Origin of the sequence: Brevibacillus sp. 1238, from assembly GCF_029892995.1 — a bacterium.
Lineage (GTDB): Bacteria > Bacillota > Bacilli > Brevibacillales > Brevibacillaceae > Brevibacillus > Brevibacillus parabrevis.
This window is the reverse complement of sequence record NZ_JARXWC010000015.1, coordinates 56,218-113,313: the sequence shown is the minus strand read 5'-3', so window position 1 is coordinate 113,313 and position 57,096 is coordinate 56,218. Positions and strand designations below refer to the sequence as shown.

Sequence of the window (57,096 nt, the reverse complement as noted above, 5' to 3'; positions counted from 1 at the left end):
TGCCTTGCAGTTCAGGGAACTCGCCGACCATGTTGGTCACGAGGTCGAACTTGGCGATTTCTGCGATTCGGTCTACTTGTTTGGCTTCTTCTGCACTTACTCCGAGCTTGCTTGCAATCAGACCCGCTGTTTTGCGCACGCGGCGGACCTTGTCTCCAATCGTTCCCAGCTCCTCGTGGAAAACGATTGTCTCCAGCCGCTTCAGGCAGCTGTCGATGGACAGCTTCTGGTCCTCTACATAGAAGAAACGGGCGTCAGACAGACGGGCGCGCAGCACTTTTTCGTTTCCTTTTGCTACATTTTCCAGAGCGCGGCTGTCGCCGTTGCGCACGGTAACGAAATGATTGAGCAGTTGTCCCTGCGCATTTTCCACCGGGAAGTAACGCTGATGCTCGCGCATGGAAGTGACCAGTACTTCGCGCGGAATCGTCAAAAACTCTGCTTCAAACGTGCCGTACAGCGCTGTCGGATACTCGACCAGATGGACGACTTCATCCAGAAGCCCCTCATCCATCGGGATCGTCCAGCCGTGTTCCTGCTCCAAACGGCGGATTTGCTCCACGATCGTCGCCCTGCGCTCTTGCGGGTCGACCATGACGTGCTGTTCCGCCAGCTTGCTTACGTACTCACTCGGGTGAGCGAGCGTCACTTCCGTCCCGAGGAAGCGATGGCCGCGGGAGATGCGTCCGCTTTTTACTCCTGCGATCTCCAGGTCAATCAATTCATCGCCGAACAGGGCTACCAGCCAGCGAATCGGGCGAACGTATTTCAAGTCTCTCGCGCCCCAGCGCATATTTTTCGGGAAGCTCATGCCTGCAATCACTTCGGAGAGGTGCGGCAAAATTTCTGTCGTCGCCTTGCCCGCTTCCGCTTTTCTCGCGTGCACGTATTCTACGCCGTTCACTTCTTTAAAGTACAAGTCGTTCGGGTCGACGTTGTTGCTGCGTGCGAAGCCAAGCGCTGCCTTGGACCAGTTGCCCGCTTCGTCCTGTGCGATTTTCTTTGCCGGACCTTTTGCTTCGTCGTTGCGATCCGGCTGCTTCTCAGCGAGTCCGGTAATCAGCAAGGCGAATCGGCGCGGCGTCTCCAGCGCAGTAATCTGGTCGAAGGGAACGCGCTCTGCCGTCAGCCACTTCTCCACTTTTTCCTTGAATTGCGTTGCTGCCAGGGCCACAAACCGCGCTGGCATTTCTTCCAGACCTACTTCTACGAGCAAATCGCGTTTACTCATTTGTATCCTCTCCCTTCACCTGTGCCGTTTCTTCCTCGTGTGTACCGTCTTTTTTCAAAAGCGGGAAGCCGAGACGCTCGCGCTCTGCGTAGTACGTTTGTGCCACTTCGCGGGACAAATTGCGGACACGTGCGATGTAGCCGGTGCGCTCTGTCACGCTGATCGCCCCTCTGGCGTCCAGAAGGTTGAACGTATGCGAACATTTCAGCACGTAATCGTACGCCGGATAAACCAGGCGCTCTTTCATCAGCCGTTTTGCTTCTGCTTCGTATGTGTTGTAAAGCGTGAACAGCATGTCTACGTCAGACAGCTCAAACGTGTATTTGGAGTGCTCGTATTCAGGCTGTAAGAACACGTCTCCGTACGTGTAGCCGTTGCACCATTCCAGATCGAACACATTTTCCTTTTCCTGAATGTAAGAAGCCAGGCGTTCCAGACCGTACGTCAGCTCAACGGCAACTGGCTTGCACTCCAGACCGCCGACTTGCTGGAAGTAGGTGAACTGGGTGATTTCCATACCGTCGAGCCACACTTCCCAGCCAAGCCCCCATGCGCCCAGACCCGGATGCTCCCAGTTGTCTTCCACGAAGCGGATGTCGTGCTCCAGCGGTTCAATCCCCAACTGACGCAGACTCTCCAAATACAGCTCCTGGATGTTGTCCGGCGACGGCTTCATGATCACCTGAAACTGGTGGTGCTGGTACAGACGGTTCGGGTTTTCCCCGTAGCGGCCATCCGCCGGGCGACGGGACGGCTCCACGTACGCCACGTTCCACGGCTCAGGTCCGATGGAGCGCAAAAATGTCATCGGGTTCAGTGTACCCGCTCCTTTTTCCACGTCGTACGGCTGCACGATCAGGCAATTTTGCTTGGCCCAAAAGTTTTGCAGCGTCAAAATGATGTCTTGAAATGTCATTTTCATGCTCTTTTCCTCCTCCAAAAATAAAAACCTCCCGCCTCTACACTGTCTGCAAAACGACAGTGTAGGGACGAGAGGATTCTCGCGGTTCCACCCTACTTGGCGAATACGTTCTTCGCCCACCTTCTAAAGACCAAATTGCTCCGGAATGCCCTTCATCAGCGTGGTGACCGGGCTTTCACCTTCCCCGGTTCGCTTTTTGCACACAGTGGCCGACTACTCTTTTCCTTCATGGCAACGTTCGGTATGTAAGTTTGTTCCTTATCATAACGAAAAGAAAATCGAATGTCAATCAGTCACTGTCGGACTGGGCCATCCTTTCCATTCGCTCCAGTTGTTCCAGAAATGCGCGACTTTTCAGCCTCAGATCAAGATGCTCGTCCATGAAGCTGCGAATCACATGCTTGAGCTGGCTGCGCGTCGCCGGCTTCACCTCGATGTCGCCCAAACGTTCCAAATCAAATACCTGGAACAGCCGCAACAGCTTCCAGGTAGAAGGCGTGACCGCCAGTGCATACGGGTCTGATGGCTGGCAAGACGGGCACAGCAACCCGCCCTGCGATACGCTGATCGCATAAGGCTCCCGCTGTTGTCCGCAGTTCGCACAAGCTGACAGCTGCGGCGAAATCCCGGCTACAATCAGCATCTTCACCTCGAAAATCCGGCACAAAATTTCCGGGTCCACCCCTTCGTCCAGATAGCAAAACGTCTGCAGTAATAGCTGGAACAAATACGGATTCGGCTCCCGTTCATGTGTCAATCGATCCAAAAGCTCTGCTATGTAAGCGGCATAAGCCGTCGCAGTGAGGGCTTGCCGCATGTCCCGGAAGGAATCCACGATGTCACCCTGCGACAGATCGGGCATTCCCGCTCCGGGCCCTGCCTTGCACAGAAAATAACCGTGCGAAAACAACTGGGAGACGGCGGCAAGACGGCTCTTGGTCTTTTTAGCACCGCGCGCCATCACGCCTAGCTTGCCGTTCTCCCTGGTAAACAACGTCACCACTTTGCTGGACTCGCCATAGTCCACGCTGCGAATGACAATCCCTTCCCATTTTACAAGCATGCCTGCGAGTCACCCAATTCTTCCTGGGCAAAATCAAGCAGAACGTCTTCTGAAGAGCCTTCCGCCTGATGGTGATCGCGGTAGAGAAGGTAAGCATGGATGTCACCGGTTGAAGCGAAAACTCTCCAAGAAAAGTCACGAAGCATGGAGCATCATCCTTTCCTGTATCGGGTCTATCCACTTCCTTCTTAGAATCACCTGCGCCCGTTATTATATGCCTTGGAAAAATTAACACGAATGAAAACGAAGGACAGCCATCTGCCTATTCTTCGTTGTAAAAGCCGAAGTTGCGCAGCATCCGCTCCTGGTTGCGCCAGTCCTTTTTCACCTTGATCCACAGCTCCAGGAATACTTGATCCCCCATCAGCCGCTCGATATCTTTTCTCGCCCGTCTGCCGATTTCTTTCAGCATCTGGCCTTTTTGTCCGATCAAAATGCCGCGCTGCGAATCGCGTTCCACGTAAATCGCCGCGTAAATGTACAGCGTCTTCCCGTTTTCGCCGCGCTTCATTTCCTCCACGACGACAGCAATCGAATGGGGCACTTCTTCGCGGGTCAAATGCAGAACTTTTTCGCGAATCAACTCGGCCACGACAAAACGCTCCGGATGATCGGTCACCTGGTCGGCCGGGTAGAACATCGGCCCTTCTTCCATTTCCCCCATGATCGCTTCGGTCAAGGAAGCAGTGTTGTTGCCCTCCAAGGCGGAAATCGGAACGATCTGCTTGAAATCGTACAACTGGCGGTAATCGTCGATAATCGGCAACAGCGCTTCCGGATGAACCTTGTCAATTTTGTTGATCACCAAAAATACCGGAGTCTTAACTTGCTTCAGCCGCTCGATGATGTAGTCGTCACCCGCTCCGCGCTTTTCGGTCGCGTCTACCACAAACAGCACGAGGTCGACTTCATTGAGCGTATTTTCAGCCACCGACACCATGTAGTTGCCCAGCTTGGATTGCGGTTTGTGAATCCCTGGCGTATCGATGAAGATGATTTGCCCTGCTTCCGTCGTATGAACAGCGGTGATTTTGTTGCGCGTCGTTTGCGGCTTATTGGACATGATTGCGATCTTGTGGCCGACGACGTGGTTCAGCAGCGTCGATTTCCCTACGTTCGGGCGCCCCACGATAGATACGAATCCTGATTTGAATGATTGTTTGGTCTTGCGGTTATCCACGTAAATCCTCCTTGGAAAATGCCCCCGGCAAAAGGGCAGATACTGTTGTTTCCTCGACGTCGCCTTTCAGGTTGGTCAAGTATACAGGCATGTCCGGCGGGCAAAGCTCAGCCAACACCTGACGGCACGCGCCGCACGGAGACACCGCTCCAGGGGTGTCCGCCGCCACAGCCAGCGCCTTGAACGTGCGGTCCCCCTCCGAATAAGCTTTGAACAGGGCCGTACGCTCTGCGCAGTTGCACAGCGAGTATGCAGCGTTTTCGATATTGCCGCCCAAATAAACCTTGCCGCTCTCACACAACAGCGCTGCGCCCACCTGAAACTTGGAGTAAGGCACATACGCCAGTTCTCTTGCTTGGATCGCACCAGCAAGCAATGCTTGTTTATCCATTCTCATCATTCCTCTTATGCGTAGTCTCTACTATTTTTTCTGACGGGGCGCATTATGGTCCATCCTGACGACGGGACGCCAAGAGACCAGACTTTACGGCCTCCCAGTAAGGCCCGTCCGGTCGTTCTCATGGCACAAACTTTGCGTTTCCCCAGTCAAATCGCTGCTTCCGGGCTACCCCGCTATTTTTTGCAGCAGCGGCGGCCCGAAGACGATAAACCCGATGATGGCAGACAGGATAGCCGCTACGAGCACTGCTCCGGCGCAAGCATCCTTGGCTATTTTCGCCTTTTCATGCCACTCGGGAGAAGCGAGGTCAACGGTCGCTTCTACGGCCGTATTCACCAGCTCCAGCGAAAAAACAAGGCCGATAGAAAAAAAGACCAGCAAAACATCGCTGCGGGGAATTTGCAGCCACCAGGCCGCCGCCAAAACGATTACAGCAGCGGCTACGTGGATTTGCATGTTTCGCTGTGTCTTTACGGTATGCCCAATTCCTTGCATGGCGTACGAAAAGCTGCTCGCCATTCTTCGGAGTTCTTTCAACGTAATCTCCTACCTCGTCAAGCCGATCTGCTCCAAAACCTGTTCCTGACGGGAGAACATTTCTTTCTCCTCTTCCGGCGTACCATGGTCGTAGCCGAGCAGATGGAGAAAGCCATGCACAGCGAGGAAGCCCAGCTCTCTTTCGAAAGAGTGGCCGTAGTCTTCGGCCTGCTCCTTGACTTTTTGCACAGAGATAATGATATCCCCCAGCATGTTCGGAACTTCGTCCGCTTCGCCCTCGTCGAAAAAGATTTCCATCTCGCCTTCGCCCGGCTCGTTCATGGCGAAGGACAACACGTCGGTTGGGCGATCCACGCCGCGGTAATCGCGGTTCAGCTCGTGGATTCGCTCATTGGTGACCAGAGTCACTACGACTTCTCCCTGTACGTCCTCCAGCTTTGCGCAAGCTTCGAGGCATTCGGTCATCAGTTTTTGCAAGCTTTCATCAAGCGGTTCGATTTCTTCGTGGAGGATTTCTACAGATAGCACAGATGAACGATCTCCTTTTTACACACCATTTATCAATAGCCGTGGTCGACTTCTTCTTTTGCATAGGCAGCGATAATTTTTTGCACCAGACTGTGGCGTACGACATCGCCTTCCTGGAAATGGATGAAAGCTACATCCGGTATCGCGCCTAAAATGCGCTGCGCTTCACGCAAGCCGGATTTTTTCCCTTTCGGCAAGTCCACCTGTGTTACGTCTCCGGTAATCACCATTTTGGAGCCGAAACCAAGCCTGGTCAAAAACATTTTCATTTGCTCGGGAGTGGTGTTTTGCGCCTCATCCAGAATGACAAACGAGTCCTCCAATGTACGCCCACGCATGTATGCCAAAGGAGCCACTTCAATCAGTCCGCGCTCCATCATCTTGGCTACCTGCTCGTTTCCAAGCATGTCATACAAAGCATCGTAAAGCGGACGCAGATACGGGTCTACTTTTTCTTGCAGATCGCCAGGCAAAAAGCCCAAGCTTTCTCCCGCCTCTACAGCCGGTCTGGTAAGAACGATCCGTTTGACACGTCCATTTTTCAACGCGTTTACTGCTGTGACCACTGCCAAATACGTTTTTCCCGTTCCGGCAGGCCCTATTCCGAAGACGATGTCGCGCTTCTTGATCGCCGACAAATAGTGCCGCTGTCCGAGAGTTTTGGCCCTGATTACTTTTCCGCGCTGGGTGCGCGCCACTTCCTCATCATAAACATCCAGCAGTTGGGCTGCTTCTCCCCGGCCTACGAGCATCATCGCGTACGAGATGTCTCGTTCGGACAAAGCGATTCCTCTGCGGATCAGCTGCAGCAAAACACCGATCAGCTCGGTCAGCTTATCCACTTCCGGCTTGTCGCCGCTAATGACCAGTTCGCCTTCGCGGGTCATGATTTGGGCAGGACTTTTTTCCTCGATCAGCTTTAGGTACGCGTCGTGCGGTCCAAACAAAAGCAGAGCCTCAGATGCGTCTGAAAACGGGATTCTTACCTCATCTTGTACGTGCAACAGGCTTCCATCTCCTTGCAACGGTTATCAGCAATTGACGTCACGGATTGCCATTGTTCACGGGTGACTGGGGTACGATTGGCTGTTCAACGGCAATTTCTTCAATGACGGAAAAATGAATGCTTACGTAAACTTTACCATTCTCTGCGGTGACGTGCAAAACTTTTTCGTCCTGAATGAACGCATCTTTACCAGCTTTTTGCAAAATGTCTGCTCTGGCGAATTTTTTCGCTACTTCCGTGGCCTCTTCTGTGCTCAATTGCTTCGTAACCGGCTCGATTTGCGCATATTCGACCGTTTTCCAGCCTACTGGCGACGTGTATCCCGCATAGGAAGGAACGTAGCGTTTTTCCGACGTCTGGGCTTCGGAAAACAGCTCTTTGTTAAACGGCCACACTTGAATCGCATACGATCCCACCAGCAAATACTGCTGCTCCTGCTTCTCTCCGGTCAGCCGATAGATCGTTTGCTTCAAAGGGACAGAGGTGTTGCTTACATACCAGACTTCTCCCTGCACCTTGCCTCGCGCCGATACGGCTTGCTGGCGCGTGTCATTGCCAATGATTCCGGAGATGAGCACCTGGCCTTTTTCGACAAGCTGATTGTTCGTCACCTGGCTTTTGCCCACTTCCGGGAGAATTTTATGGATGACAGCACGCTTTTTGGCGACGAGATGGCGCGGCCCCGTCGCCAAAGGCTTGACGGGCGCTTCCTTTTCCACCACTTGCAGCCTGACCTTCGTTCCCTGAATGTCGATTCCGACCCAGGCGGCTTCCGGCAACAAGCTCAACAGCTCTTTTTGCAGCAGCAGCGGTTCCTTTAGTTTGACCTTCCATGCCCCTTGTTTAATCCCGATCTCGTCCGCAGCGCGAATGACGCGTGCAGGGTCGATGTGCTTCGTTCCCGTTACTTCCACGCTCCATACAAACGAGGAAAGCATGTACAATCCAATAAAAAACAAAACAGCGCCAATAGCCAGTCCAGCGCGCCTGCGCACGCGGAGCAGCCAGAAAGGCAATCCGTCCCTGTTTTCCACGTGGCTGCGACAGCCTGTCTCCTTCAACAGCGGCCTGAGGCGAAAATAGTCGCGAATCAGAATATCGCAGCGGCTCACCTCCGCACCGACCCTGCGAATATTCCAGATTCGAATGCCATCCCGCACGGCCATATTCAGCAAACGCTCAAACCGCTTACCCCGTACGGTGATGGTGATGTGTCCATCTACCCATTCCTTGAGTCCGTTTCGCATATGTGCCGTCCACCTTTCCTTGTGCTAGGAGCCTTGTGGCCCTGTCTCCAAAAATTTGACTCCGCCAATCCTTCCTTCGAGAAGCACCTCTTCCGGCAAAATCGCCCGGATGACAAGCTGTTCGCCTGAGACAATCATCTGGCCGTTTGTAAGCAGCAGACGCAGCTCGTGTTCGCTGAAATGCAGAACACCGCGATGATTCTCTATGTACATTTGCAAATGACCGATCATCGTAATGCGCGGGACTTCCAGGACCACATCTTGCGGCAGATCCAACACACCTCCGGCCAATTGGCGCAGACGGCGGCTCCAACGCTTCATGGATAAGCCCCCCTTCTACAGGCGCACGCGCCTCGTTTTCTGAAAATGGGTCGTGCCACTTTCGGTACAATATCATTCTTACCTATGCGTATGCGAGCGAACGGTGCGGCATTCATACGAAAACCAGTGCACGGCATTTTGCAAAATGGACGAGTTGATCTGCGGGGAGGTTAGCATAAGGCAAACCCTCCATCTGGTTTTTCCCAGCACAAGGGTTGGTTACGACTATGGCTGCAAGCTGCTCGTTTTTTACAATCCAACAAAAAAACAGGCAAACATTTGTTTACCTGTTTTTCTGTACGTTATTTGCTTATTTTTCGTGAACGCTGGGCAAAGTAAGAAGCTTTTGAGCGCGGCTCGCCAAAGATGAGCGCCCACTTCATCCCTTCCCGCGGATCGAGAGGAGCAGCAGACTGCGGCTTGACGCGCTGCGCCGCCGACATTTGTCTGGTCGCGCTCGATGTACGGATCGTAGAACCTGTCGAAGCGCGTACAGGCTCGGAAAATGCCCACTCCTGCTCCACTCCGACGCCTTCCATCGACTCCGCTCTCGATTCCAGCGGCTCGTATTTGGCCGTGGCCCGTACCGTTTTTCGCTCTTGCTGCGCATCTGGCGCAGGCTCGGCTGTCCAAGGTGTATCCACAGGTGTCAGGGGCTTGTTTGGCAATCCTTGCGACATCCGCTTTCCTTTGGCTTTTTCTTTTCCCAGCAGCTTGTAGCCGATGTAACCCAAAATAACGAACCAGAACTTTCCTAGCAGAGGCAGAATCCAGTCAATCAGGTCAAGGAAAAGATCAAAGAGATCTTCCATGGCAATCGCCCTTATTCTTTCTGATCAGGCGAAGCAGGGTCCTGTTTGTCACCTGAGTGCCCGAACGATTCGCGCATTTGTGTATCGGCTGCGATGTTCTGCAGGTTGTAGTAATCCATGACGCCCATTTTGCCGCTGGTCAACGCTTCTGCCAATGCAAGTGGAACTTGTGCTTCCGCCTCGACTACTTTTGCTTTCATTTCTTGTACGCGGGCGATCATTTCTTGTTCCTGGGCAACCGCCATCGCACGACGCTCCTCGGCTTTTGCCTGCGCAATGCGCTTGTCGGCTTCCGCTTGGTCCGTTTGCAGCTGTGCCCCGATGTTTTTGCCGACATCTACGTCCGCGATATCAATGGAGAGAATTTCAAACGCTGTACCAGCGTCCAGACCTTTGTTCAAAACGGTTTTGGAGATGAGATCAGGGTTTTCCAATACGTCTTTGTGGCTGTTGGAAGAACCGATCGTGGAGACAATCCCTTCACCGACACGGGCGATGATCGTTTCTTCACCAGCACCACCGACCAGACGGTCAATATTGGCGCGAACGGTTACTTTCGCTTTCGTGCGCAGCTCGATACCGTCTTTTGCCATCGCTGCTACGACAGGAGTTTCAATCACTTTCGGGTTAACGCTCATTTGCACGGCTTCCAATACATCGCGCCCTGCCAAGTCAATCGCTGCGGCGCGTTCAAAGCCGAGCGGAATATCTGCGCGTTGCGCTGCTACGAGGGCGTCGACAACGCGGTCAACGTTACCGCCTGCAAGATAGTGGCTTTCCAGTTGGTTCGTGTCCAGCTGCAAGCCTGCTTTGCGAGCTTTAATCAACGGGTTCACGATGCGGGATGGAACGACCCGGCGCAAACGCATCGCCACAAGTGTAATAATCCCGATGTTCACGCCCGACGCGAGGGCGGAAATCCAGAGCATGACTGGTACAAACGAGAAGAAAATCGAAAGGGCCACGATGGCTACAGCCACCATAAAAATTAGGGGAATCAATCCGCTTTCCAACATAATGCTGTCACTCCTTTATTCTTGTTCAGACACGACGACACGCGTCCCTTCTACTTGCACGACGACAATCGCCGTTCCGGCTGCGATGAAGCCTCCGGCAGATACCGCATCGACACGCTTGCCTTCCACTTTTACGACACCAGCAGGGCGCAAAGGCGTCAGGGCAATGCCGGACTTGCCCGTGAGATCACGCTGATCTTTCGGGGCCACATAGCCTTCCTCGTTGTGCTGTGCGTCACCGAGGACGAACTTGCCAAAAAGTCCTTTGATGCCGTAACGCTTGACGAGCAGAAACGTTACAACAAGTGTAACTACAGCCGCAATTCCCAGCGAGGCGAGTCCTTGCTGCGTATCGTAGGCAGCCATCACCAGGCCAGTCACGATACTGATAAAGCCGATGGCTCCGACGATGCCGCCTGGCAGGAAAATTTCTAGAATCATGAGTAAAATTCCGATGACAAACAGACCGATGTGCAGCCAGTTTGCAAAGCCTGCGACATAATGCCCGAAGAAATACAAGCCGAACGAAACTAGCGAAATCGTTCCGGCGACGCCAAAGCCTGGTGCAAACAGTTCAACGACAATCCCGACCAAACCGATGACCAGAAGCAAGCTCATGACGTACGGGCTGGTTACCCAGCGCGCAACCTTTTCCCCGCCAGTCGGCTCGATCACATGCAGAGAGTCGTTGGAAATTCCCAGGCTGGCAAGCAGCTCCTCTTTTCCAGAAACGACGTGATCTGCGTAGCCGAGCGTTTTCGCTTGCTGCGCATCGAGCGAAAGCACGGTTCCTTTTGGCTTCAGTCCCGGAAACTCCGTATCGATTTCGACCATTGCTCGCGCCACGTCCGGATTGCGTTGGTTCAGACTGGCGGCAGCGGTCATTTTTTTGCTCCATCCCGAGATGAACTTGATGTCTGCTGCATTGCCCGCCAGATCAATCGGTGTAGCCGCTCCCATGCTGCTTCCTGGCGTCATAATGATTTCGTTGGCGTTCAAAGCGATGTATGTTCCCGCTGAGAAAGCCTGGTTATCAATATAGGCGATGGTATGCATGGGTGATTGGCGAATCAACTGGCCAATCTGATCAGCAGCGTCCACTTCGCCACCTGGCGTATTAATATGCAAAATGACAAGGTCTGCTTTTTCTTCCTGTGCATCTGCGAAAGCCCTTGCAAGGAAACTCTCCAAGCCACGCTCGATTGTGTTGTCTACCGGAATCCAGACCGCTTTCTGATAAGACTGGGCCTGAATGCCTGGCGTAAACAAAAACATCGAGAAGCCCGTGATCAGGCAAAGAAGAGACAGTAGCAATCGCATCCGCCGCAACGCTAACCTCGTTGCAGTCATGACATTTACCTCCTTCCTCGTATCAGCTTCAACTTATGCCCAATAAGGTATACGAACAAAGGAGGAGATTGTTTCAGATTTTTGTCAGCTTTTGGGGAAACAAAGAAAAAACCCAACCGTCATCCGGCTGGGCTTTTCCATTCGTATCTATATGAGGTGTTGCTTATCTACGATGGTAGTTCCTCAGATACAATCTTTTGCACGAGGTTTCCGTCTGCTCTGCCTTTCACTTTCGGCATAAGTGCTCCCATCACTTTGCCCATCTCCTTCTTGGAGGTGGCATTGGTGGCAGCAATAGCTTCCCGAACGATATCGCGAATCTCATCTTCGCTGAGCTGAGCGGGTAAGTAAGCGGAGAGCACATCGATCTCTTCGCGCGATTTTAAGGCAAGTTCTTCACGGCCTGCCTTCTCAAATTCGTGGAGGGATTCACGGCGTTGTTTTAACTCACGAGTCAAGATGGTCAGCACTTCGTCTTCAGACAAAGTTCTGCCTTTGTTAATCTCTTCATTCTTTAAAGCGGCTTTCACCATGCGAATAACAGAGAGTTTTAGAGCAGCTTTGTCTCTCATTGCTTGCTTCATATCTTGATCGAGTCGCTCCATTACACTCATGATGGGCCCTCCGTCCATTAAAACTTACGCTTACGAGCTGCTTCGGATTTCTTTTTACGCTTAATGCTAGGCTTCTCAAAGTGGCGACGTTTACGCAGTTCCGCCATCACCCCGGATTTGGCGCTCTCACGCTTGAAGCGGCGAAGTGCGCTATCCAAAGACTCGTTTTTCTTGACTCGAATTTCTGCCATTTGTCTTCCCTCCCTCCGCTAAAACCGTGGGACGCCTGAATCGTCGTACGAACAGACTGTCACACTTCATTATAGGATAGATGACTAATGAAGGTCAACCTTTAGTTCATTTTTATTCGTGAAATCCTGCCAAGAGGTGGTAATGAATATGGAAAACTTCTTGTCCGCCTTCTTTTCCGCAGTTATTAATCAGGCGAAATCCTGGCAGCTCCAGCTTTTTCGCCAATGTCTGCGCTACTTGATGAATATGGCCGATCAGCGGCAAATCTTCCGCTGTTACATCCATTAATGTCGCAATCGGCTTGCGCGGGATGATCAGCAGGTGGACGCGTGCCTTTGGCGCGATGTCGTGAATCACGATGACGTGTTCGTCTTCATATTCTACGCGGGCTGGAATTTCGCCCTCCATAATCCGGGTAAAAATGCTTTTCTCCATGTGGGAAACCCCTTTCAGCTATATAGATGGCTTCGATGTTTTGCAAAGCACAGATAGTTTCATGATAGCGGACAGCACGAAGCAAATGCAACGGCTTGTCCCGCACTTTTGTCTTGCGGCCTTCCCGGGCGCATGGTAGCATGACTTCGAGGATTCACGAGTTCGTGACCGGATGACTTCGCGATTTCACGTGCGCGTGGTCAGCTTCGAGGTTGGAGATGGATCATATAGAAAAAAGGAGTTCGTGCACATGAAACCACTTGCACTGGAACAGGCGACAATCAATGCAGAAGGACTCTTGCTGGCAGGCTCTCCGCACCTTGTCTTGTCATCGGTTCACTTTGATACCCGCCAACTGAAAGCGGGTTCTTTATTCGTGGCGCTGACAGGCGGCGCTCGCGATGGGCACGATTTTTTGCTGCAAGCAGCCGAACAAGGAGCGGTAGCCGCACTCGTATCCAATCAGGAAAAAATTCCCGCTGGCTTGCCCGAGGAGTTCGGGCTGATTCTCGTCAATGACACGCTGCGCGGTTTTCAAAAGCTGGCAGCTGCCTATCGGAAAGACTTTGCGATCCCGCATATCGCGATTACGGGCAGCATCGGGAAAACGACGGTGAAGGACATCGTAGCTCACGTATTGGAAGCGCGATCCCCTGTCTACAAGACATATAAAAACTTGAACAATCATTTGGGCGTGCCGCTTTCCTTGCTGCAAATGGAGCCGCAGCACCAGGCTGCCGTGCTGGAGCTGGGGATGAATCACGCCGGAGAGATCGACTTATTGGCTTCGCTCGTCAAGCCGGAGATCAGCGTCATTACGTATATCGGCGAGTCGCATCTGGAGTTTTTCGGCACGCGGGAAAAGCTTGCGCTCGCCAAAGCCGAGCTGCTCCCCCACACCGCCCCTGACGGCCTGGTTCTTCTCAACAAGGACTCGGAGTATTTGCCGCGAGTGGCCCATCTGTATGCCGGGGAGATCATGTACTATTCCGTGCTGGAGCCTTGTGACATCTGGGCGGAACATATTCAGCCGAATGATAATGGAACACAGTTTGACGTCTGCTTCGCGAATGGCGAACGCTTCTCCGCCTTTCTCCCGCTTCACGGCAAGCATAGCGTGCTGAACGCGCTTCCTGCGATTGCGATTGCGAAAAGACTGGGGATGGACACAGAACAAATCGTGCAAGCGCTCTCCACGGTCAAGCTCTCTGCCATGCGGTTTGAACAGGTGCATTCCAGACACGGCTCCCTGTATATCAGCGATGCATACAACGCCAGTCCGTCTTCCATGGAAGCTGCTGCCCGGACGTTCGCCGAGCTGTTTCCTGGCCGCAAAAAAGTGCTCGTCTTGGGCGACATGTACGAGATGGGCGAGCAAAGCGCTCACATGCACGCAGGAGTCGGCGAAGCGCTCAACGATCTTGTCGAGCACATCGAGCTGCTCGTCACCGTTGGCGAGGATACGCAACATCTTCATCGCGCCTATAACGGCAACAAGCTGCATGTGGCAAGCAAACCGGAGGCGCTCGCCGCCCTTCTGCCATTGCGCGATGCCAGCCATGCCTTTTTGTTCAAAGCGTCGCGCGGGATGGAGCTGTGGACGCTTTTGACTGATCTGGAACAGCACGAATAGAAAAAAAGAAAGCCGCCTCTCGGATCAGTTGAGAGACGGCTTTTTTGCGTTTGCTTGTAGGTCGTAAAATTCAGATTGCTATTCCAGCCCTTCGGCTTCCACGATGTTGCGCTGCTTATCGGCATGGCGCTCTATCGCCAGCTGCACCAGGCGGTCGATCAGTTCGCTGTAGCCCACACCCGCTGCCTGGAAAAGCATCGGGTACATGCTGAACGGGGTAAAGCCTGGCATCGTGTTTACTTCGTTAATGTACAGTTGGTCGTTTTTCTCATCCCAGAAAAAGTCGACGCGGGAAAGCCCTGAGCCGTCCAGCGCCTGAAATGCCTTTTTCGCGATATCGGAGATGCCTTCTGCGACATGCGCAGGAACGACCGCAGGAATGGACAGCTCTGTGCCCGCTCCCTTGTACTTGGCTTCGTAGTCATAAAATTCTTTGGCCGCGATAATTTCGCCGACGACAGACGTGACCAGCTCCTCGTTGCCAAGCACGCCGATCTCCAGCTCGCGCACCGAAACAAACTCCTCCACGATCAGCCTGCGGTCAAAACGGGCAGCCAGATTGATCGCGGTCACCAGTTCTGCGCGGTTCTTCGCCTTGCTGATTCCGACGCTGGAGCCCATGTTCGCTGGCTTGACAAAGCATGGGTAGCCAAGTTCACGCTCGATTGTTTCCGCCACTTCCTCGGGACCTTTTTCCCACTGGGAGCGCAAAAACCCTACGTACTTAACCTGCGGCAAGCCCGCTTGGGCAAAAACCGTCTTCATCATCCACTTGTCCATCCCGACAGCGGAAGCCATCACGCCTGTTCCCACATATGGCAGGTTGACCAGCTCCAGCAGTCCTTGAATCGTGCCATCTTCCCCGTTCGGCCCATGCACGACAGGAAAAATCACATCGACTTGCTGCGCGATATCGAACAAGGAGTCAGATTTTTTTGCCGGATCGCCGGAAGCGAGGCGCAGTGTGTCGATGTTTTGCGGCACCTGCTCAGCGAAAGCGTCTCCTTTTACCCAAGTTCCGTCCAACTGAACGTAAATGGGCGTTACCTCGTATTTATTTGCATCGACAGCCTTCATGATCGACAAGGCCGTACGCAATGAAACCTCGTGCTCCGAGGATTTTCCTCCATAAATAATTCCTAGACGGATCTTATCGTTTCCCATCCGTGCCATGCTCCTTTCCTCTGTGGCAGGCAAAGAGTCTACCCTTGAGTTTCATCTCTCTCCTATGCTATGCAAGCGCCCAGCATCTGCTCTTTGTACCGGGCAAAGCCCGTCATTTAGCATACACAAACCGACTGCCAAATACAAGAGAAGCAAGTATCACCCACGCATGAACTTTGTCATATCATGGGTAGTAAAAACACTGTCATGGAGCTATTTTGCTGGAGGGATGTCCATGAGAGACTACTTGCTTTATTGTACGTATTGCTCCACGTACACGTTGTTGCACAGCTTCGATAAAGACGCCGGAACTTTTTTGGGGGAATACTCGCTCCTGCACAATGATTACACGCGCGACAACATCGTTTTGAACAAATTTTTGCTCGCTCACCTCGGCCACACCATCCGGCCTATTCCCTCCCAGACGGATGACTATCGCCAAATTATTGGCAACGCCTCGCATTTTCTCGAAGACGACATCGATAAATACGTGGAGGAAAGCCAGCAACGGGCGAAGTTTCGGGAGCGGGATCGCAAAAGCGAGCGGGAAATCGGCCAGGTCCAGCTCTATCTCATCGAGCATTTGCTTGTTCACGAGTTGCATACGCTCAGCCAGGCGCGCGCCGCTACCCCCGCAGAAGGACAAGTCTTGCTGGGAAAAGAGCTTGGCTTCAAAAAGGCTCTCGACCTCGTCCGGCAGGTGAAAAACGACAAGCAGTTTGCGCAGTAAGCCTGACTTCGCCTAGCGGACGGGACGCTTGAATATCTGCCAGCTTGTTTGGGCAGCGGACTGGTCGCTCGAATGTCTGCCAGCTTGCCCGGGCAGCAGCTTAGCCCTGTGCGTCCCATCCTTTTCACGAAAACGCAAAAACAGCGCCAGATACGCTCCGGCGCTGTTCTCTTTTTCTACTTGCGATCGCGCACTTCAAAGATCGCGAATTTCAGGTAATGCGCTTCGTCAGCGCCGCTGATTTGCGGGTGGTCTTTGCCTGCCCCGCGCCACTCGATCAGGCGCAATATTTTTTTCGCGTCCACAGCCGCTTCCTGGATCGTTTCCAGGAACAGTTCCGGAGACATGTGGTACGAGCATGAGGCGGTGACCAAAAAACCGCCAGGACGAACGAGCTTCATCCCGTTCAGGTTGATATCTTTGTAGCCGCGGCATGCGCCTTTGACCGCGCCGCGCGATTTGGCGAAGGCGGGCGGATCGAGAATGACGACATCCCAGCTCTTTCCTGCCTCGACATTTTCCCGCAAGTAATCAAACGCGTTTGCCACGACAAAATCGACGCGATGCAAAAAGCCGTTCAAGGTGATGTTGCGCTTTGCGGTTTCGATCGCATGCTCGGAAATGTCGAGCGCGGTTACTTTTTTCGCGCCGTGCTTGCAAGCGTTCAGCGTGAAGGAGCCGGTATGGGTGAAGCATTCCAGCACTTCTGCTCCGTCCCAGAACGGATTTTTGATCGCTTTTCCCCGCTTGTCGACTGGCATGAGCTTTTGCTCGCCGTCCACCTCGATGGTTTGCAGCGTAATGCCGTGCTTCTCGCCCCAGCCTTTCATCAATGGCGCAATCGAAGCGCGGTTCTCACGCTGGTCGTAGAAAAATCCTGTCTTTTGTCCTTCGACGATATCCACGTAATACTTCAAGCCGTTTTCCTCAATCAACACCTCGCGCGGACACTCTCCGTACAGCACTTCTTTACCTTCCGCCAAGCCTTCCAGCTTGCGCACGGGAACGTCGTTGCGCAAGTAGATGCCAGCAGGCGCAAACACTTCCACAAGCGCATCGCGAATCCACTCCATCCGCTTTTCCATGCCCAAAGACAATACCTGCACGACCAGGATGTCCTCGTAGCGATCCACGATCAGGCCAGGCAAAAAGTCTGCTTCGCCGTAAATGACGCGGCATGCGCGCGGATTGTCCACAAACCGAGTGCGAAACTCCGCCGCCTGCCTGATTTTGCGCAGGAAGAACGAATAGTCGATGTCTTCTTTTGGATCGTAGCTCAAAATGCGCACGATCATTTGCGATGCCGGATTGATGTAGCCTTTTGCCAAAAAGTGTCCTTTGTGATTCGTCACCTCAACGATTTCACCCGGTACAACCTCGCCCTGGATTTCCAATACTTCCGATTGGAAAATCCACGGATGCCCCGCTTCCAGTCGCTTTTTCCGATGCTGATTCAGTAAGACTTTTGCCATGCGGTTGATTCTCTCCTTGTCATGCTTGCCCTCGTACAGGCATAGCGTTATAGTAACTTCCTTTACGGTTGGCCCGGCGTTCTACGGCCAGCCTCGCTTGCCATTGTAACCAAGAAGGAGGAACCCAACTTGTGATTGTCTCCATCCTCGCCCCGTTTACGATCGGGCTCTGTTTTTTTCTGTTCGGTATGTACGCCATGCGGACCGGATTTCAAAATTTGGCGGGCAAAAAAATGGAACAATGGATGGCCCGCTTTACACGCACGCCATACCACAGCTTCTGGATCGGGTTGATTGCGACTTTCGTCCTGCAAAGCTCCAGTGCCGTCACCGTCTTGACGATCGGCTTGACCAATGCGGGGATTATCCAGTTCGCGCAAACCGTCGGGATCATTCTCGGCACCAACCTGGGAACGACCGTCACGACGGAGCTGGTCGCACTCAAACTGGAGTCGTTCGCCATCCCGATGTTGCTCGTCGGCGTCGCCCTCTGGCTGATGCCGCGGCCAACTGTTCGCTGCACCGGACTGGTCATCGCCGGATTCGGGCTGATTTTCCTCGGGATTGATACACTCAAGCTGATGGCCAAGCCGCTGGAACAATCCGAAACGTTTCGGTCGCTTTTTCTGGAGAGCAGTCATTCCATCTGGATCGGGCTGATCACAGGCGTCATTTTCACCGCGCTCATCCACAGCGGCTCTGCAACGACCGTCATCACGATGGGGTTGCTCAGCCATCAAATCCTGTCCATGGAGACGGCGCTTGCCATCGTCCTCGGCGCCAATGTCGGCACATGCTTCACCGCTGTCATAGCCGCCATCGGCACGAATACGGCCTCCAAGCAGGTCGCCTGGTGCCATACGCTCTTTAATGTAGCAGGGGCTGTCGTGTTTTTGCCTTTTCTTTCCCAGCTTGCCCTGGTCAGCGCCTTTTTAACGAGCAGCCCCTCCATGCAAATCGCCCATTCGCAAACGATTTTCAATCTGATTTGCTCCATGGTCGCCCTGCCATTCGTTCCGCAGATCGCCCGGTTTATCCAATGGCTCATTCCAGACAAGCGCAAACCGCCTACACCGACTGCTGTATGGATTAAAAAGAAAACGGGATGAGGTACAGCGAGGTGACGACCCCGGCCACGATCATCGCCACACTCGATGCAGCCGTCTGCACGGGCGAGATGCGGTTCAAACTGGCTGTCCCGATCGCATGCGCACTCGTCCCTACGGCAATCCCGATCGCCCAGTCGTCCGTAATTCGCCCCCATTTGAGCACAGGGCGCGCGATCAGCACCCCAACCATTCCTGTAAGGGCGGTAAAAAAGGCTGCCAAGGCAGGCACTCCGCCTATTGAGGCGGTCAGTTCCAAAGCGATTGGCGTCGTCACCGATTTGCTTAGCATGCTTCTGAGCAAGATGTCATCCGATCCGAAGCACCAATGAATCGCGTACACCGACACGATAGCCACGGCGCACCCTGCACTGACGCCGAGCAAAACGCCGCGCCAGATGTGGGCGAATTGCCTGATCTGTTTGGCCAAAGGAACAGCCAATGCCACTGTCGCCGGGCCGAGCCAGAACGAAATCCACTGTCCTCCCGCAGAAAAAGCTTCCCAATCATCGCTCACCGCCCACCAGATCATCCAGACGAGCACGACCGCCACAAGCAGCGGCTGCACGCGGGGAAAGCGGGCGTTGACCGTCGTTGCTCCTTTGTAGCCGACAAGCGTAACGAGGATCGCCAGCCATTGACTAAGCATCGAGCGTCCTCCTCTCTGGTGCGGCAGAAGCGGGTGTCTCTTGCTTCTTCTGTCTGTTCAAGTAAGCTTGTACCACGCGGCCTGTCACGAACATGACCAGCATCGGAGCCACAATCATCGACAGCGCGATCGGCCATGGCGCTTGGGCAAACCATTTGAAGTAGGAGACGACGCCCACAATAATCGGCACGAAAAACAGCATCATGTGCCGGATGAGAAACGAACTCGCCCGGTCTACCCACTCCATCCGAATCCAGCCAGTCACAAGCCCCAGCGTCAGCAAAAGCATCCCGACCAGGTTGCCGGGCAAAGGGATGTGCAGCCATGTACTCGCAAGCACTCCCACTCCGTAAAAAGCCAGAAGAATAGCCACTCCCGTGATCATTTTCACCTGCCACACCCCTCTCCCGCTTTCTCTTTGCCTAATCTCTATCGAAAATGCTTGAAAAAGAAGGAAAAGCCCGGCCTTCCCTTGGCCAGGCTTTCTTTCGTTCCAGTCGTTCTAGTATCCGCTGCCTGTCGTTTTCGCTCCAGTCACAATCGAGATGCCAGAGCTTGTACCGATCCGGCTCGCTCCCGCCTCGATCATGGCGAGTGCTGCTTCACCGCCGCGCACGCCGCCAGATGCCTTCACTCCAATGTCAGGACCAACTGTTTTACGCATCAAAGCGATATCTTCTACCGTAGCGCCGCCCGGGCCGAAGCCAGTGGACGTTTTTACGTAATCGGCACCTGCTTCCACGCAGAGCTTGCACGCGATTTCTTTTTCCTGATCAGTCAAAAGACCTGTTTCAAGAATGACTTTCAGAAGAATGTCTCCAGCTGCATCCTTCACAGCTGCCACGTCTTGCTTCACGGTTTCCAGATCGCCGGATTTCAGGGCACCTACGTTCAGCACCATGTCGACTTCTGTTGCGCCGTTTGCAATCGCATCGCGAGTTTCTGCCACTTTTGCCGCTGTCGTATTCGCTCCCAGAGGGAAGCCGATTACGGTGCACACTTTTACATCTGTACCCGCCAACAGCTCAGCAGAACGCTTCACCCAGTAAGGGTTGACGCACACAGACATAAAATCGTGTTCTTTCGCTTCCGCGCAGAGCTTGTCGATCATCTCTTGCGTCGCTTCTGGCTTCAACAGGGTATGGTCGATAAATTTGTTCAATTGCATAAACTACACCTCAATCCCGAGTTTTTGGAAGGCCAGACGAAAAATCTCATCGTTGTTTCGGTAGCCTCTCTGGAGTTGCAGCTCCCAAGCCTCTTTTGCCGGATGCCAATGAACGTCATTGATTTCTTCCAGCTGTACCGTTATTTCTGTGTTGTAAGCCTCGACCAGATAGTAGTGGACTTCTTTGTCGACCGACTCGCCCGTCACCGGATGCGTGTAGACGTAAGTGATCCGGTCAAGCTTGGCGCCGAGACGCCCCGCCACTCCCGTCTCTTCAAGCACTTCACGCAAAGCGGTTTCTTCGATAGTCTCGCCGATCTCCTGCTTGCCTTTTGCCAAAGTCACTTTGCCATAACGGTCTTCGATCAAGAGAAGCATGTACTCTCCGTCTTGCAGCTGATAGACTACGCCTCCTGCCGAAATCTCCTTCATATGGCTCGCTCCTTCAAATAAGGCAGCATCTCAGTCTCCACAACGCGGACAAAAGTTCCCTGGCAATATTCGGAGCCTGGTTGTTCCAGCTTCACCTTGCAAATTTTCCCGATCATGCTTTCGTCTCCCGGGAAAACAACGTTCAGGTAGTTATCGGAATATCCCATCAACAGGCCGCTTTCCGGCGCATCCTTGAACGGACGCTCTGGAATGACTTCCAGCACGTCGCCGACAAACTGCTTGGAGTAAGCCATGGTCAGCTCCCGATTCAGCTCCAACAATTTCGTCACGCGCTCGTGTTTTTCCTCTTCGGGAATCTGGTCGGTCATCCGCGCAGCCGGTGTGCCTGTGCGCATCGAGTACGGGAAAACGTGCAGCTCGGCGAAGCCGATTTCTTTGATGAAGTTGTAGCCGTTCATGAATTGCTCCTCGGTTTCACCCGGGAAGCCGACAATGACGTCCGTCGTGATCGCCGCGCCTGGCAGCGCTTTGCGTACTTTCACCATTTTTTCATAAAACTCGGCTGTCGTGTATTTGCGGCGCATGCGCTTCAACACTTCATCATCGCCCGCCTGGAGCGGTACGTGCAGGTGGCGTACGACACGGTCGGAGTTGTTGATGACCTCGATGACTTCATCCGTGATCTGGCTCGCTTCGATGGAGCTGATGCGAATGCGTTTCAGTCCATCTACTTCATGCAAATCAAGCAGCAGCTTCGCCAGGTTGTAGTCTTCCAGGTCTTCTCCGTATCCTCCGGTGTGAATCCCCGTCAGAACGATTTCCAGATAGCCTGCTTCCACCAGCTTTTTCGCCTGTTCCACGACGCTTTCCGGCTTGCGCGAGCGCATGAGACCACGCGCCCACGGAATGATGCAGAACGTGCAGAAGTTGTTGCAGCCTTCCTGAATTTTCAGGGAAGCGCGGGTTCTGTCTGTAAAGTTGGGAACATCCAGCTCCTCGAAATCACGGGCTTTCATGATGTTTCCGACCGCATTGATCGGTTGGCGCTCAGCGCGGATTTGCTTGACGTAATCGGTCAGCTTCTCGCGGCCTTGCGTGCCCACTACGATATCCACCCCAGGAATTTGTGCAATCTCGCTTGGAGAAGTTTGCGCATAGCAGCCTGTCACAGCGACGATCGCTTCCGGGTTGCGACGAATCGCCCGGCGGATGACCTGGCGGCTCTTTTTATCACCTGTATTCGTAACGGTACAAGTATTGATCACGTAAACATCGGCGTCGTCCTGTTCAAAGTCGACTCGCTCGTAGCCATCTGCCTTGAACAATTGCCAAATCGCCTCAGTCTCATAACTGTTCACTTTGCAGCCTAATGTATGAAAAGCAACGGTAGACATTGCCATTCCTCCTTTCGCTTGCGCTTATCCTTTGCGATGTATGGAAGCTTTTCGTTCAAACTGATAGGAAGCCGCGGCAAGTACATACTGGCTGGCCGTTTCGGTGCGCAAAATACGCGGCCCGAGCGAAACAGGTAAAAATCCCTTGCTCTCTGCTTGCGCCACTTCTTCCGGGGTGAAGCCCCCTTCAGGCCCAATCAGAACGAGCAGGGAGTCTCCACTTGCCATCTGTTCCAGCACTTCATGAACAGTCGTGCTTCCTTCCTTTTCATAGGCGATAGCCAGCTGCGTATAGGCTTGACCTGCCGCAAGCGCCTCGCGAAACGAGACAGGGGCAAGCAGCTCAGGCAAAACGGCCCGGTGCGACTGCTCGGCAGCCTCCTTGACGATTTTGCGCCAGCGCTCCAGCTTTTTCGCCTCTTTTTTGGCGTCCAGTTTGACGATGGTTCTCTCGGAAGAAAACGGAAAAAAGGAGTACGCTCCGAGTTCCGTCCCCTTTTGCAAGATCCACTCCATCTTTTCGCCTTTTGGCATTCCTTGCCCAATGGTCACGCGGATCGGCAGCTCACGCTCTTCCTGGAGCATCTCGATCACCTCTGCCTGGACTTCCTTGGCAGAAAGGCTGACGAGCTTGGCTCGCGCCGATCTCCCTGCTCCGTCCGAGACGAGAATTTCATCGCCTGCCCGCGCTCGCATCACGTTTACGATATGATGAACATCGTCTCCGATAATCGTTAGCTCATGCTCATGAAAGAGATGTGGCTCGACAAAATATCGTTGCATCTCGCCAACCTCACTATTCTATCGTTTTTTTGCGGTAATTGCTACCCAGTCATCGATGAAAATCGTTTCCACGATCTCAAGCCCGGAAGCGACCAGAGCGGCTTTCACATCCGCTTCCCGCGCCGCAATAATGCCGGATGCGATGAAGGTGCCGCCTGGCAGAAGCAAGCGGAACACATCGTCTGTAAAGCGCAAAATGACTTCCGCCAAAATATTGGCGACGATCACTTCGACTTGCTCCTCGATGCCATCCAGCAAGTTGTTTTGTCTGACGACGATATGCTCATGCACGCCGTTCAGCTCGGTGTTCGCCTGTGCGGAGCGGACTGCCACCTCGTCCAAATCCATCGCGAGCACTTCTTTTGCGCCCAGCTTGATGGCGGCAATGCTCAAAATCGCCGTGCCTGTTCCCACATCGTACACGCGATCGCCTTTGGCCAAATGCTTCTCCAGCGCGCGCAGACAGAGAATCGTGGTCGGATGCGTTCCCGTGCCAAAAGCCATTCCCGGGTCCATCTCGATGATGATCTCTCCCGGATGACGCGGCTCGTACTCTTCCCAAACCGGCTTGATCGTCATGTTGTCGGAGACGTGAACCGGCTTGTAATACTTTTTCCAGGCGTGGGCCCATTCGTCTTCGTGAACATCGTTTACGGCAATCGCAGCCTTGCCGATGTCCAGACCGTACTCGGTCAACTGCGCCAGCTGTTCTTTCAATTCTTCTACGACATCGATCAGCTCGCTGCTGTCAACGGGCAGGTACGCTTTGACGAATACGCCCTCGGCCGGAAAATCGTCAGGAGAGAGCTGGTAGATTTCGCCAAAGGGGGTATCCCACTCGCGATAGAGCACCTCCGGGTCTTCGATGACGACGCCGTTGGCACCCATTTCATAGAGAAGGCTGGACACCGCCTCCGTAGCCTCCGCTGTTGTATGGATACTGATTTCTGACCATTTCACGAATCTACCACTCCCCACTTTTGCTTTCCTGATGGACTTGTCAACCTGCAAGCGGACAAAACCGCGACCGATTACTCGCCGCGGAATGCCCGTTTCATTTTTTCAAAAAAGCCTTCGTCTTCCGTTCCGTGCTGGCCCGGCTTCTCGCCAGACAGCTCTGCCAGCTCGCGCAGCAGCTCTTTTTGCTTGTCGCTCAGCTTCGTCGGCGTAATGACGCGCACTTTTACATGCTGATCGCCGCGACCGTTGCCGCGCAAGTGCGGCACGCCTTTTCCACGCAAGCGGAAAAACGTCTCGGTCTGTGTGCCTGCCGGAATCTTCAGCTTCACGCGGCCATCGACCGTCGGAACCTCGATTTCATCGCCGAGCGCCGCCTGTGCATACGTAAGCGGTACTTCACAGTAAATGTCGTTGCCTTCGCGCTCGAAAAACTCGTGGCTTTTCACGCGCAGCACAACGTACAGATCGCCTGCTGGTCCGCCGTTGGCACCTGGCTCGCCTTCGCCGGAGACGCGCAATTGCGCACCGTCATCCACACCAGCCGGGATGTTGAGGTGAATTTTGCGGCGTACCTTGACACGTCCGCTACCTCGGCACGAGGAGCATTTTTCCTTGAACACTTTCCCTTTGCCTTCGCAAGTGGAGCAGACCCGTCGGTTGACGATTCGGCCGAACGGCGTGTTGGCTGCCACTTCCTGCTGACCGGTACCGCTACAAGTTTTGCACGTTTCGACGCCTGTTCCCGGCTTGGCACCAGAGCCGAGGCACGTATCGCACTCTGCCTCTTTCGGGATTTCCACATCGGTTTCTTTTCCGAAAATCGCGTCGATAAAATCGATGCTCAGGCCAAATTGCAGATCGGCCCCTTTGCGCGGCGCGTTCGGATTCGCGCGTCTGCCGCCACCACCGAAGAACATGTCAAAAATGTCTCCGAAGCCGCCCATGCCCGACGTATCAAAACCGCCGCCGCCAAAGCCCTGATTCGGGTCCTGATGACCGAAACGGTCGTATTGCGCGCGCTTTTGCGGCTCAGACAGGACATCGTAAGCTTCCTTGACTTCCTTGAACTTTTCTTCCGCATCAGCGTCTTTATTTACATCCGGATGGTACTGGCGAGCAAGCTTCCGGTACGCTTTCTTGATTTCGTCCGCGTCGGCTTCCTTGGCTACTCCCAGAACCTCGTAGTAATCGCGTTTCATCTCCTAAATCACTCCCATGACAGTCAACTGTTATCATAGCATGTGACAGACCTGAAAAAAAGTCAAAGTCAGCTTTTGCGTGACTTTGACTTTCATGGGGTCACATCGCGAAAGAGCGAGGGGAGAAAAGCTCTCCCCTGACGCTTTCGTCGTGATTACTTTTTATCGTCTACCACTTCATAGTCAGCATCAACGACATTGTCCTTCTTCGGTTCTTGGCCTTCTGCTGCGCCCCCAGCATTTTGCTGCGCTTGTGCAGCTTGCTCATAGAGCTTCACGGAAATTTGTTGGATGATCTCGGACAGTTCGTCTTTTGCCGCTTTGATTTCCTCGATGTTGCCGCCTTCCAGCGCTTTTTTCACTTTGTCTTTCGCAGCGTTGGCGCGATCGATTTCCGCTTGGTCTACCTTGCCTTCCACTTCTTTCAGTGTTTTCTCGGTAGTGAACACGAGTTGGTCTGCTTCGTTGCGGATTTCTACTTGCTCTTTGCGCTTTTTGTCTTCTTCCGCATTCAGCTCGGCTTCTTTTACCATGCGGTCGATTTCATCGTCAGACAAACCGGAGTTGGACGTGATGGTGATGCGTTGCTCTTTTCCTGTACCCAGGTCTTTTGCACGCACGTTCACGATACCGTTGGCGTCGATGTCGAAGGAAACTTCGATTTGCGGGATACCGCGCGGCGCTGGCGGAATGTCGGACAGCGTGAAGCGGCCCAATGTTTTGTTGTCGCCCGCCATTTGGCGTTCGCCCTGGAGAACGTGGATTTCTACAGAAGTCTGGTTGTCGGCAGCTGTAGAGAACACTTGGGATTTGCTGGTCGGGATTGTCGTGTTGCGGTCGATCAGCTTGGTGAACACGCCGCCCAATGTTTCGATACCGAGCGACAGCGGAGTAACGTCGAGCAGTACGACGTCTTTCACGTCACCAGTCAGTACCCCTGCTTGCACGGCAGCGCCCAGTGCTACTACTTCGTCTGGATTCACGCCTTTGTGCGGCTCTTTTCCAGTAAATTTCTTGATCGCTTCTTGTACAGCCGGAATCCGTGTGGAACCACCCACGAGGATTACGCGGTCGATTTCGCTAGGAGTCAAGCCTGCGTCTTTCAGCGCTTGGCGAGTTGGGCCCATCGTGCGCTCAACCAGTTCAGCGGAAAGCTCTTCGAATTTGGCGCGAGTCAGGTTCATCTCCAAGTGTTTTGGACCGGAAGCATCTGCTGTGATAAACGGCAGCGAGATAGTCGTAGTCAGTACGCCGGAGAGGTCTTTTTTCGCTTTTTCAGCCGCGTCTTTCAAACGTTGCTGTGCCATGCGGTCTTTGGACAGGTCAATGCCGTGCTCTTTTTTGAACTCGCTCACGAGGTAGTTCATGATCACATCGTCGAAGTCGTCTCCACCGAGCTTGTTGTCGCCGGAAGTCGCTTTTACTTCGAAGAAACCGTCGGAAAGCTCCAGGATGGAGACGTCAAACGTACCGCCGCCGAGGTCGAATACGAGAACGGTTTGATCTTCTGTCTTTTCCATACCGTATGCAAGTGCTGCTGCGGTTGGTTCGTTCACGATACGCAAAACTTCCAGACCCGCGATTTTACCAGCGTCTTTAGTCGCTTGGCGTTGGGAGTCATTGAAGTAAGCTGGAACGGTAATAACAGCTTGTGTTACTGGCTGGCCCAGGTAAGCTTCTGCATCTGCTTTCAGCTTTTGCAGGATCATGGCAGAGATTTGCTCAGGTGTGTATGGATTTCCTTCCAGTGTTTCCTTGTGGGAAGTACCCATGTGACGCTTGATGGAGATAACCGTGTTGTCAGGGTTGGTGATCGCCTGACGTTTTGCCGCTTCCCCTACGATGCGCTCGCCGTTTTTGAAAGCGACGACGGAAGGAGTGGTGCGGTTTCCTTCTGCGTTGGCAATAACGACTGGCTCGCCGCCTTCCATTACTGCTACGCAAGAGTTGGTTGTTCCAAGGTCAATACCGATTACGCGACTCATACAATATGTCCTCCTAACACTTTCTCATCTGAATGAATGATGGAATCTCGATTTATTCGTTCACTTGCACCATCGCCGGACGAACGACGCGGTCTTTGAACATATATCCTTTTTGCAATTCTGCTACGACGACGCCCGAATCAAATTCAGGGTCTTGCGTCTGCATGACAGCCTGGTGTACATGCGGATCGAACGGAGCGCCTTTTGCCTCGATCGGAGTCAAGCCTTCTTTTTCGAAAACTTGCACCATCTGGCGGTACACCATGTTGACGCCTGTCAAAAGCGACTCGACCGTCATCGATTCCTTGTCAGCAGCCAATGCCCGCTCGAAGTTGTCGAGTACCGGCAAAAGCTCTTCCACGATTTTCAGGGAAGCGTACTTCGCCAGGTCTTCCTGCTCCTTGCGTACACGGCGTCTGAGGTTATCCATGTCAGCCATGGCCCGCAGCATGCGGTTTTGATGCTCCTCTGCCTGCGCCTTCCACTGGGCCGCTTCCTGCTCCCAGTTCACTTCGCCCGCGTCTTGCGCGTCGACTGCCTCATTTACTTGCTCGTCTTCAGCAGCCGGGTCTTTGGTCATTTTTTCCTCGCTCAACGTCGATACCTCCTGGGGGCTCTTGCCTGACTTGCCTTCTCGTCAGGGAGCCTTCCTCCATTTATTTCTCAAACTGCGAAGTCAGCATCCGCGATAAGCCTTCTGCCAAATAATTGAGTACGGTAATGACTTTTCCGTATTCCATTCGCGTCGGGCCAAGTATTCCCACCATTCCCACGGGCTTGCCTCCAAGCGAGTAGGATGTCGTAATAATACTGCATTGCTTGATCGCGTCCAGCTGGTTTTCCTGGCCGATGCGCACCGTCAGTCCATCTCCCGGCATCCCGATCAAATGCAGCAGTTGATCGTTTTGCTCCAGCAGTTCCAAAATATCCTTGACCTTGTCTACGTCGCGGAATTCCGGCTGATTCATGATTTTGGTGGCACCGCGTAAGTATACACGTTCCTCTTCTTGTGTCAGCGACTTGTCGAGAACTTTCAGCATCTCTTCGTACTGCTCCGCATAGCGGCGCATCTCGCCCGATATTTCCTGATAGACCCGCTGTCTCAGTTGCCACAGCGGCACGTCGGTCAGTTTGGCATTCAACAAGTTGACTAGGCGCTCGATTTCGCTTGCGCCGATGCCTTCGGGAAGGTCGATCAGCTTGTTCTCTACTCGTCCGGTATGGGTGACGACAATCGCCACCGCCTGTGTCTCGTTCAGAGGAACGATTTGAATATGTTTTAACCGATGCTCAAAAATTTCCGGTCCCAGGACAATTGCCGTGTAATTCGTCAACTGGGAAAGAATTTGAGCGGTGTATTCCACGACCTGTTCGGAGTGCAGAATACGCTCGGCAAACAACTGCTTCAGTTTGCCCAATTCGGCCTCGTTCAAGAGCTGCGGCTGAATCAGGTTGTCGACGTAAAAACGGTACCCTTTTGTAGAAGGAACTCGCCCGGCCGACGTATGAGGCTGCTCCAAGTATCCCAACTCTTCCAGATCGGACATCTCGTTACGGATGGTTGCCGAAGAAAATCCGATGTCCTCGCGTTTGGAAATGGTTCGGGAACCAACCGGTTCGGCAGAATGAATGTAATTATCGACAATCGCATTCAAAATCAGTTGTTGACGGTCAGATAACATGGATGTCGCTCGCCTCCCCGTTGAGCATAAAAGTGAAAAAAGGTATCGCCCGCAATGTCGGAGCGGTTTTGTTAGCACTCATACCTAACGAGTGCTAAATCTATTTACTAAGGTATCAATAGAAGAAGGATTTGTCAACGGACTTCCACGATATCCGCCGTCAAAATCTCACATATTTCGCCAACTGCTCCCGCTTGTTAGCGGAGAAAACGGGCAAATACCTCATTTCCGAGCGGAAGCCCCCGCTTGGTCAGCTTGAGACAGCCGTTTTGCTCTTCCAGCATGCCTTTGGCAATCTCTTCTTTTATTATCGTCCCAAAAACTTCGTGCGCAGATACGCCAAAACGCGATGCGAACTGGGCGAGATCGACTCCTTCCCGCAGGCGCAGCCCCAAAATCATCTGTTCTTCCATCGCATCTTCCTGCGGAACGGCAAACTGTTCCACCCGCGGCAAACCTTCTTTGCATTTTTGCAAATAGATCGCAAGCGGTCCGGCGTTGACATGTCGCTCGCCGCAAACGTAGCCGTGGGCGCCTGCACCCAAACCATAGTATTCACGATTGAGCCAATACGTTTTATTATGTTTGCTCTCAAAGCCCGGCTTGGCGAAATTGCTGATCTCGTACTGCTGATAGCCGCGGCGTTCCATCTCTTCAATCAGCACCATGTACATCGCAAGCTCTGCCTCCTCAGACGGAAGCGGAAGCTGATCCTTTTGATAGAGCGTGTGAAATAACGTATTTTCCTCGACCTTGAGACTGTATGCGGAAAAGTGTTTCGTGCCCAGCTCGAATGCTTTCTCCAGCGTCTGGCGGAAAATCTCCATCGTTTGATCCGGCAAGCCGAACATCAAGTCGATGCTGATGTTAGCGAACCCTGCTGCTTTCGCATTCTCGATGCTGCGGTACACATCGTCGCGGTCGTGAATCCGTCCCAGCCGTTTCAAAAGCGCGTTGTCAAACGACTGCACGCCGAAGCTCAGCCTGTTGACGCCAAGCTCATGCATGATGCGCAGCTTTTCGCTATCTGTCGTACCGGGATTCGCTTCCATGGAAAACTCGATATCCGCTGCCCAATGCTTGCCCAGGTGATTTTGGACCATCTGCAAAAACGCTCGCATTTGGGCATGATCGAGGAACGTAGGGGTGCCGCCGCCGACAAAGATCGTTTTGACCTCCTGCACAGGTCGCTCGCGAAACGTCAGCTCCATTTCTTTATCCAAAGCGTCCAGGTAATCCCAGATCAATTGCGGGTTGTTTGTCACGAACGAGTTGAAATCGCAGTAATAGCATTTATTCGTACAAAAGGGAATGTGGATGTAAACCGATTGCGGCGTCATATCTCTTCCCCTCCTTTTGTTCAAAATACAGGCGAATGCCTGTCTTCGTTACGCTCCGTTCCAGCGGGCGAATGGAAAAGACCTGACACGAGGTCAGGCCTACTTCTTCTCATCCATGCGTGGTGCAGACATAAACGTTTCTTGCAGACCTAACGTATCCAGTTGTTTTTTGAAACGATGTTTCGCCTTGGACTGTTGGTCTTGCAAGCATTTGTAAGGGCTAAATTATCATAATGTATTTTTTCGACTCTAGTCAAACGTGTTGTGTGTCCCTCAAGAGCGCAGGTACACGGCGGGTAACGAATCTCTTATTCTCTTATTAAGAAGGCAGCCATCCAATAGTAAAAAGCCACGGATGATTGTCTGGGGCTTTTCCACAGCCTGCTCTCCCCTTGGATTTCCTCTTTCCACGGATGAATGCTAGAAACAGTCCGATTGATATTTACAGAAATTAGAAATAAGTTATAATATTTACATAAATCCCTCAAACAAGGAGGTGGATGCTATGAAAAAAGTGATCGCGATTGGCTTTGCTCTGTTTATCGTTCTGTCTCTGTCTACGAGTGCTTTTGCAGGCAATTACGGATGCCCTACCCACTTTTGCTATGATCCACGCTAGTCAAGCGAAGCGCAAACGATCAAGTCGCTCACCCGGGCGGCTTTTTTGTATGTTTTCATGCAAAAGTTTGCTGTAAAGTGAACTGGCACAAGCGGGTTACTAAAAAAAGGGACATAGCAACCATCACAGAAGGTCGCTATGTCCACCTTTTATCGAGAGCATGACCAAAGATGCTGCGAACATCTTTGCTTCATTCGCTCAAGCTCTTACTTCTTCTCATCCATGCGCAATACAGCCATAAACGCTTCTTGTGGAACCTCTACGGAACCGACGGACTTCATGCGCTTCTTTCCTTCTTTTTGCTTTTCGAGCAGCTTGCGTTTCCGCGAGATGTCCCCGCCGTAACATTTGGCAAGAACGTTTTTGCGCAGCGCGCTGATCGTCTCGCGGGCAACGACCTTGTGCCCGATTGTCGCCTGAATCGGCACCTCGAACTGCTGACGCGGAATCAGTTCCTTTAGCTTTTCACAAATGACTTTTCCGCGCGCATAAGCGGTATCTTTGTGCACGATAAACGACAGGGCGTCGACCATCTCGCTGTTCAGGAGAATGTCCATCTTCACGAGCTTGGACGGCTTGTAGCCTGCCAGCTCGTAGTCGAAGGACGCATATCCGCGCGTACCCGACTTCAGCATGTCGAAAAAGTCGTAGACGATCTCGGAGAGCGGCATGTCGTATTTCAGTTGCACGCGATTTTCGCCCATGTACTGCATGTCGAGAAACTCCCCGCGCTTGCCTTGGCAAAGCTGCATAACGTCCCCGACGTATTCTTTTGGCACCATAATCGTCGCCAGCACGTAAGGCTCCTCGATCATTTCGATCTTTTGCGCTTCCGGCATTTTGGACGGGTTGTCGATCTCGAACACTTCGCCATTCGTCCGCGTGATGCGGTAAATTACGCTCGGTGCAGTCGTGATCAGGTTGATGTTAAATTCGCGCTCGATGCGCTCCTGGATGATCTCCATGTGCAGAAGGCCCAGGAAGCCGCAACGGAACCCGAAGCCGAGCGCTTGCGATGTCTCCGGCTCGAATTGCAGCGATGCGTCGTTCAGCTGGAGCTTTTCGAGTGCTTCGCGCAGATCGTTGTACTCGTTTGTCTCGATCGGGTACAGACCGCAGAAAACCATCGGGTTGATCTTGCGGTAGCCCGGCAACGGTTCAGCAGCAGGACGGGCAGCATCTGTGATCGTATCCCCGACGCTTGTGTCGCCTACTGTTTTGATCGAAGCGGCTACGTATCCTACGTCTCCGACTGTCAATTCTTCCACTTGGGTCTGGCGCGGCGTGGACGTCCCGATTTCCGTTACCTCGAAGGACTTGCCTGTCGCCATCATTTTGATCTTCATGCCTTTTTTCAACGTACCGTTGATGACGCGAATCGAAGCGATAACGCCGCGGTACGCATCAAAGTACGAGTCGAAAATCAAGGCTTGCAGCGGCGCATCCGGATCTCCTTCTGGAGCCGGAACTTTTTGCACGACCGCTTCCAGCACTTCTTTGATCCCGATTCCCGCTTTGGCAGAGGTGAGTACCGCTTCGCTGGCATCCAGCCCGATCACGTCCTCCACCTCTTGCTTCACGCGCTCAGGCTCTGCGCTCGGCAAGTCGATTTTGTTGATAACCGGAATGATCTCCAGATTGCTGTCCAGCGCCAAATAGACGTTGGCAAGCGTCTGGGCTTCGATCCCCTGGGCGGCGTCCACGACGAGAATGGCTCCTTCACAGGCCGCCAAGCTGCGGGATACTTCGTACGTAAAGTCTACGTGTCCAGGTGTGTCGATCAGGTGGAGAATGTAGTCCTCTCCGTCATCTGCTTTATAGTTCAAACGCACGGCATTCAGCTTGATTGTAATCCCGCGCTCTTTTTCCAGCTCCATCGTATCCAGAAACTGGGCTTCCATCTCACGTGCGGTAAGCGCTCCTGTCAGCTCCAAAATCCGGTCTGCCAGCGTCGACTTTCCATGGTCAATGTGGGCGATGATGGAAAAATTTCGAATCCTCTTTTGTCTTTCACGGCGATCCATGTGTTGTTCGTTCCCTCCCACGCGAATCCATTCAAACGTACAGATTGCGCCTCGCAAAAATACACTAACGGTAATTATAACAAACGCTTGATACAAAGAGCAACCAAAGAGAATACGGCACTTGCCACGTTTTTTGCTCCCGCCAAAACTTTCTTTATGATAAAGTGGTCTTTAAAAAAGGAGACTGGCATGCGAACAGAGCTTCAACAAGCGGAGCGTTTCGATTGCCTCGGCTGCCGACTGGCCTTATCCGCAGAGCCTGCCCATGTCGTCTATGAGAACGATTGGGTGACCTGCCTCTTGGATATCGATCCTTTTTCCGAGGGCCACATGCTGATTTTGCCCAAGCGGCATCTCGTTGAATGGACAGATTTGGATGCAGTGACCATGCAAAAAGTGACGGAAGCGGCGACCCTCATGTCTCAAACCATTGCAAATGTGTACAAGCCTGCCGGAATTACGCTCTGTCAAAATGGCGGCGCTTTTAACGATCTGACCCACTTTCATCTGCACGTCATCCCGCGCTTTCCCGACGACGGTTTCGCCTGGAGCGAGCCGCGGCAGGAGCATGGAGCCGGAACGCGTCTGGCCCAAACACGTACACTGTTAGCGGAAGCGGTTAAAAACGGGAAGCAGACGGAGCTTCCTGAACGAAACGGAGACTGATCCCACGTGAAAAGCACGACCCATCGCCTGCATACTTTGTCTGTCGCTGACATTCCCGATCTGATTGCCCTCTCTGACTCAGTAGGCTGGGACTATGATGAAGCGGAAATTCGCACGATTCTGTCTATTGGTACGGTATTCGGACACAAAGATGACAGTGACAGGATCGTTTCTTCTGCGGCCATTATCGAATATGAAGAAGGGCTGGCTACGATCGGCATGGTCATCGTCCACTCCTCATGCCGCGGGCTAGGGTACGGGCGCGACCTGATGGAAGCCTGTATGAAGGCTGTTTCCGGCGATACGGCCATCATGCTGATCGCCACGCCTGATGGAGAGCCGCTCTACCAGCGACTCGGTTTTGTGACAGCTACCCACATCCACAAGTTTTTGCGCCGTGGCGATACACCTGTCGTCCCCCCTGCCGCAAAAGCCGTGCCTTATCAAATCGCTTCTATGGATGAGACGGATTTGGAACGCGTGGTTGAACTCGACCAGGGAGCGCTTGGCAGCCGTCGCTCGCTTTTTGTGCAAATGCGCAAAGCCCAAGCGGCTCGTTGCCTGGTTGCCAAAGATGCTAGTGGCACCGTTGTCGGCTACGGCTTTGCTGTCCAAGGCCCGATCAACTTGATCGCCGGGCCGATTGTCGCCCGGGACGCGGACATGGCAATCCAGCTGCTCTGTGCACTGATCCAAAACCACGACGGACAGGTGCGAATCGACGTACCGGATGGACCGGAAGCATTCCTGGCCTTTTTGGAGCAAAACGGTTTTCAAAAGGCGTCGCGGCCACCTGTCATGGTCGCAAATGCCAAAAGCTTGCCCCAGCGCAACGGCAGCTACTTCGCCATCGGGGCGCAAATTTACGGCTAACCGTCTTCGCGCGTGCCAACAAAAAAGCGGACCTGCTCCTGTTCGGGCATGGTCCGCTTCTTTGCAAGAAAAGACATCGGCTTACCGGTTGTTCTCAAGCTGTTCCAGCACTTTTGGCGGAAAAAGCTTTTGCAAGCTGCTCATGTATCGGTTACCGTCCTCAGGCATCTGCATATTTTGCACACGGTACTTTTGCCCGTCGTAAACGATGTGAAAAACCATCGGGGCACTGACGCCAGAAGAGTGCAGCGGATTTTTGCTCAACACGTTCACCCAGGCGTAGACTGTCCGGCGCTCTGCATCCGGCGCATCCACGCCGAGCAGTTCCAGAGTAACTTGCCTGTCCGCCGCCATTATGCCCAGCTGCTTGCCTTCTGTCTCCAAATAGTTGCGGATAATTGGTTCCACCAGATCGCGATTGGCTGGCGATATCCCCTTTTTCACCTCGACAAAAACTTGCCCCACATGTTTTCCCTGAGCCAAAACTTGCAGCTTCCACACGCCCGGATCGGGCAAGGCAATCCCGGTTGGAACATGTCCGGTCGCGTCGTGCAGCGGCCCCATCACCTGGTAGCTGCCAAGCTCTACCCGTTTCCCATCCGTCCTGTAGGCGACGATCTCTACCTGTGACAATCCGCTGCCGTTCAACAGCCAGATGAAGCGTTGCGTCTGCCCTTCGTACAGCTCATTGGGATCGGTCACCGCCCGCACAGGCTTTTCACCAATGTACGAAAAAGTTTGCTCCAGGTAAGTGGCTGAGTGCTGCGGCATCGGCTTCCACAAGTCGGGTGAGGTCAATTGGCCGCCGGGCAATAGTTCAGGCACAGGCTTCCCTGCGCGCTCCCCTTGGCTAGTCGGCCCACTCAGCGAAAAGGACGACCATAGCCAAACGACCAGCAGCAAGCCCGCCACGGGCAGCGCAAACCTTTTCCAGACAATCGGCAGTCTGTCTTTTTGCCTGATCCGCTCGCGCACGCCGTTTTTCATCGCTTCCGTAAAGTGGACGTCGCGCAAAACGGTTTGATCGGCCCTGTCCTTCAAATTTGCGATCCATCGGTTGTCGTCCATTCCCACTCGCTCCCTTCCCCAAGACTCTGCTTCAGCTGTTGCCTCGCCCTGTGCAGACGGGTTCTCGCGGTCCCTTCGGATATGCGAAGGACGTCAGCTACCTCTTTGATCGACAAATCTGCGTAGTAATGCAGGACGATCACCTGACGATACAAGGGCGCAAGCTGCAACACCTCAGCCACGAGCTGATTCCGCTGCTCCTGATGCAGCACGAGGCTTTCGGTGGACAGCTCGCCATCTTTTCTGATCCAGGAGCGAGGGAGGATATGGCGGAATGACCACGACCGCAAATAGCCTTTGCATTCATTGACGGCGATCCGGTATAGCCATGTATGAACGCTGCTCTCCCCGCGAAAACGCGGAAGATGCTGGTACGCCTTCACAAACACGTCTTGGGTAATGTCCTCTGCCAAACTGTGATCCTTGACCAGAAAAGTGACAAGGCGAAGAATCCGCGTCCCGTAGTCTTGCATGATTTGTTCAAAGGCAGCTTCGACAGTCGGCTGCAATTTATCCAAGGGCGCGACCTCCTTCCCGCAAATCCTTTACTGGTTAGATGCAACCGTCCGGATTTTGTTACAGCGAAAGGGCAGAAATTTTTTTGGCAATGATCGTCCAGCGCGTCGCGGCTCCCGGTGCACCCGGCGGCTCCGCAAACGGATAGCCCCCGTGCTGCCAGCGATCCGCCTCGTATTCTTCGGTTTGTTCTGGCAGCTCGCTGTGGTGGCAGACGACATTTTCCATGCTTTGCACGATCTCGTATCCCGCCGCTTCCAAAAGCAGATGCAACTCTCCCGGCAACAGTAGCGCCAGCTCCCGCTCCACTCTGTAGCGCGGCTGTTCCATCTGCTCCAAAAACGTCTCGTACGTCAGCGTGTAACGAAATTTTTGCTCGGCCAAAAGCGTTTCTCCCTCCACCTTTTGGTAGACCATCCGGTCAGGGAAAACGAATTTGCGCTGCATGACGGACCATTTGCTGTTGACCGGCGGAAGCAGCAAGTCAATCGCAACCGTCCCGTTCGCGGTCAAATGCTGTCCGATCACCGCGAGGAACTGTCGCTGCTCCGCTCTACAGGTCGCCTGCTGAAAGATGCCTTCCGGAAGCAGTATGTGCGTGAAGGTGGAATCGAGCTGCAATTCGCGTACATCTTGCTCCACGAGCACGAGCAAATCCTCCTGGTCTTTCAGCATGCGCCGTTTCTTTTTCGTCGCCATCTCCAGCATGTCCGGACTGTTGTCCACGCCGCAGACGGACAACCCACACCGCGCCAGCTCAATCGCGATCCGCCCCGTGCCTACCCCAAGCTCCAGCACAGACACGGGAGCGAGCTGCGCTTCCTGCATGAGCCAGTTGCGATAAAAGGCGATCCCCGCCTTGCCCGCGAACTGATCGTAGTAAGTGGCTTCCAGCCCGATGTATTTGGCTTCAGGCAGAGGCAGATGCCGCCCTTCTCCCTGCATGCCGCACGTCGTACAGACGGAGCCTGCCAAATGTGAAAAAGGCACCCCCGGTGGGACGCCATTTTTCGTATCGCCTAACCATTCATCATATCGAAATTTGCATACTTGGCAGCTGTAAACACTCATAACGCTTTGACCTCCTGTCGAGATTGCTCGTTGCGCAATGCTTCGGAAAAGAAATAGACGTGTTTTTTCCCTGTGCGCGGATGAGTGATTACTTCCGTTTCTACCCCGAACACATCCCGAATCAAGCCGGGTTCCAAAACCTCATCAGGGGTGCCGGAAGCGACCAGCTCACCGTCGCGGATGACGTACAGCCGATCACAGTACATCGCGGCGATGTTGAGATCGTGCAGCGATGAAAACACGGTTATTCCGAGTGTTTTGACCAAATCCATGACTTGCAGCTGATACCGGACATCCAGATGGTTGGTCGGCTCGTCGAGAACGAGAAACTCCGCTTGCTGCACCAGCGCCCTGGCAATCAAGACGCGCTGCTTTTCCCCGCCGGACAAGGAAAAAAAGCTGCGCTCGGCGTAAGCCTGCATCCCCACTCGTTCCAGCGACTCCTCACAAATGCGGCTGTCGGCTGTCGTATCCGTTTGAAACAGCCGCTTATGCGGTGAGCGGCCCATCATGACGATCTCCATGACCGTAAAGTCAAATTCGACCGAGCTTTCCTGACGAACCACCGCCATGCGCTGTGCATTTTGCCGTGCAGACAACTGGTACACGTTGTCATCGTCGAGCGAAATCAATCCGCTGTACGGCTTCAGCACGCGATAAATGCTTTTGAGCAAAGTCGACTTCCCGCTGCCATTCGGCCCGATCAGCCCGACGAACTCACCGGAGCGGACCGTCAGACTGATGTTGTGCAAAATCGTTTTGTTTTCCAGCCCGACTGTAATGTTCTCCACATTCAGATTCATCGTCCGCTACCTCCGAAAGAATAAGAACTGCGCAGCATCAGCCAAATAAAGAACGGGCCTCCGCACAACGCCGTGATGATCCCGATAGGAAGCTCCTCTGGGGCAAAAGCAAGCCGGGCAATCACGTCCGCCCAGATCAGAAAAATCGCTCCCAGCAAGGCGCTGACGGGCAAGACGCGTCGGTGATCGGAACCGACGATAACCCGCACGATATGCGGCATCATCAAACCGACAAATCCGATCGCTCCGCTGATCGAGACGATGACCCCCGTGAGCAGGGCCGTAATGACCAGCAGCAGCTTGCGAAATTGCACCGTGTTGACCCCAAGCGTCCCGGCAGACTCCTCGCCCATCAGCATCGCATTCAACGAACGATACTGCGCCAGCAGCACGATCAGACAAATGACCACGATCAATGTCGGGATGGTCAAATACTCCCACTTGCCGCCCGCGAGACTGCCGCTCATCCAGAACAACACCGAGCGGATGCCGTGTTCGTTTGGCGCAGAGAAAATGATCAGACTCGTAATCGCCGACAAAATCGCAGAAATGGCAATCCCCGCCATGAGCAAGCGCACGGTCGAGTTTTGCCCGCCGATTCGCGACAAAGTAAAAATAAGCAGGATCGAGACAAGCGCCCCTGTGAAAGCGCCAAACGACAGGGCGAATTGTCCGTACATGCTGAATGCTCCGAACAAAATCACCAAAGTCGCTCCAGCCGATGCTCCCGAGGAAACGCCTAATATGTACGGATCTGCCAGGGAGTTGCGAACGAGAGACTGAATCGCAACCCCCACAACAGATAGACCAGCCCCGACAACTGCCCCCAACAGGACACGGGGAAACCGAATATCCCAGATAATTGTCTGCTCTCCTTTTGACCAATCCACTTCGATCCACTGGTTGGTCAGCGGAAGATTCGATAAGGCAATTTTCCATACTGTCGCTGGTTTGATTTCCACCGAGCCGAGTGTTACCGCAAACGTAATCGAGACGAGCAACCCGATCAGCAGGGCAACGATGATGAAGGGCATCTTGATCTTATGCAGGGCCGTTCCCTCCTTAATTAAGCAGCCGTTCTTTATTTGAATTTATCCGGGTACAGTCCTTCGCCGAGGATTTTCAGCGCGATCGGTGCGCGTACCCCTTCGGAAGCTGCGGACAGTGGCAATACAATCAAACGTTTGTTTTGAATCGCTGGCAAGTCAGCCAGTTCCTTTTTGGCGAGCAAAAACTCTTTCTTCTGATCAATCGTTTTGTCGCCGTAATCCACGACAACGATAACGTCAGGCTTGCGGTTCACGACTTCTTCCCAGCTCACGGTTGCCCAGCCTTTTTGAATGTCGTCAAACACGTTTTTGCCGCCCGCCGCCTTGATCAGGGCAGTCATGTAGTTGTTTGCAGCTGTGAACGGCTGATCTTCTCCGCTATCGTACACAAACACGCTGAGCGGCTTGTCCACGGTACCGATTTTGCTTGTCGTTTGTTCCATTTCCGCTTTCATTTTGCCAATCAGTTCGTTCGCCTTGTCTTCCACGCGGAAAATGCGGCCGATGTTTGCAATGTCAGCGAATACGTCGTCAATAGTCGGGCCCGGCTTGTTGGAAGACTCTTGCAGGTACGATTTGACCCCTGCTTTCTCCAACTCCTCCATCGAGCCTACACCTTTATCGCCAAAGGCGCTTTTCCAGCCTGCATACACAAAGTCAGGGTTGGCAGCCATCAGCACTTCTTTCGTCGGGTACTTGTCGGACAGCACAGGCACTCTGTCGTAGTCAGCTTTCAACTCAGGCAAAATTTGATCGTCCAAATACGCAGTCCCGGCCATTTTGTCAGCCAGACCGAGAGCGAGCATAATTTCCGTCACGTGCTGGTTCATGGTGACAGCGCGTTTTGGTGCTTCCGGATAAGTCATTTCGATGCCGTTGTTGACGATTGTCACTGGCTTGTTTTCGCCAGCGGCAGGCTGGGCAGCTTGCTCCGAGCCTGGCTTGGTAGCAGCTTGTTCAGGAGCTGCCGGTGTTGCGGAACCACACGCAGACATGAGCAGCATGATTGCAGTCACAGACGCGAACCAAAATCCTTGCAAGGCTTTCTTTTTCTTAGGTGTTTTATTCATTTGTTTTGTTACCCTCTCTTCTTTTCATGTTCTCTGTGCGATGAAAACAATTGATATGTAAATCGTAATTATTACGAATTACATCTACACTATACGGAAAGCCGCTCCGTTTGGCAATACAGGAAATGGCATCTCCCCCTCTCCACGTGTTGCTGCCACGATGATACCCATAGAAAAAAGCACCTCCCAGTTTTCCAATCGGGAGGTGCTCGACATACGCAGACATATCTATAGATCCAGCGTTTGTGGAGCGCCTTTTCTAAAGATTGCTTCTACATCTGTCCCATCCTCGTGGGTCGATTGCAAATGATCTCATGGCAGGTCTCCTGGCTCACGAATCAACATGCCTAGTTCCCTTCCCATTTTTCGTCTCGCGAAAAACAGTGGTTGCTGCGTACTAGGCACTCCTCGTTTACAGTGGCGGGACCGCGCCGGATTTTCACCGGACTTCCCTATTAAGCTGGCGGAACCAAACGATTCCAGCCAGCACCATCAGATTCATATGAAATTGTGTGTTTCGTGATCGTTAGCCAATCACAGTCAATTGTTTCGGGAACTTGCTCAATACTTCCACGCCTGATTCGGTTACGAGCACATCGTCTTCAATGCGCACGCCGCCTACTCCCGGTACGTAAACGCCTGGCTCGATGGTGAACACCATGCCCGGGCGAAGCGTTTCCTGATTTTGACCATGTACGGACGGATATTCGTGCACATCCATGCCCAAACCGTGTCCCAGTCGGTGCATGAAGTATTCGCCATAGCCTCGCGCGGCAATCAAGTCGCGAGCGGTCTTGTCGAGATGGGCAAAAGTCACGCCTGGACGAACCTCTGCAATCGCCGCCTCATTCGCCGCAAGCACTGTCTCGTAAATCTCGCGCAGTTGTTCGCTGACTTCCCCGACGGCAAACGTGCGGGTAATATCGGAAACGTAACCATCAGCTGCTACGCCGATGTCAAACAGCAGCAAATCGCCTTCCTGCACCTGGCGCGACCCTGGCGTTCCATGCGGCAATGCCGATTTTTCGCCTGCCAGTACCATCGTGGAAAAGGATGGGCCATCTGCTCCCAGACGCTTCATCTGAAATTCCAGTTCCGCGACAATCTCCATTTCGGTCTGACCGACTTTGAATTTTTTCAACGTCTCGCCAAGCGTATCTTCGATCAGTTGAACCGCATTTTTCAAACGGGCAACTTCATCTGCCGATTTGATCAGGCGCATTTCACGAAGCGGTTCTTCCACATCGGTGTAGCTCTGCGCACCGACGACTTGTCCCATGGCTTCGAAGCGTTCTACCGTCATGTGGCTTTTCTCGATGCCCAGCTTGGACAAGCCCGCTGGCAACGCCTGCTTGAGAATCTCGTACGGATTGTCCGTATCCGTATGTGTAAGAATCGTCTGAACAAACGATGCTGCCACCGCCGCTTCCCGATCAAGGGCAGGCACAATCAGCGAAGGCTCGCCTTGGGCCGGAATGATCAGCCCCATAAAACGCTCGTGCGGATCAGTAAAAAACCCGGTCAAATAGTAAACATGCTTGGGAGAAGTGATCAATACCGCGTCTAACTCATGGTTTGCCAAAAAATCGTGCAGCTTCGAAATACGCTCCTGGAACAACTGCGTCACCTTCTCTTTCGACAATATTCTACCCCTGAGAATACCATTTTCCTGCCTAAAAAAGAAGAGAGAAGCGGAAAATTCTCTCATGAATCCTCCAGCATATGCCCAAAGAAAATAAGCCAGCAGACGCGAAAAAAGGGGCAGCCTGGACGCTTGTGTCCCTACTGCCCTTCGCACTACAACTAATTTTTCATCCGTGGATCAAGCGCATCCCGCAAGCCGTCGCCAATCAGGTTGAAGCCAAGTACGGTCAACATGATCGACAGTCCGGGAAAAATAACCGTCCACGGCGCTTTTTGAATGTATTGACGGGAATCGGAAAGCATTTTCCCCCACTCAGGCTCCGGTGGCTGCGCACCGAGTCCAAGGAAGCCGAGTGCCGCCGCTTCAATGATCGCAGTAGCAATCCCCATCGTCCCTGTCACGATGATCGGAGCCAGGCTGTTCGGCAAAATGTGCTGCATAATGATCCGGGAATCTTTCATCCCGATCGCGCGCGCCGCCATGACGAACTCTTCTTCCTTCAAGCTGAGAACCCGCGAGCGAACCAGACGTCCAAAAGTCGGAATGTTGATAATGGCAATCGCCAACAGCGCGTTTTGCAAAGACGGCCCCAAAATCGCGACAATCGCAATCGCCAACAAAATGCTTGGGAACGCCAGCATAATATCAAAAATGCGGGAGATCAGCGTGTCAATCCATTTGCCGTAAAATCCGGCGAGCAAGCCGAGAATCGTTCCGGCGACGACCGAGCCGATGACGGAAAAAGTGCCTACCCACAAGGAAATGCGCGCCCCGTACACGACGCGGCTGAACACGTCCCGCCCGTTGTAATCCGTTCCAAACCAGTGCTCCCCCGACGGCGGCTTGTTTTTCATGACCAGCTCGCCTTCATCATAAGGATACGGCGCGATCATCGGAGCAAACACAGCGACCGCCACGAAAAACAGGATAATCGCCAATCCGACCATCGCCAGCTTGTTCTTGCGCAGCGCTCTCCACGCTTCCCGCCAAGGAGAGACTACTTCTTCATCTTTTACTTTCCAGGTCACAGTCTGTACGTGAGTTTCTGCCATATCTCCTTTGTCCCTCCTCTAGCGGTATTTAATGCGCGGGTCAATGTAAGCATACAGAAGGTCGACCAAGAGATTGATCAGTACGAAAATCGTAGCGATCACCAAGATGCCGGACTGGATCACCGGATAATCCCGGTTTCCGATGGCTGTGAAAATGTAGCGGCCGACGCCGGGCCAGCCAAAAATCGTTTCGGTCAGCACCGCTCCCCCCAGGAGCAAGCCTGTTTGCAGACCAATCACCGTCAACACGGGAATCATCGCATTTTTCAATGCATGCTTGTACACGACCCAGAACTGCGCCAAGCCTTTTGCCCGGGCTGTTCTGACGTAATCCGCACGCATCACTTCCAGCATGCTCGATCGGGTAATCCGGGCGATAATCGCCATCGGAATCGTTCCGAGAGCCACTCCGGGCAGGATCAAATGCTTGACCACTTCCCACAGCTGATCCCACTGTCCAGCCATAATCGTGTCCAGTATATAGAACTGCGTAATGGCCTCTACAGGATTACGCGAATTGTCGCGACCAACGGATGGCAGCCATTTCAGTTCTTGCGCAAAGAACCATTGCTCCATCAAACCTAGCCAAAAGATTGGCATTGAGACACCGATCAAGGCGATCAACATCGCACAGTAGTCAAACCAGGAGTTTTGCTTCCACGCAGACAAAATTCCTGCGTTCACTCCGATAATCACAGCGAAAAGCATGCTGACGATCGTCAGCTCGGTAGTAGCGGCCAAATACGGCCCGATTTCTTGCGTGATGCTTGCTCCGGAATGCAGGGAAACTCCCAAATCTCCGGTGATGATTTGCTTCAAATAGTCAAAGTATTGAATGTACCACGGATTGTTCAAGCCTAAAACTTCCCGTAAATCTTCAATCGCTTTCGGACTTGCTTTCTCTCCCAATATGGTCAGAGCCGGATCACCTGGGATGGCACGGATGATGGAAAATACGACGATGGACATGCCCAGTAGAACGGGGATGAGCATAAAAATTCTTCGGATGCTGTAGGATAGCAATGCCATCTCCTCGCTTTCCTTACAAAAAGATAATGGCTAGGTGCAAAAAGAAAGGGTAAGAAGAGGTTTTCTCCTCTTACCCTGCTTGGCTTTCACATTCCATCCGGTTTTACTGGAAGTCAACCTTTTCCAGACTCTCGGAGCCTTTTGGATGCGGCTTGTAGTTGATGATGTTCGCTTTGGCAGCCAATGCTGGCGTAGAGTGAGCCAGTGGCACCATCGGCACGTCCTTGAAGATCAGCTCTTGCACTTGCAGGTACAGCTTCTCGCGCTCTTCCTTGGTCGTAGCGGACTGAGCAGCCATCAAGAGCTTGTGCGCATCTTCATTTGCCCAGCGCGTACGGTTGTTTCCGCCGATGTTGTTTTTATCCAGCAAAGTCGCCAGGAAGTTGTCCGGGTCGCCGTTGTCGCCGGTCCAACCGAGCATGAACATTTCTTGCTCGCCTGCTTTTGTTTTTTCCAGGTAAGTCGCCCATTCCATCGTCACGATTTCAGCTTCTACGCCGATTTTTTTCAGGTCTTGCTGGATTGCCTCGGCAATTTTCACGCCATCAGGCATGTACGGACGAGCAACTGGCATTGCCCAGAACTTGATTTTGAAGCCGTTCGGGAAGCCTGCTTCGGTCAAAAGCTGCTTCGCTTTGTCAATGCTAAATTCACGATCCTTGATGTTGCCGTTGTGGCCCCAGATCGATGGTGGCATTGGGTTCACAGCCGGTTGGCCAAGTCCTGCAAAGAATGCTTCGATGATAGCTGGCTTGTTGATCGCGTATGCGAGCGCTTCACGAACTTTTGGATTGTCGAGTGGCTTTTTCTCCACGTTGAAACCGACGAAGCCGATGTTCATGGATGGACGCAGGATCAGTTGCAGATCCTTGTTGTCTTTTACCGTTTGCGCGTCATCCGGGTTCACACCGTCCATCATGTCGATTTCGCCAGAGGTCAGTGCTGTCAAGCGAGCTGTGTTTTCAGGGATAACCTTGAACACGAGTTTGTCGAGTTTAGGGAAACCAGCGTTCCAGTAGTCAGGGTTTTTCTCCAGCGTAATGGTGTCATTGCGCTTCCACTCTACGAACTTGAACGGCCCGGTTCCTACCGGGTTTTCGTTGAATTTCTCAGGTCCCATATCCTGTACCGCTTTTGGCGAGGCAATCGCGAAGCAGGACATGCCCAGGTTTTGAATGAATGGCGCGAGCGGGCGGTTCAGGGTGAACTTCACCGTTTGCGCATCTACCACTTCTACAGACTTGATGACATGGTTTTCGTCGCCTTTGTAGCCGCCGAACATGTCGTTGTAGTATTCGAAGCCTTCTTTGTTATGTTGCGGATGGCTCTTGTCGCTCCAGCGCTCGAAGTTCCATTTTACGGCTTCTGCATTGAAATCGGTGCCGTCATGGAATTTGACTCCACTGCGCAAATGGAAGGTGTACGTCAAGCCGTCCGGAGAAATTTCCCACTTTTCCGCCAGAGAAGGAACAACTTCTGTGCTTTCTTCGGCGTAGCCGACCAGTGTATCGAACACGTTTTCCGTCACCTTGAACGATTCGCCATCGGTTTGAGCGATCGGGTCGAGACCGACTGTATCGCCGCCGCGGCCTACGATCAATTGCTTAGGCCCCGATTTGGCTGGCTCAGGTGCTGGAGTCGCTGCCGGAGTTTCTGTCTTTGGCTGTTCTGCCGGCGCTTGTGTCGTTTGAGAACCGCTGCATCCAGCAAGCAACATGCCCAGAGCCAACAGGCTGGTCATGGCTGCGGAGAGAACTCTCTTCTTCATGAAAACATCCCCCTCTTCTAAAATGAAAGCATGTTACATTAATCCATCATCATCCGTGTCGCTCCTGCCTCGCATCCCCCCTTTAAAAAGGCTTCCTTTTCATCAGGCGGTCATCCTCGTGTGCGGCTTTACTGTTTGTACAGATGACAGGCCACAAAATGTCCATCACCCACGTCCTGAAAAGCGGGACGAGTTGAGCGGCATTCTTCTGTCACGTGGGGGCAGCGAGTATGGAACGTACAGCCGCTCGGCGGATTCGCCGGGCTTGGCACGTCACCTTGCAAGATCACCCGTTCCCGTACATCATCCGGGTCCGGAGTCGGCACCGCAGACAATAGTGCTTTTGTATAAGGGTGGAGCGGGTTCGAGTAAAGCTGTCCGCTCGTCGTCAATTCGACAATTCGGCCGAGGTACATCACACCCACCCGGTCGCTGATGTGACGCACCACGCTCAAATCATGGGCGATAAACAAGTAGGTGAGGCCCATTTCCTTTTGCAAATCTTGCATGAGATTGAGCACCTGCGACTGAATGGACACGTCAAGCGCGGACACAGGCTCATCCGCTACAATCAGCTTGGGGTTGAGCATGAGCGCTCTGGCGATGCCGATCCGCTGGCGTTGCCCGCCGCTGAACTGGTGCGGGTAGCGCCTCGCGTGGTAGCTGCTCAGCCCCACGACTTCCAGCATTTCCTGCACTCTTTTTTTGCGCTCGGAACTCGTCCCGATTTTATGTACGACAAGTGGCTCTTCCAGAATCTTCTCAATATTGTGACGAGGATTCAGAGAGGCGAACGGATCTTGAAACACGATCTGCATATCGCGCCGCATTTTGCGCATCTCATCTGTGGAAAGTGCTGTAACGTTGACACCGTCAAACGTGATTTCGCCTGCGGTAGGCTCAATCAGCCGAAGCAGCGAGCGTCCCGTCGTGGACTTGCCACAGCCGCTCTCTCCGACCAATCCGAGCGTCTCCCCGCGCTTGACGGCGAACGAGACATCATCGACGGCCTTCACCACACCTACTTCCCCGCCCAGGACGCCACCTGTGATGGGATAATACTTTTTCAAGTTTTTTACGACGAGTAGTTCTTCTGTCAACGGGCATGCTCCTTTCGGGTTATTCACTCAGCCAGCAGCGGGAAAAATGGTTGTCTCCTACCGCTTTGAGCTGCGGCATTTCGCTGCGGCAAAGGTCTGTCGCCTGATCACAACGAGGTGCAAAGCGGCATCCGACCGTGAGCGAGCCTGGGATCGGCACATTCCCCGGAATCGAGTAGAGCCTTTCCTGCGACTCTTCCAGCTTCGGCAAGGAATTGAGCAGCCCTTTTGTGTACGGATGTTTGGGCTTTTTCAAAATGGTGCGGACATCCCCTTCTTCGATGACATTGCCCGCGTACATGACGACAACTCTGTGGCACATTTCGGCAACCACGCCCAAGTCATGGGTGATGAGCAAAATCGCCGTCTGCGCTTCCCGGTTGAGCTGCCGCATCAAGTCGAGAATTTGCGCCTGAATCGTCACATCGAGAGCCGTCGTCGGCTCGTCCGCAATCAAAAGCTCCGGATTACAGGCCATAGCCATGGCAATCATGACACGCTGTCTCATCCCGCCGGAGAGCTGGTGCGGGTATTCATCGACAATCGCTTCGGCTCGCGGGATTCCCACTTTTTTCAACATGTCGATGGCGCGATCCCGCGACTGTTTTTTGCTAGCCTTTGTATGTAATCGAATGGCCTCGCCGATCTGATTCCCGATCGTGAAAACGGGGTTCAGAGATGTCATCGGCTCCTGGAAAATCATCGCGATTTCATTTCCGCGTATGTCTCTCATCCGCTTTTCATTGGCTGTTACGAGGTCTTCCCCTTTGAACTTGATTGTTCCCCCGACGATTTTTCCCGGCGGATTGGGCACCAGCTTCATGACAGACAGGGAAGTGACGCTTTTTCCACAGCCTGACTCGCCGACTATGCCCACTACTTCTCCTTTGTTAACCGTGATCGTCACGCCATCAACGGCAGGGATTTGGCCGCGGTCCGTGAAAAAGTGCGTTTGCAGGTTTTCAATTTGCAGGACAGGATCTGACACGTGGCTCACCTCTCTTACCGATATATTCAGTAGAAAAAGATCTATCAGTAGACATTATGCCATTAATACAATTTTTTGGCAACACAATAAATTCTAACTATTATATTTTTACTGACTATATAGAATATTCTCCTTCACCTTCTCCATTTCCTTCCAGAAAATGTTTTTGAAGCCCACATCTCAGACACAGTCTGCGTTATGCCGTTTGGGACATCTTGTCCGAGCCTGTCCATGCGCACAAAAAAAGCCCGTTTTGGCGGGCCTTTTGTCACTGGGGCTTTGTACACCCCTTCTTTTTGCGCGTAAACAAAATCTATGGCTCGAAAAAACTTCCTACCCAATCGACAAACATTTGCGCACCGTTTTTGATGCTGTCACCCAGTGTCAGTCCCACCCGGCTCACGTAATTGACCATTTTCTCCGGCCCGGCAGTCTGGACCTGCTTGCCCATCACCGCGATTTCCATCTGGCCTTGATCCACTTTTTTGATGTAAAAGGTTTGCGCCTTTTCTTCCGGCACACCGCTTACTTTGGATATGCCCCGCTCCGCCGTTTGCAGCCCAAGCACCACACCGATCAAAAGGACGACCAAAAGCCCCGTCAGCTTCACCGTCACGTTCATGCCCATCACCTCTTCGCAGGCTCTTGCGATTCCGTTTTGCTTACCTTCTCAGCCTGCAAGTAATAAGCGGCAAAAACATCGGCCAGCGCCTCCGCCGTATTCAGGCTTTCCTGCAACGTATTTCCCGTTCCACCTATTTCCATTAACATGCTTCCCGAAGAGATGGACTGATTATACTCGCCGTGATCGGTTTTTCCGCCTTTTTCCATCACTCCGCGTGACAGCTCGGGGTACATTTTCTCCATCAGATTGTGCAGGTCTGTCGCAAACGCCTCGTTCTTCTCGTAGCTTTTGTTGCGCTTGCCGATGACGAACATGACTCTTGCGTACGTTTTGCCTTTGATCGTTACGGTAGTAGTTTCGCGCGGAGCCGTGTCGCGGTGCAGGTCGAAAAAGTAGTGCAGCTCGCGATTTTTTTCCACGGCAGCCTTGACCACCTGCAACGATTGGGCGTATGACAGGGCGTAGTCCATTTTCTTGTTCAACAGTTGCTGGTAAATGTCGTCCTTGCTAACCTCCGAGCCGATCCCCCGCTCGTTCAGTTCTTCGCTCAGATGCTGGCTGACCAAAGAGATGTTTCGCGTAGGATGATCGACAGCCGTTCCTACAGGCTTTGTCTCACTAAACCAGGACTCGCGGTTGTGCGAATTGTAGACGAACACGATTTTCTTGCCGCCTGTCGACACCGGCTTTGCTACCGGAGCCGGAGCGGGCTTCTCTTCTTCCTGCTTCGCCGCTTCTTGTGTCGCTGGCTCTACAACCGGAACGAGCTGGGAAGTATCCGCCACTCGCGTTGGGTACTCTACGTAAAAATCAGCCAACGACGCACCTTTTCCCTGAACGACAAAGCGGGCGTCTTCTGTCGTTACCATCCCCGGCAGCTCTCTGCCAAGCAGACTGCGCAAATCTCCGGGTTGAATGTTCGTCGCGAGCTGAAAAAGAAAGCCCGTCACGCTGTTGGATCTGGCATCGCCCGAAGCTTGCACGGTGGCAGACAGCGCTGGAATCTCCTGCCCCATCCAGTTGAGTATCGCCAGGCTCGATATATGCGAAGCCGCCTGCTGGATGGCGGAGGAGGTGATTGCGAGGCGATTTCCTCCCAGCGAAAACACACCCGTCATGACGAACAAAAAAGCGGTTATGAATGAAAGAACAGCGAATTGGCGTTGGACTAGGGTCGCCATCAGTCTCACTCCTCTGGCTGTAGCATGGACAAGCACGCATGCTTTCTTTCACGCTTGTCTATGCTTTAGCCTATGAGCCTCATAGAGACGATAGAACCCTTTTCTAGCTCAACTCTCCCAATCTAGTTATTTTCATCCTTCAGCCGTCTAGTGAGTGTAGGCGGCGCTATTATCTTCATTCACAGCCTGATGCAGAGATCGATTCAAGCCTGTGGCAATCACATTGGCAACTCCTTCAATGAAGTCATCCACTTCTTTTGGCGTGACGACCAAATCTTGCCCCAGCGGCCGCAGCACCTCGTGGATCAGTTGCCGCTTTTCTTCTTCCGGAAGCGATCCGACCAGCCCCATGAACGTCTTGCGTGATTCCATATCAGGCAAATCATCCTCCGTATACGGTTCCTTGCGTTCGGGAACGGTACTCAGCGACAGCTTGTTGAACGCTCGCTTGCTCTCGACCATGGATTGTCCAAAATGCCCGAGCAAATACGTAATCGCGTCGTTGACGATGGTAGAAGCAAAAACAACGGTCGGCACTCCGACCGCAATGACCGGAATCCCGAGAGTAGCCTGATCAATCGATTTTCGCTTGTTGCCCACGCCTGAGCCGGGGTGTATGCCCGTGTCGGATACTTGAATCGTCGTGTTTACGCGATGCAGAGCGCGAGAGGCCAGCGCATCGATACAGATGACGAAGTCCGGCTTGCTTTTTTCTACGACCCCAAACACGATCTCGCTCGTCTCGATCCCGGTAATGCCCAAAACACCCGGCGACAGGGCACTGACCTCGCGATAGCCTTCACCCACTGTTTCCGGCGCCAGCTTGTACAAGTGGCGTGTAACGAGCAGATTTTCCACCACCATCGGGCCGAGCGCGTCCGGGGTCACATTCCAGTTGCCGAGCCCCACGACGAGCGCTTTCTTGTCTTTCGTGATCCCCATCTGTTCCAGAAAAGCGGCAAACTCCATCGCGAATCGCTTCGCCACTTGCTCTTCTATGGAAGTATCGTTGTCGCGCAGCTTTGGTACTTCCATCGTCAAATAGCGCCCCGGCAGCTTGCCGATTTGCTTGCCTGCCGCTTCGGTCTGCACGTGCAGTCGCGTCACTTTGATATTCGGCTCACTGTCGTCTGCTTGCAGCCAAATGCCTTCGATGTTGCTTTCGTTTTGCTGCTGGGCCAGCTCGTGCGCCTCCACCGCCAGATCGGTTCGAATCGAGTAGCCTGACAAATCAATGTTGTGCGCCATGTTCCATCGACTCCCTTCACGAAGTAAAAACGGCCATGACCGTTTTCTTCCTGCTACTAGGTTGCTTGAATCCTTTATTTTTATTCCGAATCCTTTCTTGCAAATGGTGTTGGCGCATGCTAGAATTACTTTGTTGTATGACTGTATGTCTATGGTCGTCTAAGGAGGTGACACACATGCCAAACATTAAATCCGCGATTAAACGCACCAAAACAATCGAAAAGCGCCGCGCACACCGTGCTTCTCAAAAGTCTGATCTGCGCACTTCCATCAAGAGCTTTGAGAAAGCTGTCGCCGCTTCTGATGTAGCATTGGCGAAATCCACTCTTCTGGTGGCTGTGAAAAAGCTGGACAAGGCCGCTTCGAAAGGTCTCATTCATAAAAACGCAGCAAACCGTCAAAAGTCTCGTTTGATGAAAAAGCTCAACGTTCTGAGCGCTCCTGTAGCGTAAGAGACCAGCCGAAAAAACCCCGCGAACAATTTGTTCATGGGGTTTTTTTATTGGCTGATTGACCCTAGGCACTACCCGGTCGTCCGCTGCCGCTCTGCATGCGCCCGCGCAACAAACAGCTCCAGGGCAAGCCGCTTGTCCACTTGTCCGGACTTCATGCGAAAATCTTCTTCCGCCAAAATGTGCAGCAGCTTTTTCAAGGAATCCTCGGAAAAATGCCGCGCCTGCTCTATCGCTTTTTTCACCGCATACGGATGCATCTTGATCATCCCGGCCATTTGCTGTTGCGAGTAACCGCGCGGTGCCAATTGCTTGACATGCAACAGCATGCGGAACTGTCTGGCCAGCAAGGCAATCAGCTTGATCGGCTCCTCGCCCGTCTTCATGCAGTCGTACATCATGCGCAATGCCCTGTCCAGCTTGCCTGACGCTACTTGCTCAATCAGCCCGAACACGTCCTGCTCCAGCGTCCGTGCGCCAAGCATTTCGATTATCTCATCCGTAATGCTTCCCCCGACGCCTACATACAAGGCCAGCTTCTCCACTTCCTTGTCCAGAAGCCGCAATTCTTGCCCTACGCGTTCCACCAGCTTCATCGCCTGCTGACGTCCGATTTTGGCCTGATACTTGTCCGCTTGCCGTTCCACCCAACCGTACAAGTCAGCATCTTTCAGCAACGGAAACGGAATGACTTTTGCTTTTTGTTGCAGCGTTTTGACGAGCTTTTTCCGTTCGTCCAGCTTCTCTGACTCCGTATGTAAAATCAAGGTCGTATACGGAGGCGGATTTTGCAGATACCCCAGCAAGGCATCCGGATCGCTTTCCACTTTCGTCTGCGGCTTGCTCCCCGTCAAAAAATAAGCCTGTCTGGCGATAACCAGCCGATGCTCGCCCAAAAACGGCAACGTCTCCGCGTCTTGCAAAATGTCTGTCAGCCCCGTCTCCGTGCAATCGTATACGCTCATGTTCAGATCGCGAAACTGCGGATCAATCATCTGATTTTTCGCCAGTGTCAAAAATTCTTCGGCCAGAAATGCCTCCGGGCCATACAACACATAGACCGGCGAAAATTGCTTTTGCCTGATTTCCCGAATCGCCGAGAGGAGTGGCATGCCTGTTCCCTCCCTTTCCTTGCTCTTTCCTGCGTAATTATAGCACAAAACGCTCACCGTGGTTTGCTGTTCGTTGCTCCAGGCACAATCAATCGGCCGCCTGCTTTTTGCGAGCCTGCAACCGCGTTCATCGGTGCAGCAGATGGCGAACCAGCCGCAAGCAGCGATTTTGAACAGAAAAAAACCGCTACCTGTTCGGTCGGCAGCGGTTTTTCCATCCGTTGGCACCTCTATGTAAACGTTCAGGGAAAAGCCCCGGGATTCCTCCTCCCCAAACGGTAAGCAGGGGGTGCTTGATAATGTACTTTACGCACGAATCCCCTTAGTGGTGCCAGTCCCGTTTGAAAAACCACGTTTGCATGTGCAAAGCAGGAGAGACCTTTTTATCAATCGTCGTTCTCTTTATTGCTCTCCCGCTCTTCCTGCTTGTTGTCTTTCTTGTTGTCTTTCTCCTCGTCCTTGTCCCCGTCATCTTTTTCACGCGCAGACTTGTTGTCATCTTCGTCCGATTTCTCTTCCAGTCCAACCGGGAATGACGGTGGCTTATCCTCTGTCACTACTACAGGCTTTGGAACATTTGCGGGCGCTTTATTTGGCGGAGTCGCATTAGCAGCAGGCGGCTTGGCAGGTGGCTTATACTCGGTCTTTGCTGGTGGCTTGTGTGTTTGTTTCTTCGGTGGCGCCTTTTCGGACTTCTTCTCCTCTTCCTTTTTATTCAATGGAGATGGATTAGTGCTTGGAGTAGGAGCTTCCGGGCCGTAAACAACCGGATCTTTCGTCACGACAGGCGGTGTGCTGTCCGCACCATTTTGAAACGCATCCGGCTGCAGCGGCTTTTCTTCACTCCCCGAAAACAGCACGCCAACCAGCAAGCAGGCAGCGACTGCCGTACTGCCAATACCAGCCAGCCACACTTTCACTCGCTTCCACTTTTTCGATTCCGCCAGGGAAGACGACTTGCGCTTAACTTCGAGAGTAGGCAAGGATTCCTCTAGCACAGCAGATTGCACAACCGCAGGCTTCGCTGCGGCGGATTCCAGACGCGGCAGAATCGAATCTACAATGCTGATTGAGGGTACGACAGGGGGCAACTGCTCTAGCTTTTGCGACACAGTTTTCAGACGGTTGTACATAAGTTGCAGGTCAGCATCTTTTTGGATGAGGTTGCGCAGCACTTGCTGTTCTTGCACTGACAAATCCCCATCCAGATCCCGCTGCATGCATTCCCAAATTTCTTCGTTGGTCATCAACCGATCCCCCCTTTCTGGTAGTCGTACAACAGTTCCTGCAACTGTTGCCTAGCCCGAAACAAATACGATTTTACCGTGTTAAGCGGCAAATCCAATGCTTCCGCGATTTCCTGGTAAGACAAGTCTTCCAGATAGCGGAGAACTACTACCATCCTGTACTGCCTAGGCAGTTTTCCGATGGCTTCCTGGATGTCGTTTGACAGTCCGGTGAGAAGGATTTCATCTTCTACGTTGTTTCGATCAGGTATGATCAGCTCGTGTTCGTCGATTGAGACCGTTTCCTTCTTCGCGCGAAATTTATCCATACAGACGTTGCTGACGATGCGTTGTACCCAGGTCGAAAACTTCGCCTTTTCCTGATAAGTGTCCAATTTTCGATAAATGCGTATGAGCACTTCCTGAGCCGCATCGAGCGCGTCCTGTTCATTTCCCAGAATGTAATAAGCGCTTCGGTAAACGGAGGTCTCAATGGATCGAAGCAGCTCGACAAGCGCATCATGATCCCCGGTTTGCGCCAGCCTGATCAATTCTGCTTCCTGCATAATCTCCTCTCCCCCCTACAGACGGGTCGCTCATATAAAAGGTTGCAACCATGTTATGTATCCAATTGTTGGGTCTTCCAAATCAGTCCCGCAGACGAGATAATCAGCGTAACCGCCCCTTGCTGATCCGTTCGGTAAACGGCAGCACCGCAGCTTTCCAGACGATGCAGTACCTCGCTCGCAGGATGTCCGTACCGATTGTTCACGCCAACCGAAATGACCGCTGCCTCGGGAGAAACAGCTGCCAGCAGTTCGTCGGTACTGGAGCTTTTGCTGCCGTGATGGGCGACTTTCAAAACGTCGACGGGCGTCAAGCCGTTTTGCACAAGGACCGCCTCTCCGTCCTTTTCCACATCTCCCGTAAATAAGACCGTTTTGTTGTATGCCGTCAGCTGAAGCACGACGGACGCATCATTGCCGCGAAGAGTCGTTTTTCCAGGATGAAGCCATTTCCATTCGATTTCCGGCCCATCCGACCACACCTGACCAGGGGTGCCAGTCGTAATGGGAACGCCTTTTTGCTGGAACATCTGGAGAATCTCCGTCTCTTTCTCCTCCGGTGTTGCAGCATTCACCATCACTTCTCCAAAAGAAAAGCGGGGCACCAGCGCTTTCATTCCACCGATATGGTCCCAATCGCCATGCGTCATGATGACACGGTCAATTTTCTCAATCCCGCGCGACATCAGAAACGGGAGGACGACGTCTTTGCCCACTTCAAACGGGTCGCGCTTTTCCATCCATGGCTCCGCTGCCGGATGGCGCATTGTCCCACCCGCATCCATTAAGTATACCTTCTGATTGCCAATTTCGACAACGATGGAATCCCCTTGCCCGACATCCAGGAACGTGATTCGCACTTCATCGCTGCCTGCGAACGGTTGTCTCGCCGCCGCCAAAAGCCCGAGAAATAAGGCCAAACAGAGCACGACGTCGCGTTTCCGATGAAAACCGAGCTTCCACAAACTGGGCATGCTCCCGAGAAAACAGGCATACAGGAGGAGCCACCACCATTCCGGATGCGGCCAGTAGGTAAATGGAATCAGCCACTGATCCATAGCCAGAAGCGGTTCGTGTACCCAGCTGAGCAAATGGGTAGCCACCCAGACAGGGAGCGTCGCCAGCGCCGGGTGAAGCCAATCAAGCACGATCGCCGCATAGCCGAGCGGCAAGACAGAAAAAGACAGCACAGGCGTCACAATCAGATTGACCAGCCAGGAAAGCGGAGAAAACTGGTGAAAATGGTACAGCAGAAACGGAAAAGAGACGAGCTGGGCGGAAACCGTCACAGCCACAAGTGTTCTGATCCACGCAGGCACGCGGACAGCTACTTGCTGGCTGTACGGCACAAACAAAATAAGTCCCAGCGTAACGGCAAAAGACAGTTGGAAGCCGACATGCCACAACTGATACGGATTCGTGGCGAGCATGCCGAGGAGCGTGCCTGCCCAAATCTCTTTTCCATCCAGTCTTTTCCCCACGACCTGACAGACAAGACCTACTCCTCCCATCAAGCCGGCTCGCACAGCGGAAGCACTGGCGCCAACGAGCAGTACGTAACCCACAAGCAGCAAGACCGTCGCACATAGGCTCCAGCGACGGCTGACGCCCGCTTTTTCCAGCGTCCACAAAAACATCGAGGTCACCAGTGTCACATGCAAGCCGGATATGGCGAGAATATGGCTCAGGCCCAAATTGGTGTACATGGACGCAAGCTGGGGCGTCACCTCCTGACTGACCCCAAGCAGCAACGACTTCATGTATCCCGCCGTTTCTTGATCGGGAAACAAGCGGTCAATCCGGCTCGCTCCCGCCTCCTGCCACTCCTGAAAGCTCCCCCATACGCTTGCCGCCGCCTCTGTGCGCACCTCGCCAAATGATGTGTCGCCTGTGACGTGTACCCCTTGCCAATGCAAATAGCGGGCATAGTCAAAAGCATGCGGGTTACGCGCCCCACTCGGCAAAGCCAGCCGGACAAAGGCCGTCAGTTGGCTGCCCGTCCGCCACGTTTCAATCGCAGCTGCTTCCTCAGCCGTACCTAATTGGACGCGAAGAACTATTTTTTCGTTACTGGCAAGCGGACGCAACCGCTCTTTTTCCTCCCCCCATTCGCTGATGGTGGCAAAAAAACGGGCAGCATCGCCGTCCCGCTTGACGACAGAAGCGATCTCTCCACGAACCCAGACAGCCGCTTGCTGTTCAGCTGATGCTTTCAGTGTGGACGCATGGAGAATCTCGTACCCATAAAAATAGAGACCTGCTAGAATAGAGAGGAAGCAGTAAAAAGCGAGCCGCCTTCGGTAGACAAGCGAAGAAAACGCCAGGACTGCTGCCCATGCGCCGAGAACGCCCGCCATCCAAAAGGGCTGGACGTAGGCAGCCAGGAGAAAACCGCTCATTACGGCCAGACTAGCGCTCCAAAGTGACATAGTCTCTCCCTCCGTTCTTTGTCGAACTGTTCTTTTCTTTAGGAGAGTATATCCCTTGGCGTGCGGACAAAAATAGAAGAGACGAGAGTCCTTTTTCCTTAGGCTGTACGACTGTTTTGCGTACAGTCCCAGGCATTCAGAAGAGATTGCGCCAGCTTGCGATACGTGATAGAGTTAGCAGGAGCAATCCAGTGAGAGGAAGAGTCATTTCATATGTGTGGAATCGTAACACTCTACAACAAGCGGCAAATGCCAGTTAGGCAAGAAGCGATCAGCGCGATGACCGGTATCATCCTGCACCGTGGTCCAGACGACGATGGTTTTCATCTCGAAGACAACATCGCCCTGGGCTTTCGTCGTTTAAGCATCATTGACGTGGAAGGCGGGCATCAACCGCTGTTTAACGAAACACGTGACATCTGGATTATTGGCAACGGTGAAGT

59 protein-coding genes and 1 riboswitch (2 of these 60 cut by a window edge) are annotated in these 57,096 nt (G+C 53.1%); of the genes, 7 read left to right on the top strand and 52 right to left on the bottom strand.

Annotation, left to right across the window (positions count from 1 at the left end; all coding sequences use genetic code 11):
• The 17 genes from glyS to M2298_RS24500 form a co-directional block, all read right to left on the bottom strand.
• Positions 1–1,231 carry the 5' portion of a glycine--tRNA ligase subunit beta gene (gene glyS / locus M2298_RS24580; protein ID WP_173597407.1) on the bottom strand. The gene continues 839 nt to the left of window position 1, outside the view, so only the first 1,231 of its 2,070 coding nucleotides appear in the window; it begins with the start codon at positions 1,229–1,231; its stop codon lies off the left edge, out of view.
• Positions 1,224–2,147: a glycine--tRNA ligase subunit alpha gene (gene glyQ / locus M2298_RS24575; protein WP_063231428.1), complete on the bottom strand. Its 924-nt coding sequence runs from the start codon at positions 2,145–2,147 to the stop codon at positions 1,224–1,226. Before glyQ ends, glyS begins: the two co-directional genes overlap by 8 nt.
• 295 nt (positions 2,148–2,442) lie before the next feature.
• The gene (gene recO, locus M2298_RS24570; RefSeq protein ID WP_173597408.1) at positions 2,443–3,216 is read right to left on the bottom strand and encodes a DNA repair protein RecO; all 774 of its coding nucleotides are present in this window, start codon (positions 3,214–3,216) and stop codon (positions 2,443–2,445) included.
• Positions 3,207–3,362 (bottom strand): YqzL family protein, encoded by a 156-nt coding sequence (locus M2298_RS24565; protein WP_083955823.1) that lies wholly within the window; start codon positions 3,360–3,362, stop codon positions 3,207–3,209. Before M2298_RS24565 ends, recO begins: the two co-directional genes overlap by 10 nt.
• A gap of 116 nt (positions 3,363–3,478) precedes the next feature.
• Positions 3,479–4,396: a GTPase Era gene (gene era, locus M2298_RS24560; protein ID WP_122964085.1), complete on the bottom strand. Its 918-nt coding sequence runs from the start codon at positions 4,394–4,396 to the stop codon at positions 3,479–3,481.
• The gene (gene cdd, locus M2298_RS24555) at positions 4,389–4,787 is read right to left on the bottom strand and encodes a cytidine deaminase (RefSeq protein ID WP_063231406.1); all 399 of its coding nucleotides are present in this window, start codon (positions 4,785–4,787) and stop codon (positions 4,389–4,391) included. Before cdd ends, era begins: the two co-directional genes overlap by 8 nt.
• 174 nt (positions 4,788–4,961) lie before the next feature.
• Positions 4,962–5,333, bottom strand: a complete 372-nt coding sequence (locus tag M2298_RS24550; RefSeq protein ID WP_122964086.1) for a diacylglycerol kinase family protein — start codon at positions 5,331–5,333, stop codon at positions 4,962–4,964.
• 9 nt (positions 5,334–5,342) lie between these two features.
• Positions 5,343–5,822, bottom strand: a complete 480-nt coding sequence (gene ybeY / locus M2298_RS24545; RefSeq protein WP_122964087.1) for an rRNA maturation RNase YbeY — start codon at positions 5,820–5,822, stop codon at positions 5,343–5,345.
• Positions 5,823–5,854: 32 nt separating this feature from the next.
• Entirely contained in the window at positions 5,855–6,826 is a 972-nt protein-coding gene (locus M2298_RS24540) for a PhoH family protein (protein WP_122964088.1), read from the bottom strand.
• A gap of 40 nt (positions 6,827–6,866) precedes the next feature.
• Entirely contained in the window at positions 6,867–8,075 is a 1,209-nt protein-coding gene (yqfD, locus tag M2298_RS24535; RefSeq protein WP_122964089.1) for a sporulation protein YqfD, read from the bottom strand.
• A 24-nt stretch (positions 8,076–8,099) separates the two neighbouring features.
• Complete coding sequence (gene yqfC / locus M2298_RS24530; RefSeq protein ID WP_007777585.1) at positions 8,100–8,396, bottom strand: sporulation protein YqfC; 297 nt, start codon at positions 8,394–8,396, stop codon at positions 8,100–8,102.
• Between the two features lie 302 nt (positions 8,397–8,698).
• Positions 8,699–9,208 carry a hypothetical protein gene (locus M2298_RS24525; RefSeq protein ID WP_122964090.1) on the bottom strand — a complete coding sequence of 170 codons (510 nt, stop codon included), beginning with the start codon at positions 9,206–9,208 and terminating at the stop codon, positions 8,699–8,701.
• Positions 9,209–9,219: 11 nt separating this feature from the next.
• On the bottom strand, positions 9,220–10,224 hold the full coding sequence (gene floA, locus M2298_RS24520; RefSeq protein WP_122964091.1) for a flotillin-like protein FloA: 1,005 nt from the start codon (positions 10,222–10,224) through the stop codon (positions 9,220–9,222).
• Positions 10,225–10,239: 15 nt separating this feature from the next.
• A complete protein-coding gene (locus M2298_RS24515; RefSeq protein ID WP_173597409.1) occupies positions 10,240–11,574 on the bottom strand; it encodes an NfeD family protein in 1,335 nt (444 codons plus the stop codon).
• Between the two features lie 167 nt (positions 11,575–11,741).
• Positions 11,742–12,188 (bottom strand): GatB/YqeY domain-containing protein, encoded by a 447-nt coding sequence (locus tag M2298_RS24510; protein ID WP_063231398.1) that lies wholly within the window; start codon positions 12,186–12,188, stop codon positions 11,742–11,744.
• 17 nt (positions 12,189–12,205) lie between these two features.
• Positions 12,206–12,379 (bottom strand): 30S ribosomal protein S21, encoded by a 174-nt coding sequence (gene rpsU, locus M2298_RS24505; protein WP_007727630.1) that lies wholly within the window; start codon positions 12,377–12,379, stop codon positions 12,206–12,208.
• Between the two features lie 112 nt (positions 12,380–12,491).
• Positions 12,492–12,815 (bottom strand): histidine triad nucleotide-binding protein, encoded by a 324-nt coding sequence (locus M2298_RS24500; protein ID WP_122964093.1) that lies wholly within the window; start codon positions 12,813–12,815, stop codon positions 12,492–12,494.
• 250 nt (positions 12,816–13,065) lie between these two features.
• Here M2298_RS24500 and M2298_RS24495 point away from each other — a divergent pair, with 250 nt between their 5' ends.
• A complete protein-coding gene (locus M2298_RS24495; protein WP_173597410.1) occupies positions 13,066–14,448 on the top strand; it encodes a UDP-N-acetylmuramoyl-tripeptide--D-alanyl-D-alanine ligase in 1,383 nt (460 codons plus the stop codon).
• Positions 14,449–14,526: 78 nt separating this feature from the next.
• Here M2298_RS24495 and M2298_RS24490 read toward each other — a convergent pair whose 3' ends face one another.
• A complete protein-coding gene (locus M2298_RS24490; protein ID WP_122964095.1) occupies positions 14,527–15,612 on the bottom strand; it encodes a D-alanine--D-alanine ligase in 1,086 nt (361 codons plus the stop codon).
• A gap of 235 nt (positions 15,613–15,847) precedes the next feature.
• On the opposite strand from M2298_RS24490, the gene M2298_RS24485 reads away from it, so the two are divergent.
• Positions 15,848–16,342 carry a hypothetical protein gene (locus M2298_RS24485; RefSeq protein ID WP_122964096.1) on the top strand — a complete coding sequence of 165 codons (495 nt, stop codon included), beginning with the start codon at positions 15,848–15,850 and terminating at the stop codon, positions 16,340–16,342.
• A 176-nt stretch (positions 16,343–16,518) separates the two neighbouring features.
• Here M2298_RS24485 and M2298_RS24480 read toward each other — a convergent pair whose 3' ends face one another.
• The gene (locus M2298_RS24480; protein ID WP_122964097.1) at positions 16,519–17,814 is read right to left on the bottom strand and encodes a class I SAM-dependent rRNA methyltransferase; all 1,296 of its coding nucleotides are present in this window, start codon (positions 17,812–17,814) and stop codon (positions 16,519–16,521) included.
• A gap of 131 nt (positions 17,815–17,945) precedes the next feature.
• Between M2298_RS24480 and M2298_RS24475 the strand changes: the two genes are divergently transcribed.
• Entirely contained in the window at positions 17,946–18,923 is a 978-nt protein-coding gene (locus tag M2298_RS24475) for a Na/Pi cotransporter family protein (protein ID WP_122964098.1), read from the top strand.
• Here M2298_RS24475 and M2298_RS24470 read toward each other — a convergent pair.
• The 13 genes from M2298_RS24470 to lepA form a co-directional block, all read right to left on the bottom strand.
• Positions 18,904–19,569 carry an LrgB family protein gene (locus M2298_RS24470; RefSeq protein ID WP_280649206.1) on the bottom strand — a complete coding sequence of 222 codons (666 nt, stop codon included), beginning with the start codon at positions 19,567–19,569 and terminating at the stop codon, positions 18,904–18,906. The two genes, M2298_RS24475 and M2298_RS24470, sit on opposite strands and share 20 nt — an antisense overlap.
• A complete protein-coding gene (locus tag M2298_RS24465; RefSeq protein WP_217365248.1) occupies positions 19,562–19,954 on the bottom strand; it encodes a CidA/LrgA family protein in 393 nt (130 codons plus the stop codon). Before M2298_RS24465 ends, M2298_RS24470 begins: the two co-directional genes overlap by 8 nt.
• A 117-nt stretch (positions 19,955–20,071) precedes the next feature.
• A complete protein-coding gene (deoC, locus tag M2298_RS24460; RefSeq protein WP_063231389.1) occupies positions 20,072–20,737 on the bottom strand; it encodes a deoxyribose-phosphate aldolase in 666 nt (221 codons plus the stop codon).
• Positions 20,738–20,740: 3 nt separating this feature from the next.
• Positions 20,741–21,169, bottom strand: coding sequence for an NUDIX hydrolase (locus tag M2298_RS24455; protein ID WP_122964101.1), 429 nt, complete (start codon positions 21,167–21,169; stop codon positions 20,741–20,743).
• Positions 21,166–22,524 carry a tRNA (N(6)-L-threonylcarbamoyladenosine(37)-C(2))-methylthiotransferase MtaB gene (gene mtaB / locus M2298_RS24450; RefSeq protein WP_122964102.1) on the bottom strand — a complete coding sequence of 453 codons (1,359 nt, stop codon included), beginning with the start codon at positions 22,522–22,524 and terminating at the stop codon, positions 21,166–21,168. The genes M2298_RS24455 and mtaB overlap by 4 nt, the downstream gene beginning before the upstream one ends.
• A 24-nt stretch (positions 22,525–22,548) precedes the next feature.
• Positions 22,549–23,307 (bottom strand): 16S rRNA (uracil(1498)-N(3))-methyltransferase, encoded by a 759-nt coding sequence (locus tag M2298_RS24445; RefSeq protein ID WP_063231386.1) that lies wholly within the window; start codon positions 23,305–23,307, stop codon positions 22,549–22,551.
• 18 nt (positions 23,308–23,325) lie between these two features.
• Positions 23,326–24,267, bottom strand: coding sequence for a 50S ribosomal protein L11 methyltransferase (gene prmA, locus M2298_RS24440; protein ID WP_122964103.1), 942 nt, complete (start codon positions 24,265–24,267; stop codon positions 23,326–23,328).
• 71 nt (positions 24,268–24,338) lie between these two features.
• A complete protein-coding gene (dnaJ, locus tag M2298_RS24435; protein WP_122964104.1) occupies positions 24,339–25,466 on the bottom strand; it encodes a molecular chaperone DnaJ in 1,128 nt (375 codons plus the stop codon).
• Between the two features lie 155 nt (positions 25,467–25,621).
• Positions 25,622–27,451 carry a molecular chaperone DnaK gene (gene dnaK, locus M2298_RS24430; protein ID WP_122964105.1) on the bottom strand — a complete coding sequence of 610 codons (1,830 nt, stop codon included), beginning with the start codon at positions 27,449–27,451 and terminating at the stop codon, positions 25,622–25,624.
• Positions 27,452–27,503: 52 nt separating this feature from the next.
• Positions 27,504–28,031: a nucleotide exchange factor GrpE gene (grpE, locus tag M2298_RS24425; protein WP_229049944.1), complete on the bottom strand. Its 528-nt coding sequence runs from the start codon at positions 28,029–28,031 to the stop codon at positions 27,504–27,506.
• A gap of 76 nt (positions 28,032–28,107) precedes the next feature.
• Positions 28,108–29,133 carry a heat-inducible transcriptional repressor HrcA gene (gene hrcA, locus M2298_RS24420; RefSeq protein ID WP_063231382.1) on the bottom strand — a complete coding sequence of 342 codons (1,026 nt, stop codon included), beginning with the start codon at positions 29,131–29,133 and terminating at the stop codon, positions 28,108–28,110.
• A gap of 197 nt (positions 29,134–29,330) precedes the next feature.
• A complete protein-coding gene (hemW, locus tag M2298_RS24415; RefSeq protein WP_173597413.1) occupies positions 29,331–30,473 on the bottom strand; it encodes a radical SAM family heme chaperone HemW in 1,143 nt (380 codons plus the stop codon).
• Positions 30,474–31,298: 825 nt separating this feature from the next.
• On the bottom strand, positions 31,299–33,116 hold the full coding sequence (gene lepA, locus M2298_RS24410) for a translation elongation factor 4 (protein ID WP_063231378.1): 1,818 nt from the start codon (positions 33,114–33,116) through the stop codon (positions 31,299–31,301).
• A gap of 189 nt (positions 33,117–33,305) precedes the next feature.
• On the opposite strand from lepA, the gene M2298_RS24405 reads away from it, so the two are divergent.
• Positions 33,306–33,782 carry an HIT family protein gene (locus tag M2298_RS24405; RefSeq protein WP_173597414.1) on the top strand — a complete coding sequence of 159 codons (477 nt, stop codon included), beginning with the start codon at positions 33,306–33,308 and terminating at the stop codon, positions 33,780–33,782.
• 6 nt (positions 33,783–33,788) lie between these two features.
• Entirely contained in the window at positions 33,789–34,655 is an 867-nt protein-coding gene (locus M2298_RS24400; protein ID WP_280649205.1) for a GNAT family N-acetyltransferase, read from the top strand.
• 81 nt (positions 34,656–34,736) lie between these two features.
• Here the strand turns inward: M2298_RS24400 and M2298_RS24395 are convergent, their stop codons facing one another.
• The 15 genes from M2298_RS24395 to gpr all read right to left on the bottom strand — a co-directional run bounded on the left by M2298_RS24395 (position 34,737) and on the right by gpr (position 50,868).
• Positions 34,737–35,723, bottom strand: a complete 987-nt coding sequence (locus M2298_RS24395) for a hypothetical protein (protein ID WP_173598585.1) — start codon at positions 35,721–35,723, stop codon at positions 34,737–34,739.
• The gene (locus M2298_RS24390; protein ID WP_173598586.1) at positions 35,693–36,241 is read right to left on the bottom strand and encodes a sigma-70 family RNA polymerase sigma factor; all 549 of its coding nucleotides are present in this window, start codon (positions 36,239–36,241) and stop codon (positions 35,693–35,695) included. Before M2298_RS24390 ends, M2298_RS24395 begins: the two co-directional genes overlap by 31 nt.
• Positions 36,242–36,299: 58 nt before the next feature.
• Positions 36,300–37,310 carry a methyltransferase domain-containing protein gene (locus tag M2298_RS24385; protein WP_122964112.1) on the bottom strand — a complete coding sequence of 337 codons (1,011 nt, stop codon included), beginning with the start codon at positions 37,308–37,310 and terminating at the stop codon, positions 36,300–36,302.
• Positions 37,307–38,113, bottom strand: a complete 807-nt coding sequence (locus M2298_RS24380; RefSeq protein WP_173598588.1) for a heme ABC transporter ATP-binding protein — start codon at positions 38,111–38,113, stop codon at positions 37,307–37,309. Before M2298_RS24380 ends, M2298_RS24385 begins: the two co-directional genes overlap by 4 nt.
• Positions 38,110–39,147, bottom strand: a complete 1,038-nt coding sequence (locus tag M2298_RS24375; RefSeq protein WP_063231372.1) for a FecCD family ABC transporter permease — start codon at positions 39,145–39,147, stop codon at positions 38,110–38,112. The genes M2298_RS24380 and M2298_RS24375 overlap by 4 nt, the downstream gene beginning before the upstream one ends.
• 47 nt (positions 39,148–39,194) lie before the next feature.
• Positions 39,195–40,232: an ABC transporter substrate-binding protein gene (locus M2298_RS24370; protein WP_173598589.1), complete on the bottom strand. Its 1,038-nt coding sequence runs from the start codon at positions 40,230–40,232 to the stop codon at positions 39,195–39,197.
• Positions 40,233–40,531: 299 nt separating this feature from the next.
• Positions 40,532–40,741, bottom strand: a riboswitch (cobalamin riboswitch).
• Positions 40,742–40,758: 17 nt separating this feature from the next.
• Entirely contained in the window at positions 40,759–41,850 is a 1,092-nt protein-coding gene (locus tag M2298_RS24365) for a M24 family metallopeptidase (protein ID WP_340965177.1), read from the bottom strand.
• Positions 41,851–42,035: 185 nt separating this feature from the next.
• Positions 42,036–42,929: an ABC transporter permease gene (locus tag M2298_RS24360; protein WP_122964116.1), complete on the bottom strand. Its 894-nt coding sequence runs from the start codon at positions 42,927–42,929 to the stop codon at positions 42,036–42,038.
• Between the two features lie 18 nt (positions 42,930–42,947).
• On the bottom strand, positions 42,948–43,958 hold the full coding sequence (locus tag M2298_RS24355) for an ABC transporter permease (RefSeq protein WP_122964117.1): 1,011 nt from the start codon (positions 43,956–43,958) through the stop codon (positions 42,948–42,950).
• A gap of 103 nt (positions 43,959–44,061) precedes the next feature.
• Positions 44,062–45,726, bottom strand: coding sequence for an ABC transporter substrate-binding protein (locus tag M2298_RS24350; protein WP_280649204.1), 1,665 nt, complete (start codon positions 45,724–45,726; stop codon positions 44,062–44,064).
• Between the two features lie 128 nt (positions 45,727–45,854).
• The gene (locus M2298_RS24345) at positions 45,855–46,826 is read right to left on the bottom strand and encodes an ABC transporter ATP-binding protein (RefSeq protein ID WP_122964119.1); all 972 of its coding nucleotides are present in this window, start codon (positions 46,824–46,826) and stop codon (positions 45,855–45,857) included.
• A gap of 19 nt (positions 46,827–46,845) precedes the next feature.
• Positions 46,846–47,814 carry an ABC transporter ATP-binding protein gene (locus tag M2298_RS24340; protein WP_122964120.1) on the bottom strand — a complete coding sequence of 323 codons (969 nt, stop codon included), beginning with the start codon at positions 47,812–47,814 and terminating at the stop codon, positions 46,846–46,848.
• Positions 47,815–48,127: 313 nt separating this feature from the next.
• Positions 48,128–48,436 (bottom strand): DUF3679 domain-containing protein, encoded by a 309-nt coding sequence (locus M2298_RS24335; protein WP_063231364.1) that lies wholly within the window; start codon positions 48,434–48,436, stop codon positions 48,128–48,130.
• 5 nt (positions 48,437–48,441) lie between these two features.
• Positions 48,442–49,620, bottom strand: a complete 1,179-nt coding sequence (locus M2298_RS24330; protein WP_280649203.1) for a stage II sporulation protein P — start codon at positions 49,618–49,620, stop codon at positions 48,442–48,444.
• 147 nt (positions 49,621–49,767) lie between these two features.
• Complete coding sequence (gpr, locus tag M2298_RS24325; RefSeq protein WP_122964122.1) at positions 49,768–50,868, bottom strand: GPR endopeptidase; 1,101 nt, start codon at positions 50,866–50,868, stop codon at positions 49,768–49,770.
• 176 nt (positions 50,869–51,044) lie between these two features.
• On the opposite strand from gpr, the gene rpsT reads away from it, so the two are divergent.
• Positions 51,045–51,320 (top strand): 30S ribosomal protein S20, encoded by a 276-nt coding sequence (rpsT, locus tag M2298_RS24320; protein WP_005833151.1) that lies wholly within the window; start codon positions 51,045–51,047, stop codon positions 51,318–51,320.
• Between the two features lie 71 nt (positions 51,321–51,391).
• Here rpsT and holA read toward each other — a convergent pair whose 3' ends face one another.
• From holA to M2298_RS24295, 5 genes are all read right to left on the bottom strand, one after another.
• On the bottom strand, positions 51,392–52,432 hold the full coding sequence (holA, locus tag M2298_RS24315) for a DNA polymerase III subunit delta (RefSeq protein WP_122964123.1): 1,041 nt from the start codon (positions 52,430–52,432) through the stop codon (positions 51,392–51,394).
• 53 nt (positions 52,433–52,485) lie between these two features.
• Positions 52,486–52,650, bottom strand: a complete 165-nt coding sequence (locus tag M2298_RS24310) for a hypothetical protein (protein WP_167470281.1) — start codon at positions 52,648–52,650, stop codon at positions 52,486–52,488.
• A 168-nt stretch (positions 52,651–52,818) separates the two neighbouring features.
• Positions 52,819–53,679 (bottom strand): hypothetical protein, encoded by an 861-nt coding sequence (locus M2298_RS24305; RefSeq protein ID WP_122964124.1) that lies wholly within the window; start codon positions 53,677–53,679, stop codon positions 52,819–52,821.
• On the bottom strand, positions 53,679–54,224 hold the full coding sequence (locus M2298_RS24300) for an RNA polymerase sigma factor (protein WP_063231360.1): 546 nt from the start codon (positions 54,222–54,224) through the stop codon (positions 53,679–53,681). The genes M2298_RS24305 and M2298_RS24300 overlap by 1 nt, the downstream gene beginning before the upstream one ends.
• A 53-nt stretch (positions 54,225–54,277) precedes the next feature.
• On the bottom strand, positions 54,278–56,653 hold the full coding sequence (locus tag M2298_RS24295; RefSeq protein ID WP_280649202.1) for a DNA internalization-related competence protein ComEC/Rec2: 2,376 nt from the start codon (positions 56,651–56,653) through the stop codon (positions 54,278–54,280).
• Between the two features lie 213 nt (positions 56,654–56,866).
• Here M2298_RS24295 and asnB point away from each other — a divergent pair, with 213 nt between their 5' ends.
• On the top strand, positions 56,867–57,096 hold the start of the coding sequence (gene asnB / locus M2298_RS24290) for an asparagine synthase (glutamine-hydrolyzing) (RefSeq protein WP_217022441.1). 1,696 nt of this gene lie beyond the right edge of the window; 230 of the gene's 1,926 nt are visible here — the first part of the coding sequence; it begins with the start codon at positions 56,867–56,869; the stop codon falls past the right edge of the window.

Excerpts from the sequence above, each read along its gene's own strand:
- M2298_RS24405 (WP_173597414.1), top strand. The coding sequence starts at position 33,306 with ATGCGAACAGAGCTTCAACAAGCGGAGCGTTTCGATTGCCTCGGCTGC.
- gpr (WP_122964122.1), bottom strand. The coding sequence starts at position 50,868 with ATGGCGCACAACATTGATTTGTCAGGCTACTCGATTCGAACCGATCTG.
- M2298_RS24470 (WP_280649206.1), bottom strand. The coding sequence starts at position 19,569 with ATGCTTAGTCAATGGCTGGCGATCCTCGTTACGCTTGTCGGCTACAAA.
- M2298_RS24355 (WP_122964117.1), bottom strand. The coding sequence starts at position 43,958 with ATGGCATTGCTATCCTACAGCATCCGAAGAATTTTTATGCTCATCCCC.
- hrcA (WP_063231382.1), bottom strand. The coding sequence starts at position 29,133 with ATGTTATCTGACCGTCAACAACTGATTTTGAATGCGATTGTCGATAAT.
- cdd (WP_063231406.1), bottom strand. The coding sequence starts at position 4,787 with ATGGATAAACAAGCATTGCTTGCTGGTGCGATCCAAGCAAGAGAACTG.
- holA (WP_122964123.1), bottom strand. The coding sequence starts at position 52,432 with ATGCCACTCCTCTCGGCGATTCGGGAAATCAGGCAAAAGCAATTTTCG.
- M2298_RS24455 (WP_122964101.1), bottom strand. The coding sequence starts at position 21,169 with ATGAAGGAGATTTCGGCAGGAGGCGTAGTCTATCAGCTGCAAGACGGA.
- M2298_RS24525 (WP_122964090.1), bottom strand. The coding sequence starts at position 9,208 with ATGGAAGATCTCTTTGATCTTTTCCTTGACCTGATTGACTGGATTCTG.
- M2298_RS24565 (WP_083955823.1), bottom strand. The coding sequence starts at position 3,362 with ATGCTTCGTGACTTTTCTTGGAGAGTTTTCGCTTCAACCGGTGACATC.
- glyQ (WP_063231428.1), bottom strand. The coding sequence starts at position 2,147 with ATGACATTTCAAGACATCATTTTGACGCTGCAAAACTTTTGGGCCAAG.
- M2298_RS24300 (WP_063231360.1), bottom strand. The coding sequence starts at position 54,224 with ATGCAGGAAGCAGAATTGATCAGGCTGGCGCAAACCGGGGATCATGAT.
- grpE (WP_229049944.1), bottom strand. The coding sequence starts at position 28,031 with ATGACCAAAGACCCGGCTGCTGAAGACGAGCAAGTAAATGAGGCAGTC.
- M2298_RS24495 (WP_173597410.1), top strand. The coding sequence starts at position 13,066 with ATGAAACCACTTGCACTGGAACAGGCGACAATCAATGCAGAAGGACTC.
- recO (WP_173597408.1), bottom strand. The coding sequence starts at position 3,216 with ATGCTTGTAAAATGGGAAGGGATTGTCATTCGCAGCGTGGACTATGGC.
- M2298_RS24465 (WP_217365248.1), bottom strand. The coding sequence starts at position 19,954 with ATGATCACGGGAGTGGCTATTCTTCTGGCTTTTTACGGAGTGGGAGTG.
- mtaB (WP_122964102.1), bottom strand. The coding sequence starts at position 22,524 with ATGTCTACCGTTGCTTTTCATACATTAGGCTGCAAAGTGAACAGTTAT.
- M2298_RS24295 (WP_280649202.1), bottom strand. The coding sequence starts at position 56,653 with ATGTCACTTTGGAGCGCTAGTCTGGCCGTAATGAGCGGTTTTCTCCTG.
- M2298_RS24305 (WP_122964124.1), bottom strand. The coding sequence starts at position 53,679 with ATGACCAACGAAGAAATTTGGGAATGCATGCAGCGGGATCTGGATGGG.
- M2298_RS24515 (WP_173597409.1), bottom strand. The coding sequence starts at position 11,574 with ATGACTGCAACGAGGTTAGCGTTGCGGCGGATGCGATTGCTACTGTCT.
- M2298_RS24395 (WP_173598585.1), bottom strand. The coding sequence starts at position 35,723 with ATGGACGACAACCGATGGATCGCAAATTTGAAGGACAGGGCCGATCAA.
- M2298_RS24445 (WP_063231386.1), bottom strand. The coding sequence starts at position 23,307 with ATGCAACGATATTTTGTCGAGCCACATCTCTTTCATGAGCATGAGCTA.
- M2298_RS24510 (WP_063231398.1), bottom strand. The coding sequence starts at position 12,188 with ATGAGTGTAATGGAGCGACTCGATCAAGATATGAAGCAAGCAATGAGA.
- deoC (WP_063231389.1), bottom strand. The coding sequence starts at position 20,737 with ATGCAATTGAACAAATTTATCGACCATACCCTGTTGAAGCCAGAAGCG.
- lepA (WP_063231378.1), bottom strand. The coding sequence starts at position 33,116 with ATGGATCGCCGTGAAAGACAAAAGAGGATTCGAAATTTTTCCATCATC.
- dnaJ (WP_122964104.1), bottom strand. The coding sequence starts at position 25,466 with ATGAAACGCGATTACTACGAGGTTCTGGGAGTAGCCAAGGAAGCCGAC.
- M2298_RS24490 (WP_122964095.1), bottom strand. The coding sequence starts at position 15,612 with ATGGGAAACGATAAGATCCGTCTAGGAATTATTTATGGAGGAAAATCC.
- dnaK (WP_122964105.1), bottom strand. The coding sequence starts at position 27,451 with ATGAGTCGCGTAATCGGTATTGACCTTGGAACAACCAACTCTTGCGTA.
- floA (WP_122964091.1), bottom strand. The coding sequence starts at position 10,224 with ATGTTGGAAAGCGGATTGATTCCCCTAATTTTTATGGTGGCTGTAGCC.
- M2298_RS24385 (WP_122964112.1), bottom strand. The coding sequence starts at position 37,310 with ATGAGTGTTTACAGCTGCCAAGTATGCAAATTTCGATATGATGAATGG.
- rpsT (WP_005833151.1), top strand. The coding sequence starts at position 51,045 with ATGCCAAACATTAAATCCGCGATTAAACGCACCAAAACAATCGAAAAG.
- M2298_RS24360 (WP_122964116.1), bottom strand. The coding sequence starts at position 42,929 with ATGGCAGAAACTCACGTACAGACTGTGACCTGGAAAGTAAAAGATGAA.
- yqfD (WP_122964089.1), bottom strand. The coding sequence starts at position 8,075 with ATGCGAAACGGACTCAAGGAATGGGTAGATGGACACATCACCATCACC.
- yqfC (WP_007777585.1), bottom strand. The coding sequence starts at position 8,396 with ATGAAGCGTTGGAGCCGCCGTCTGCGCCAATTGGCCGGAGGTGTGTTG.
- M2298_RS24380 (WP_173598588.1), bottom strand. The coding sequence starts at position 38,113 with ATGAATCTGAATGTGGAGAACATTACAGTCGGGCTGGAAAACAAAACG.
- M2298_RS24485 (WP_122964096.1), top strand. The coding sequence starts at position 15,848 with ATGAGAGACTACTTGCTTTATTGTACGTATTGCTCCACGTACACGTTG.
- M2298_RS24330 (WP_280649203.1), bottom strand. The coding sequence starts at position 49,620 with ATGGCGACCCTAGTCCAACGCCAATTCGCTGTTCTTTCATTCATAACC.
- M2298_RS24500 (WP_122964093.1), bottom strand. The coding sequence starts at position 12,815 with ATGGAGAAAAGCATTTTTACCCGGATTATGGAGGGCGAAATTCCAGCC.
- hemW (WP_173597413.1), bottom strand. The coding sequence starts at position 30,473 with ATGACGCCGCAATCGGTTTACATCCACATTCCCTTTTGTACGAATAAA.
- M2298_RS24335 (WP_063231364.1), bottom strand. The coding sequence starts at position 48,436 with ATGAACGTGACGGTGAAGCTGACGGGGCTTTTGGTCGTCCTTTTGATC.
- M2298_RS24375 (WP_063231372.1), bottom strand. The coding sequence starts at position 39,147 with ATGCCCTTCATCATCGTTGCCCTGCTGATCGGGTTGCTCGTCTCGATT.
- M2298_RS24480 (WP_122964097.1), bottom strand. The coding sequence starts at position 17,814 with ATGGCAAAAGTCTTACTGAATCAGCATCGGAAAAAGCGACTGGAAGCG.
- M2298_RS24370 (WP_173598589.1), bottom strand. The coding sequence starts at position 40,232 with ATGAATAAAACACCTAAGAAAAAGAAAGCCTTGCAAGGATTTTGGTTC.
- M2298_RS24310 (WP_167470281.1), bottom strand. The coding sequence starts at position 52,650 with ATGGAAAAACCGCTGCCGACCGAACAGGTAGCGGTTTTTTTCTGTTCA.
- rpsU (WP_007727630.1), bottom strand. The coding sequence starts at position 12,379 with ATGGCAGAAATTCGAGTCAAGAAAAACGAGTCTTTGGATAGCGCACTT.
- M2298_RS24350 (WP_280649204.1), bottom strand. The coding sequence starts at position 45,726 with ATGAAGAAGAGAGTTCTCTCCGCAGCCATGACCAGCCTGTTGGCTCTG.